Raw genomic sequence first — 56,743 nt, 5'->3', positions numbered from 1 at the left:
GCTTCCATTACGGCTACCGCGTCGCGTACACCTCCGGCGGACTCTCGCCCGTCCTGCTCGACCCCTACGCCACGGAGTTGACCGGTGCGGGGGAGTGGGGCCAACGCCCCCGCTACCGGTCCGCCGTCGCCCCGACCGACTTCGACTGGGGCGACGACCGCCCGCCGCGCATTCCGCACGGCGACCTGATCATCTACGAGACACACGTGCGGGGGTACACCCGGCACGCCTCCGCCGCGGTGACCTCCCCGGGTACGTACGCCGGCCTGCGCGAAAAGATCCCGTACCTGAGGGAACTCGGCGTCAACTGCGTCGAGTTGCTGCCCGTCTTCGAGTTCGACGAGACGGACAACACGTTCGTGTCGCCGGCTACCGGCAAGCCACTGCGCAACTTCTGGGGCTACAACAGCGTCGGCTTCTTCGCGCCAAAAGCGGGCTACGCGTCGCGAACCGGCCAGGGAGACGCCTCCCGCGAGCTGAAGTCGCTGGTCAAAGCGATGCACGCGGCAGGCATCGCGGTCATTCTCGACGTCGTGTACAACCACACGGCCGAGGGCGACCACCGCGGCCCCACCCTGTCCCTGCGCGGCCTGGACGAGTCCGCCTACTACCTGCTGGACGACGCGGGCCGCCCCCTCAACCTCACCGCCACCGGCAACACCGTCAACTGCAACCACCCGGTGACCCGCACCCTCATCCTGGACAGCCTGCGCCACTGGGCCACCGAGTACCGCGTCGACGGCTTCCGGTTCGACATGGCGGCCATCCTCACCCGGGGGACCGACGGCCGGCCGCTGTCCGACCCACCGCTCGTCGAGGCCATCGCTCGCGACCCGGCCCTGGCTCACTGCGTGCTCATCGCCGAGGCAACGGACGCCGCCGGCGTCCACCAAATCGGCTCCTTCCCCGCCTACGGGCGGTGGAGCGAATGGAACATGCGCTACCGCGACGCCATCCGGCGCTTCCTCCTGGGCCGGCCCGGCTCGGCGGGAGAGTTCGCCACCCGGCTGGTCGGCTCACCCGACCTCTATCGGGAACGCGGCGCCACCGCCTCGGTCAACTACATCACCTGCCACGACGGGCTGACCCTGGCCGACTGGACCTCCTACGACCACCGCCACAACGAGCCCAACGGCGAGGACGGAAAGGACGGCATCCCGGACGAGGAGAGCTGGAACTGCGGACACGAAGGCCCCACCGACGACCCCGCCGTCCTGCGGCTGCGCGCCCAGCAGGCCCGCAACGCTCTCCTGTTGCTCCTGGCGAGTCACGGCGTGCCCATGATCCTGGCCGGCGACGAATTCGGACGCACCCAGCACGGCAACAACAACACCTACGGCCAGGACGGCCCGCTCGGCTGGGTCGACTGGAACCACCGCGTCGCGCATGCCGGGCTCCTCGGCTTCACCCGGCGCGCCATAGCGCTGCGCCACGCGCACCCGGTGCTCCGCCGCACCGTACATCCGGACAGCCGGGTCGCGCCCGGCGCGCCCTGCCCCCCGGTCAGCTGGCACGGGGAGGAGCCGTGGGAACCGGACTGGTCGGAGGGCTCGACGCTGCTCGCTGCGATGCTCCACGAGGACCGTGACGACGCTCCCGCGGACTGTGTCTACCTGGCGGTCAACGCGGGTGGCTCCGAACGGACCGTACGACTTCCCGAGCCGCCGCCCGGTCTGCGATGGCATGTCTTCGCCGACACCGGCTCCCCGGCCCACCAGGACGGACACGAGGTGGGTGAGGAACCCCTCTGCGGCGACACACACTGGACGCTGGGCGCCCACGCGAGCCTGCTGCTCGTCGCCGGGGGAGTGTGAGTCCGCGAGGGGGCCGGCGGCTTCCCGCGCCGCGTGTGCGGGAGCGGGAAGCCGCCGACGGTGCGGTGGGCACCAAGGTCACGCGGTGGCGAGCGCGTTCGGCTCGCGGTGGACGATGGTCATCGAACGGTCGAGGCCGGCCAGCCGTAGCTGGGACATGAGCGCCGGTGAGGCTCCCTCGACCACCACTTCGGCCGACTGCGGCACCTGCTGGCCGGCCACAGCCAGGCACCTCACCGCGCCGCTCGGCAGGAGATCCGAGTCGTGCACATCGATCACCAGGCGTCGGGTGACCTGCCGGACGGCCCGGTCCAGGACCGAGCGCACCGTCTCGACATCGTGATCCTCGCCCGCCATACGTACGACGGTGCTGCTGCCCGCGGTCCCGAGACTCAGCTCAAAGCTCATGACTACTCCCTATCTCTACCGGCCACGGAAAGTCTTGTTCCCGGGCACCAATAATGTCTCTGCAAAAAGGATCGCGGAAGTGCCCAAGTCCTGTCCAATAACTTTCATGATGACGTGAACGCATGGATATCGATACGAGACTTCTACGTCACTTCGAGGAGCTGGCGCGGGAGGGAAACCTGACCCGCACCGCGAAACTGCTTTTCATCACGCAACCTTCGTTGACGAAACAAATAAGAAAACTTGAAACTCTCATGGGTGTGCGGCTGTTCAGCCGGAGCCGTCACGGAATGGAGTTGACTCCCGCCGGCGCGGAGCTCGCCACGCGGCTGCCGGAGCTCCTCGCGGACTGGGACGACCTGGTGCATCGCACACGTGGGGCGGCTCGTGACACCGTACGCGTCCTGCGGGTCGGCTTCGTGGCCAGCGCCGCCAACGAGGACACGCAGTCGATCCTCGCCGAGTTCGCCGGGCGACGACCGCGATGGCGGGTCGAGATGCGGCAGACGCAGTGGAGCGACCCCACCGCCGGTCTCGCCACGGGGGACGTCGACGTCGCGCTGCTGCGGCTGCCCTTCCCGGGGCAGGAGCGCTTCCGGCACGAAGTACTGATCACCGAGCCCCGCTGGATCGCCCTGCCGGTCGGTCATCGTCTCGCCCATCAGCGTGAAGTCGCCTTCGACGACGTACTCGACGAGCCCTTCGTCGCCGTCCCGGAGGAGTCCGGTTGGTGGCGCGACTACTGGCTCGCGACGGAGGAGCGCCGGGGCCGGCCTGTACGTATCGGCACGGTGGCGCGCAGTCCGGACGAATGGCTGCACGCGGTCGCCGGCGGCTACGGCATCAGCCTCACCCCCATGGCCACCGCCTCCTTCTACCAGCGGCCCGACGTCATCTACCGCCCGCTGACCGGGGTCGCGCCCAGCGACGTGGGGGTGGTCTGGCCGCTGAACGACCAACCCCCGTCCGCCGTCCATGATTTCGTTGAAAGCTGTATTGCAGTCCGGGCCGTACGCGCGCCGGTCTTACCGGCCGGAAACAAAGGCGTGGATCTTCCAAAGTCGCATCGGAATTGATTGGCCTGGCGCCGAGTTGGCGACACGGTAAGCCTGAGTGATCTTGTGACTTTGTACAGTTGCCGTTGCGAGAGGCTTCTGAGGCTCCCGATACTTGCAGCGCCCAGCTCGCGCGGCCCGAGCCCGACCGTTTAGGCGGAATCACGAATTCGGCGGGCGAGAGGTCAACGACTGCATGATTGGAGCGCAATATGCCGGACCATCAGAACAATTCGACGTTGCCCAGCAGTACGGACGTGCTGATTGTCGGCGCGGGGCCGACCGGCCTGGCCCTGGCCTGCGCGCTGCACAGCCAGGGCGTGGATTACGTTCTGGTGGATCGGGCGGCAAGCAACGCCGTCCACTCGCGTGCGGCGGCCGTCCACGCCCGCACCCTTGAATCGCTCGCCACCATCGGAGCCGCCGACGCACTGATCGAGAGGGGGAGGCCGGGACGTTCCTTCACCGCACGGGACGGAGAGCGCAGTGTGATCCACACTCCCTTCGACGAACTGGACACGCCTTATCCCTTCGTCCTCGCGGTCCCGCAGCAGACCACCGAGGAGGTTCTCGAGGAACGGCTCGTCCAACTCGGCGGCAGGGTGCATCGGCGCACCACCGTGTTTGCCCTGAACGAACTGTTCCCCGGGATGAACGCACTGGTCAGCAGTGAAGAGACCGGCGAGGTACGAGCCCTGCGGGCGCGCTGGGTAGTGGGGTGCGACGGAGTGCACAGCACCGTCCGTGAGCAGTCCGGTATCCCGTTCACCGGCCACGAGAAGCCCCACAACTTCGCCCTCATCGAGTTCACCATGGACTGGTCCGGCCCTGAGGGGGAGATCACCTTCTTCTTCTCGCCGTCCGGTCTGCTTGCCGTCTCCCGACTGGAGGGAGATACCTACCGTGCCGTCGCACTCGTCGACGACGACACACCGGCGCCCGACGAGCGTGCGGTACAGGCCCTCCTGGAGTCCCGCGGCCCCAGCGCGGCGGGCGCCAAGGTCAGGGAGTTGCGGATGTCGTCCACGTGGCGGGTGCGCCATCGTCTCGCCGATACCTTCGGAGAGGGTCCTGTCTTCCTGGTCGGAGACGCCGCCCACGTGCACAGTCCGGTCGGCGCCCAAGGCATGAACACAGGACTTCAGGACGCTTTCAACCTGGCCTGGAAGCTCGCGGCCGTGGCCAGGGGAGAGGCCTCACCGACGCTCCTGCGCACGTACAACGCCGAACGGCGGCCCATGGCACAGGGGCTGCTCGCCTTCGCCGCCCAGCTCCACGACATCTCCACCATGAGCGACCCCGACAAGATCCGGATGCGCAACGACGTCCTCGGTGCCGCAGGACAACTGCCGGAGGTCCGCGCCTGGCTGGCGAGCCGCCTGGCCCAGCTCTCCGTCACCTACGGCGGCGGAGAAGGCCCGAGCCCGGCGGTGGGCGACCGCATGCCTCCCCGCCCCGGCATGGCTCCGGGGCTGGGCTGGTCCCTCCTTGTGCCGTCGGGCGCCGGCCTTGCCGCTGCCGAGGCCACGGCGAGAGAGATACCCGTCCCGGTCGCCGTGGCCGAGGCGGCCGGCCTTCCGCACGCCGTGCTCGTGCGCCCGGACGGTCATGTCGCACTGACTGCCCCCGTGGCCCTGCTGGCGGAGCTGCCAGGACGCCTGCGGGAGTGGCTCCACCGCGACCGGCCCACCGGCGTCTGATCCCCGTCCCCCGGCAAGAGCCCCACCCCACCCCTCGAACATTTGTAAAGGAGAGCGCATGGCACCGCAGGACACCCCGTCGCGTCCCGTCGCCCCGACACTGATGCACGTCGCCCTCGTGTGCGCCGACATCGACGAGTCGCTGCGCTTCTACCGGGACGGCCTCGGCTACACGCGTATCTACGAGTGGAGCAGGTCCTCCGAGCAGGACCCGCCCTGCCGGCACATCTACGAGGGCCGGGCCCTCTACATCGAACTCGGCGGTGGCACCTATCTGGAACTGTTCCCCGGCGGCCGCGACGACGTGGATTCCCTGCCCGGTCCCCTCCAGCACATCGCCCTGATCGTGCCCAGCGTCGACGAGGCGTACGCCAACTGCCTCGCGGCGGGAGGGCGGCCCTTCCCCTTCGACGAATGGCCCGGCCGGCCGACCAGCATCGTGCTCAACGGCGAGCCCGAGACGAAGGCCCGGGTCGCCTTCGTCAAGGGCCCCAGCGGAGAACTCGTAGAACTGTTCGAGCTGCACACCCCCGTAGTCGCCCGCTAGCTGCCGAGCCGCGCTGATCCCGGCGCGGCGAAGGAGGATATATGCGTTACACCCTGCTGGGTAAGACAGGACTGCGGATCTCCGAACTCGCCCTGGGGACCGTCACATTCGGCGAGGACTGGGGATGGGGTGCGTCACTGCCGACAAGCCGGGCCATCCTCGACCGCTACGCCGAGGCCGGCGGGAATTTCATCGACACGGCGGACCACTACACCGGCGGCACCTCCGAGCGCTACCTGGGTGACATTCTGAAGGGCCGCCGGGACCGGTTCGTCGTGTCCACCAAGTACACCCTGCAGACCGACCCCGACGACATCAACTCGGCGGGCAACCACCGCAAGAACCTCACCGCCTCCCTGGAGGCCAGCCTGCGGCGACTGGGGACGGACTACATCGATCTGCTGTGGGTCCATGCCCATGACACCCTGACGCCGGTGCCCGAGATCATGCGCACCCTCGACGACCAGGTGCGGGCCGGCAAGGTCCACTACGTAGGCATCGCCAACTGGCCGGCCTGGGAGGTCGCCCAGGCGAACACCCTTGCCGAACTGCGCGGTTGGTCTCCGTTCGTCGGCCTGCAGATCCGCTACAACCTGCTGGAGCGGGCACCTGAGCGCGAACTGCTGCCGATGGCGCGGCAGTTCGACATCCCGGTACTGGCCTGGGGAGCCTTGTCGGAGGGTCTTCTCACCGGCAAATATCTCACCGGCGGGACGGGCCGGCTCACCGTCGAACCGCGCGAACACAACAGCCGTCCGGGCACCGAGGCCGTCGTCCGCGAGGTCGTGACAATCGCCGAGGAAGGCGGCTGGTCGCCTGCGCAGGTCGCACTCGCCTGGCTGTTGCACCGGCCGCAGACCGTCATTCCGATTCTGGGGGCCACCAAGGAGAAGCAGATCGAGGACTCCCTCGGGTGCGTCGACGTCGTACTCTCCGCCGACCAGCTGGGCCGTCTCGACGAGCGCAGCCGGATCGAACTCGGTTACCCCCACGACCTGATGGGCGATCCCGTCACCCTGAAGGACATGTACGGCCGCGACTGGAGCAACATCGTCGACCGACGCACCACGGTGCGTCGCGGCGTCAACGACGACGCCCACTTCGGTGCCGCACGCTCCAGCTGACCGTCCGGGCGCCGGAGTCACCGGACTCCGGCGCCCTGATTCCCAGCCGACCACGCGCGATAGAGAGCAGCCTTCTTACCTAGTTCCCATCACCTACAGCCGGGGGAAAAGCATGTCCACCAGTACGGCGGCGACGACCACCAGGGACGCCCTCTCCGACTTCGCAGGCGACGTCTTCCGCTCCATGTCCCGAGTGGACCAACGACGTTGGGCCGAGGTCTATCTGCGGGGCCTGCTTGTGGTCGAGGGCAAGAAATCAGTGCGCAGGATCTCCGAGGACGTCCTGTCCGTCCCTGCCCACCAGTCCCTCCAGCAGTTCATCAACCAGAGCCCGTGGGAGTGGGAGCCGGTTCGGGCCCACATCGCGCGCTACGTGAGCCAAGGGGAGCCCGCCAAGGCCTGGGTGCTGTCCCGGGTGGCCATACCCAAGCGCGGCGACCGTTCGGTCGGCGTGGAGCGGCGCTTCCTTCCCGAAGCCGGCCGCACGGTGAACTGCCAGATCGGCCTGTCGGTCGCCCTGGCCGTCCCGTCCGGGAACATTCCGGTCAACTGGCGACTGCTGATGCCGTCGAAGTGGCTCGCCGACAGCGCGTTGCGGGAGTCCGCGTACATACCGGACGACGTGCGGGCCAACGTCGAATGGATCGATTTCGTCGCCATGCTGGACGAACTGGAGTCTCAATGGGAGGTGGGCCGGGTCCCGGTGGTCGCGGATCTGACCCACCTCGCCGAGGTGCCCGAGTTCGTCACGGAACTCACCGCCAGGGGAATCGACTTCAGCTTCGAGGTCGACGGCTCGCTCGAAGTGCTCGACTCGGCAGGGCAGCGACGCCCGGCCCGTACCGTCCACGCTGCCCGCAGCGCCTTCAAGCGGGCCGGATCCGCCCTGGCCCTGGGCCGCTGGTGCGGTCAGGCGAGCGCACCCTGCGGCCACCGTGACACGATGAAGGTCGTCTCCAGCCTCGTGACGCTCCCCGGCCCGACAGGTTCCCGCGGCGGGCAGGGGCCTCAAGTCCGCCTGCTGACCGAGGTGTCGCCCTCCGGCACGGCGAAGCACGCGTGGATCACCAACCTCAGCGGACACCGTGTCGACGACATCATTGCCCTCAGCAGGCTCACGCAGCGGTCCAAGGAAAACACCCGGACCATGGAACACAGCTTCGGGCTGCGCGACTTCGAAGGCCGGTCCTACCGCGGCTGGCACCATCACATGACCATGGTCTCGGCGGCCTACGCCTTTCACCGGCTCGCCGACCGGCGGCCGTCCGCCCGGCCCAGGTAGCGAGGCGACGGCACACACGTCCGCCCGTACGACGTCGGAGATGACTCGTGGAGCGCGCAATCCCAAGGAGTCGCAAGCCATGCCACAGGAAGCCACCGGGCAGCCGGCCCCCTACGGTCACCCTCTCGCCGTCTTCTCCGACGACCTGTTCGGATATCTGTCCCGGGCGGACCAGCGTCGGTGGGCCGAGACTTACCTGAGGGGCCTGCTCGTCACCCGCGGCAAAAAGTCGCTGCGCAGAATGGCGGAGACCGTCTCCCCCCTGCCGACCGCGGCCCACTCGCTGCGCCAGTTCCTCAATGCCAGCCCTTGGGACTGGGCCCCGGCCCGGCGTGAGATCACGCGCCGGGTCGGCGGGGCGCTCCCGGTCAGAGCCTGGTCCATGGAGTCGGTGTTCCTGCCCAAACGGGGCAGTCACTCGGTCGGCGTGCATCGCAGCTTCGTCCCCGCGTCCGGCCGCACCGTCAACGGTCAGCAAGGGGTGGGGATATTCCTCGCCACGGACACGGGAGCTTTCGCAGCCGACTGGCGCCTCGTGCTCCCACCCGACTGGACGGACGACCCCGCACAGCGTCAGCGGGCCCGGATCCCGGACGCCGTACGCGCACAGTCCGTGCACGACTGCGTTCTGGACCTCGTACGGGCCCTGGACGCAGAGGTCCAGCACGCCAAGGTCCCGGTCATCGCGGACCTGGCGGGCCCCGCGAACCCGCTTCCCGTCCTGCGCGGTTTGAGCACACGGGATCAGGAGTTCATCATCGCGGTCCCGGCCGGCCTCCGGGTGGTGCCCGAGCGCAGCAGCCGGACCCCGGTCCCCGTCGGCGAATTACTGCGGCGAAGCGGACACCGCAAACTGCACGCGGCCTTCGAACGCAGGGACGGCCTCCCCATGCGCAGGGTGCGGGTCGCCTCGTCGACGGCCTGGCTCACCGGATCAGAACCCCATGCTTCGGACAGCGGGCACACGGTACTGCGCTTCTTCGCCACGCATCTGCCGACCGGACAGGGACGGATCTGGGTCACCAACGCCCTGCACCGTCGTATCGACGACCTGCTCGACCTCGTCCGCCTGCACCCGGGCGCCGCCGACGCCATCCGGACGATGAGCGACGAGCACGGGCTGCTCGACTTCGAAGGCCGCTCCTTCCCCGGCTGGCACCACCATATGACGCTGGTCTCCGCGGCTCATGCCTACCGGCGACTGGGCCAGGCGCTGGGCGATCCGCAGATCCGTCACCCGCGGCCCAGACCGGCCGCCTGACCCGAAATCAGTCAGACCCCTTGACCGCCCACCTCGCCACCGCTGTTCCCGGCATCGAGCCGGCCGGCTCCGCAGGGTCAGCTGCGGGCTGTGGCCAGCAGGGTGAAGGCGGCGATGATGACGGCGACACGGACGTAGTGGAAGCGGAGCCAGCGGTTCAGCTGCTCCTTCCAGTCGTCGGGCCGGTTCTCCGGGGTCCATGTCTTGCCCTGGTTGTTGATCGGGACGAGCAGCAGGATCGACATGATCACGCTGAGTATCAGCAGCGCGCCGGCGGTGACGACGAGGCCGGCGCCGTGGTGGTGCCATCCGGTGACGGCCCAGGCCGCGACGAGGACGACCGAGCCGATGTACCAGACCGGCATCACGGCGCCGAGCATCCGGCCCCCGTGGGCGTGGGCGAGTTGGCCGCTGTCCTCGGGGAGTGCGTTGAAGATCGGGTTCATGACGAAGGCGACGGCGAACTCCACCCCCACCATCACGCCGACGACCACGATGGTGACGACCTCAAGTGCGTTGAACATGACGACCCTCTCGAAATCTAGTGGTGCTAGCTGTTGAGGCAACGCTAGTACTGTTGTCGCTTGATTGTCTAGCGGTGCTAGGATCGGATCATGTCGGTACAGGAACGCAAGGAGCGCGAACGGGCGGCCCGCGAGCGTCTGATCGTGGCGACAGCCCGCGAACTCGCCGAGAAGCAGGGCTGGGACGCGGTCACCACCCGCCGGCTCGCCGAGCGCATCGAGTACAGCCAGCCCGTCCTCTACAGCCACTTCCGCGGCAAACGGGAGATCATCGGCGCCGTCGCCCTGGAGGGCGCCGCCGAGATGGCCGCGGCTGTACGTGCCGCCACCGCCGCCGCGGACAGCCCGCGCGAGCGGGTGTACTCCCTCGCCCGCGCCTACCTCGACTTCGCCAAGCGCAACCCCGCGGTCTACGACGCCATGTTCCAGCTCGACGGCGGTCTCCCGTACGCACAGGAGGACACCCCGGAACCTCTCAAGGACGCCTTCGCCGCACTCCTGGAATGCCTCGCCGAGGTCGCAGGGGACGGCGTGGACCCGGGGCTGTTCACCGAGGTGTTCTGGGCGTCCCTGCACGGGGTGGCGACCCTGACCCGGTCGGGGCGGCTACCGCCGGCGGAAACCGAGCGGAGGGTGGAGCTGCTGGTGGGCCGGCTGGCCATGGTCTGACCCATTGCCCGGCGGGCACACGGCCAAGGTCTCGGACCATGGGCTGCTGGCCTTGCTCGACGGCCGCGTATCCGGGGCGGTGCCGCAGTCGGTTCGGGATCGCCGGAGACGCGGTCTCGATCGTGCGGCGCTTGACGAGCAACACGACGATCAGGACGACTTGGAGGAGGGCGACGAGGACCATGCCCAAGGACGCCTGAGGTTCGTCTCCCACGAGGTTGGAGATCAGGCTGGTGTCCCAGAGCCCGTGGACGAGTATCGGCAGCAGGATGACACCGCCGACGCGCAGGCGCGGGTAGAAGAAGTAGCCCGAGGTGGACATGACGAGAGCCTGCACGAGGGCCTGCGCGCCCTGGCCGAAGGCGTCGCTGACGTGCACGAGTCCGAAGACGAGCGAGGAATACAGGGCGACCTTGCTCTCGGTGAGTCCGGCCCGCTGGAATGCATGGACGCCGATGCCCCGGAACATGAGTTCTTCGCCGACGCCGACGAACACCCCGAGCAGCAGCAGGCACGCCATAAGCGAAGCGCTCTGGTCGGCGAGGTGCCCGTAGTTGAGGCCGACCAGGGCGACGGCGATCATCGAGATCGGTACCCGGCGCGTCCAGCGCCGCACGGGCGCACGGTAGTGCAGGACCTCGCTCCACCAGCCGAACAGACATCCCGGGCAGCCGCTTACCCGGCAGAACCGGCGCACGCTCGACCCCAATAGAGTGGTGGCTCCAGAATTTGGTAAATTGGTGGTATGGAGAGCCGTACCGCCACGCAGCGCCTGACCCCCAAGGGGCGGGCGACCCGGGACCGTATCGTGGCCGCCGCGGCCCAGCTAATGTTCGAGCGGGGTGTGGCGGGGACCAGTACCGAAGACGTGCAGAAGGCGGCCGGTGTCACCAGCCCGTCGCAGATCTACCACTACTTCGGCGACAAGAAGACGCTGGTCCAGGCCGTCATCACGTACCAGACCGAGTACGTGCTCGCCTTCCAGCGGCCGCTGCTCAGCCGGCTGGACAGCTTCGAGGCGCTGGAGGCGTGGCGGGACGCCATCATCCAGGCGCAGCAGGCGAACGGCTGCGAGGGCGGCTGCCCGATCGGGTCGCTGTCCGTGGAGCTCTCCGACCGTGATCCGCAGGCCCGCGCCCAGCTCGCCGCGGGCTACGCCGAGTGGCAGGACGCGATCCAGGCGGGGCTCCAGGAGATGCAGAACCGGGGCGAGTTGGGCCCCGAAGCCGACCCGGAGCAGCTGGCGCTGGCCACGCTCACCGCGTTGCAGGGCGGTCTGCTGATGACCCAGGCCCGCCGCGACACGATCGCGCTGGACGCCGTCCTGACCGCGATGATCGAGCGGATCCGCTACCACGCCGTGAGCTGAGCTGAGCTGAGCCGTTCGCCGGTGAAGCGGGCCGGTTGAGCCGCGGCGCGCGCCGAAGTGACCCCCTGAACGTTTGACACCGTCTCCGCGGCGACTAAAAATAGAGGGAGCACTCTAAAAACTCGGAAGAAGGCAGCACGATGGAACTCAACGATCAGGTCGCACTCATCACCGGCGGCACCGCCGGCATCGGCCTCGAAGCCGCCCGCCTCCTCGTCAGGGCAGGCGCGACCGTCGTCATCTCCGGCCGTGACGCCGAGCGCGGCGCCAAGGCCGTCGCCGACATCGCACAGGGTCCCGGAACGGTCCGTTTCGTGGCCGCGGACCTCGCCGACCTGGAGTCGGTCGGGGCACTCGCCGAAGCGGCAGGACCGGTCGACATCCTGGTCAACAACGCCTCAGCCTTCCCGGTCGCGCCGACCGTCGAGCAGGACATCGCCGGCTTCCAGCGGATGTTCGACACGAACGTGCGGGGCACGTACTTCCTGACCGCGGCGCTCGTGCCCGCCATGCTGGCCAAGGGCAGCGGAAGCATCGTCAACGTCACCACCATGGCCGCCTCGATGGGCGTCCCCGGCGCCTCCGGCTACAGCGCCACGAAGGCCGCCCTCGCGTCCTTCACCCGCACCTGGGCCGCGGAGTTCGGCCCGCAGGGCGTACGGGTCAACAGCGTCGCCCCCGGCCCGACCATCACCGCAGGCGTCCTCGCCGAGTGGGGCGACGGTGTCGCCGAGCTCGGCAAGGGCCTCCCACTGCGCCGTACCGCCAACCCCCTTGAGATCGCCGAGGCCATCTACTTCCTCGCCTCACCCCGCTCCAGCTACGTCACGGGCTCCACCCTCGCCGCCGACGGTGGCGGCACCGCCGTTTGAGGGACGCGCGCGGACACTCATGGGAACGGAGAGCCGCAGCGGGCGGTGAGGATCCACACTGCTGTCAGCACCCTGGCGCAGGGCACGTCACGGCGGTACCAGCGCCTGCTGCGGGTGCTCCGTCAACCGACGACTTTCGACAACTCTCAAGGTGGACACCATGACCGTCACGGTCGGACTTCTCGTACAGCTGGAAGCAAAGCCCGGCAAGGAAGACGAACTCGCCTCGTTCCTCGAAGCGGGTCGCGCGCTCGCGATGCAGGAGTCAGGGACGGTGACCTGGTACGCGTTCCGTACGGGCCTGAGCGGGTTCGGCATCTTCGACACGTTCGAGACCGAGGACGGCAGACAGGCACACCTCGCCGGTGAAATCGCCAAGGCGCTGGGCGAAGCAGCTCCCGATCTGCTCGCTCGGAATCCTGAGATCACGTCCGTCGACGTGCTCGCCGCGAAGTAGCCGAGCCGATACCGGGCCCGGCTCAGGTCAGGTCAGGTCAGGTCTTACGAAACGCGAACGTGGGGGCGGCGCGGCCGTTTCGGCGGTAGGAGCCGCGTCGCGGTGGCTGCTAAGTGGTCGTTCTCTTCGACCACCGCACACCAGCCCGGCCCATTCCCACGCCCAGCGCGCCCTTCTCACACCGTTCTCACACCCTTCTGCGGCACGGTCGGACTCTCGGGATTCATTCGGTCACGCTGCCCAGGAGGAGAACCGTTGACCATCGCAGGTGTGCGCAGGAAAGCTCCGCTGTGGCTGGCCACGGCGGCCCTCGCGGCCGGCCTGGCCGGATGCAGCGGGGACAGCGGCGGCGGCGCGCCGGACACGGGCAGGGAGAGTCCGAGCGCCAGCGCGCAGCGTACGGATTCGGCCCAGTCAACGAACATCGTGTGGGTGCTGACCGACGACCTGTCGTCGGATCTGGTGAACTACATGCCTCACGTGAAGGCCATGCAGAAGAGCGGCATGTCCTTCACGAACTACACGGTGACGGACTCGCTGTGCTGCCCGTCGCGTTCCTCGATCTTCACCGGTAAATTCCCCCACAACACAGGGGTTTTCACCAACATGCCCCCGGACGGTGGCTTCGAGACCTTCCACGAGAAGGGGAACGAGGACAAGACCTTCGCCACCGCCCTCCAACAGCAGGGCTACCGCACCGCGATGATGGGCAAATACCTCAACGGCTATCAGCCGGACATGACCGTGAACGGCAAGAAGAACTACGTGCCCCCGGGCTGGAACGAGTGGGACGTGGCCGGAAACGGCTACAAGGAATACGACTACACACTCAACCAGAACGGCAAGACGGTCGACTACGGGCACGACCCGGCCGACTACCTGACCGATGTCGTCAGCGCAAAGGGCCAGGAGTTCATCGAGAACTCGGCGAAGGCGAAGAAGCCCTTCATGCTCGACATCTCGACGTTCGCGCCGCACGGCCCGGCCACGCCGGCCCCCGAGGACCGGGACGCGTTCCAGGATCTGCCGCTCCCGAAGCCACCGGCCTTCGACAAGACCCCGACCGACGCCCCGCAGTGGCTCAAGGACAAGAAGGCCTTCACTCCTCAGCAGATCACGAAAATCACCAAGACGTATCGCAAGCGCGTACGCGCCGTGCAGGCGGTCGACCGCATGATCGGTGACCTCCAGGAGAAACTGAAGAAGTCGGGCGTCTACGACAACACCGTCTTCGCCTTCGCCTCCGACAACGGCTTCCACATGGGCCAGTACCGCTTGATGCCGGGCAAACAGACGGCGTTCGACACCGATGTGAACGTGCCCCTGGTCGTCACCGGACCGGGTGTCGAACAGGGGGCCACGACCAAGGCGGTCGCCTCCAACATCGACATCTGCCCGACCTTCACCGAACTGGGCGGCGGAAAGCCCGACCCGGCGACCGACGGCCGCAGTCTGGTGCCCCTGCTGCACGGGGAGACTCCGGAAGACTGGCCGCAGACGGCGCTCGTGGAGCACCACGGGCCCAACACCTCTCCCCAGGACCCCGACAAGCCCGGTAAGGGCAGCGGCAATCCGCCGAGCTACGAGGCGCTGCGCACCGACCGGTACACGTACGTCGAGTACAAGAACGGCTCTCACGAGTACTACGACCGCGGCAAGGACCCGGACATGCTGCACAACGTCTACGCCCAACTGCCCTCGGACACCAAGAAGAACCTCGCCTCCGCGCTGCTGAAGCTCCAGGGCTGCAAGGGCTCGGAGGAGTGCACCGCAGCGGCCCGAACCGACTGACCGGGGTTCCGGACGTGCCGTGCTGCCACGACCACCGATTCCCACGGTTCTCACACCCGGCGCAGACGTGTGTGGAACCCCGCGCCCGCAAACTCCCCCCATGGGAAGGACACTTGAGAGCCGGGCACACGTAACACGTCTGCTGCAACGCACGGGGTTCGACGCCGCTCCGGACGCCGTGGACGCCGCGCAGAAGGCCGGGTTCGAGGCCACGCTCGAACGCGTGCTGACCCCGACAGGAGCCGACCGCGGGGCCGGTGCGACGCCTGCCCCCGACCTCGGCTCGCTGCCGGCGCGTAACTCCGAGGCCCAACAGAAGGGTGCTCGGAAGACAGAGGACGGTACGGAGCCGAAGAAACCCGGGGACGACCCCGTCCCCAAGCACTACCGCGAAGTGCTGCGGCAGCAGCGCGAAGAACTCATCCAGTGGTGGCTGGAGCGCATGGTGGCCGCCGAGCATCCGTGGGCGGAGAAGCGGACGCTGCTGTGGCACAACCACTGGGCCACGTCCATCCAGAAGGTCAGGTCCGCTGCGGCGATGCTGCAACAGAACGAAACGCTGCGGCGGCTGGGCGGAGGCGATTTCCGCGAGCTGGCCCGGGCCATGGTGGTCGACCCGGCGCTTATGGTGTGGCTGGACGCCGAAGGCAGTGTGGCCGAGGCCCCGAACGAGAACCTCGGCCGGGAGCTGATGGAGCTCTTCGTGCTCGGGGTCGGCCACTACACCGAGTCCGACGTGCGCCAGGCTGCCGCCGCCCTCACCGGGTGGACCGTGGACCGGCGGGGCCATCCGTGGAAGGCCCAGTTCAAGCCGGGCAGGCACGACCAGGGGCAGCAGACCGTGGTGGGTGAGACGGCCGATTTCTCCGCGCGAACGCTCATCGACCACCTGGTGAGCCTGCCGGACTCGCACGCCCACGTGGCCATCCGCATGTGGGGCGCGCTGGTGAGTAACGAGAATAAACCGTCGCAGACCGCGCTGGCACGCGTCACGGCGGCCTACGGGCAACAGCGCGACACGAAGGCCATGTTCCGGGCCGTGTTCGCCGACGAGGCGTTCGCCGATGCCGACAACGTACTGGTCAAACAGCCGGTCGAATACGTGGTGGGCAGTCTGCGGGCGCTGGGCGTACGGCCTTCCGCCCTGCCGCAGAAGGCTCGGAGGCAGTTGCTGACCCGCACCCTGACGGGTCTCGGCCAGACGCCGTTCGCACCGGACAGCGTGGGCGGTTGGCCGGCCGGCGCGGCCTGGCTCACCACTGCCGCCGCCCAGGTGCGGATCACCTTCGCGCAGCAACTCGTACGCCACGCCGACCTCGACGACGTGGACGCGGCCGCCACGGCCGAGCGCCCGGATCTGCTGGCTCGCAAGCTCGGCGTCGGCGCCTGGAGCGCGGCCACGAGCGAGGTGCTGCGAGCCGCCGCGCGCGATTCCCGCAAGGTGACGGCCGTCGCGCTGACCGCACCCGAACACCTTGTCCTGAGCTGAAGGAGAGAGCCCCATGGACACCTGGACCCGACGAAAGTTCCTCATCACGAGTGGTGTTGCCGGGGGAGTCGCGCTGGCCGCCGGAGCTACCGCCTGGGGCGTGGACGAATTGCTCGCCACCGGCTCAGGTGCCGCCGAAAGTGACGCGGCGACCCTGGTGCTGGTCACCCTGTACGGAGGCAACGACGGCCTCAACACCCTGGTGCCCGCCGCCGATTCGCACTACCAGAGCCTGCGCGGGGATCTCGCGTACGACGAGGACGAGGTCCTTCCGCTGGGTGACGGACTCGGCCTCAACCCGGGGATGAAGCGAATGAAGGAGTTGTGGGACGACAAACAACTCGCCGTCGTACGGGGCGTGTCCTACCCCAAGCCGGATCACAGCCACTTCCGCTCGATGGCGATCTGGCAGACCGCGTCCCCGTCCGGTCCGGTCCCGTCGGGCTGGCTGGGCCGCTGGCTGGACCACGACGGCGGCGCGAATCCGCTCATGGGCGTCTCCGTAGGCGCCACCCTGCCGCCGTTGATGGCCGGCGAGCGGACAGCGGGCGCGGCTGTCCGGCTGGGCGGCGCGAAACTGCCGGACGCCTGGCAGCGCACCTGCACCGAGCTGGCGCACATCGACGACGACGCTCACCCGCTGCTGAAGCGGGCGGGTGCCTCGCTGGCCGACCTGACGAAGGTCACCTCGGCTTTCGGCGGTGCTCCGGACGCGGACGAGGACGGCGCCGGGGGGCCGAGCGACGACGACGCGACGAACGACGCGAGTTCCGCGGGCGGCCAGAGCGGGCTCGGCATGCAACTGGACGTGGTGGCCAGGGCGATCACGTCAGGCGTGCCCACTCGCGCGTACAGCGTGAGCCTCGGCGGCTTCGACACGCACGCCGCCGAGAAGACCACCCAGTCCCGCCTGCTCGGCCAACTCGACCACGAGCTGGGCGCGTTCCTCGACCGCGTCAGAAAGACGAAGGCAGGGCAGAAGGTCGTCGTCGCCGTCTACTCGGAGTTCGGCCGCCGCCCCAAGGCCAATGCCAACCAGGGCACCGACCACGGCACCGCCGGTCCGGTGTTCGTGCTCGGCGCACCGGTCAAGGGCGGCTTCTACGGTGACCAGCCGAGCCTCACCGACCTCACGGACGACGATCTGCGAGCGACGACCGACTTCCGCGACGTGTACGCCACCCTGCTGCGCGACGTCCTCGACACCGACCCGGCGAAGATCCTCGACGGACATGACACGACGCTCGCCTTCCTGTGAAGCCGGCCCGGCTCCCGTGGGTCAGGGTGCCCGCCGCGTCAGGGGGCCATGGGGAGCCGGACGGTCACACAGGTTCCTTCCCCGGGGGCGCTGGAGACCTCCACGCTCCCACCGTGCGCCTGGGCCACAGCCGCGACGATGGCCAGTCCCAGGCCGCTGCCGTCGCCGCTGTGCGCCGGGTCGGCGCGGTAGAAGCGGTCGAAGAGGCGCGGCAGTGCCTCGGCGGGTATCCCCGGCCCCCCGTCGGCTACGGCGAGGATCACGTCCGGCCTGCCGTTGCCCGGCGCGGACGGACCGTCGGCGCGTACCGTCACCTGTGCCGCTGTCCCGGACGGCGTGTGGTTGCGTACGTTCGCCAGCAGGTTGTCGACCACACGCCGCAGGTGCTCGCCGTCGCCGTGCACCCGCACACTGCCGTCGGCCCGCACCGTCACGAGGCTGCGCGGTGCCACGGCGCGCGCGGCGGACACGGCCTCGCCCACGATTCCGACCAGGTCCACGGGGTGGCGGCCGCGGACAGGGACGCTGTCGAGCCGGGCGAGCAACAGCAGGTCGTCGACGAGTCGTTGCATGCGAAGGGCCTCCGTGGTGATGCCGTTCATCACCCGCTCCCGCTGCTCGGGGCGGGCGAGCGCACCCTGGTGGTGCAGATCGGCGTAGCCGAGCACGGCGGTGACGGGCGTGCGCAGTTCGTGCGAGGCGTCCGCGACGAACCGCCGCAGCCGATCCTGGGTGTTCCGCTCGGCGGCCAGCATCGTGTTCAGGGCGAGGCCGAGCCGCCCGACCTCCGTGTCGTCATCGGCGGGTGCGACACGGTCGGCACGGTCACCGGACGCGATGCCGTCCGCGTCCCTGGCCATCGACTCCAGCGGCCGCAGACCGCGACGCAGGACCCACAGCCCCGCACCAGCGAGGAGCGCCAGCACACTGCCGGTCGCCACCGCCTCGACGATCAGCACCTGCCGCAGCGTCCCCTGGACCTGGTCCAGGGGTGCGGCCGCGATCAGCGTGCCACGCCCTGGAACCCGCTGCACCAGCAGCCGGTAATCGGGGCCGTCCGGCGACACCGGCCCCACCGTGACCGGATCGGTGCCACGGGCAGCGGACAGCGGATCCGGCAGACGCGGCGCGGCATCGTCCGGGTCCCGCAACTGCGGTACGAGATCGCGCACGCTCCCGTCGGGCCTGCGCAGCTGGAGGTAGAACTCCGAGGCACCGAGCAGCCGTACGTCGCTGCCGAGTGTTCCTCCGGGGCCGGTCTGTGCGAGTTGCTGTGCCACCCGCTGGCGCACCGCGCGCAGGGTGACGTCGGTGCGGTGCGTCATGTCGTTCCTCAGCGCGCCGAACACCACGGCGTCCAGGGCGAGCAGGGCCGCCGCCGCGAGGGTGAGCAGCGCCAGCAGAAGCCGGCCTCGCAGTGAACGGGGCCGTAGCGAACGGGGTCGCAGGGAGCGGCGTTCGGATGCCGTCCGGCTCACGGGGTCGCCTGCTCGCGGAGTATGTAGCCGACGCCCCGCCGGGTCTCGATCATCCCCGGGCCCAGCGCGTCGAGTTTGCGGCGCAGATAGGAGATGTAGGTCTTCAGCACCCCGTGATCGCCCTCGCCGAAGTCCCACACGTGCTCAAGAAGTTGATCGTGCGTCAGGACGCGGTTCCGGTTCAGCAGCAGATGGTGGAGCAACCGGTATTCGGTGGGCGAGAGCTCCACCCGCACACCGGCCCTGCGTACTTCGTAGGTCTCGGTGTCCATCTCCAGATCCCCGCAGACGAGGAGTTGGGTCGGGGCGCTGCTCTCGCCGCGCCGCAGCACGGCACGCACCCGCGCGGCGACCTCGGCGAGCCGGAACGGCTTCGTGATGTAGTCGTCGGCACCCAGATCGAGTCCGCCCACGATGTCCTGGCCGCTCTCGCGTGCGGTCAGGAAGATCACCGGCGTTGCCGAGCCGGCCGCCCGCACCCGGCGCACCACCTCGAAACCGTCGATGTCGGGAAGCATCACGTCGAGCAGCACGAGATGGGGGGCGTGCTCCCGGATCGCCGTCAGGGCCGCCCTGCCGGTCGCCGCCTGCGATACCTCGTACCCGAGGAACTGCAGCGACGTGGCCAGGACGTCCAGGATGGCCGGTTCGTCCTCGACGACGAGCAACCGCGTACCGGGCGGGACGTCTGATGCGTTCATGCCCGCATCCTGGCATCGTCCCCCTCCCGCAGGCACCGTGGCCCCGGGACGGGACCGTCCCTCTCGTCCGGCACGGGGTGGCTTCAGGCGGTCTTGTTACGAGAGGCAGGGGACATGTGCATGCCGTAGCGGGCCCACAGGGTGCGTTGTACGAGGAGGGTGAGGGTGCCGGCGATGAGCATCCCCGCCAGGTTGATCCCGAGTTGTTCGAACGACGCGCCGACCTCGTGCCAGTGCGCCAGTGCGACGGCCACGGCGATGTTGCCCGCCGCGGGAACGGTTGTGACGGAGATGAAGACGCCGATCAATGCGGACGATTTCCCGGCCGTCAGGGAGAGGATCCCCGCTACCCCCGCGAGTACGGCGACGATGAACGACCACTTGTCCGGGTGGATGATGAAGTCGGTCAGCGGACGGTCGTCCAGCATGCCTGGCGTGATCCAGCCCAGCAGCCGGCTGACGGACGCACACGCCAGCGTGATCGCGATGGCGACGGTGAAGCCGATCACGAGTGCCCGTACGGCCGCGCCGATCAGCCGCCGGTCGCCTCGCAGCAGTCCGAAGCAGATGGCCGCCACGGGGCCGAACTCCGGGCCGAGGACCATCGCCCCGACGATGAGGATGGGCTGGTCCAGCAGGGCGCCGATGGCCGCGATCTGTGTCGCCAGGGCGAGGAAGGCCAGGAAGCCCCAGGTGACGCGGGTATCGGTGGCGGTACGGGCGGCCAGTTCTTTCCAGACGACCGCGTCGTCCGGGTCTCCGGGGGCTACTTCCTCGGCCACCTCGGACGCCGTGGAGATGGACAGGTCCAGTTGTTCGACGGTGATGGCGCCGGTGTCCTTGAGGCCGAGGGCACTCAGCTGGTCGAGTACCCCGTTGGCGGCCTCCCGGGCGACGTCGAACTCCACGAAGTCGCCCTTGGGCGCGTGGGCGGCACCAAGCATCTTGATCACGTTGACGATCGCCGGATGGTCGTCGGCGATCCGCAGCACCTCGTCGGTACTGACGGCAGGACTGATCACACGTACATGCAGCACGCGGGCCATTGTGCCGTCACCGGTGCCCGTGCCGGACGCCGGTACGGCCGAACGCCGGCAGCGGATCGGCAGCGGATCGTACGGGGCAAGCGGGTCAGGCGCGGTCGGGCGGGGTCTGGTAGACGTCGGGGATGCCGTCGTGGTCGGCGTCGACGGTCTCGGCCTCGCACAGCCGGCGATACACGCCGTTGCGCCAGCGCAGTACGACGGCGGCCAGGACGGCCGCGGTCAACGAGCCGAGCAGGATGGCGGTCTTGATGTGGTTCTGGCGGTCGGTACCGGGCTCGAAGGCGAGTTCGCCGATCAGGAGCGAGACGGTGAAGCCGACCCCGGCGAGCAGCGAGACGCCCAGGACGTCCCACCAGGACAGTTCGCTGTCCAAGGAGGCATGGGTGAAGCGCGCCAGCAGATAGGTCGAGGCGAACACCCCGACGAGTTTGCCGATGACCAGCCCCAGGCCGACGCCGAGACCCGCAGGGTCGGCGAAGGTCGCTCCCAGGCCGCCGGAGAGTGAGACTCCTGCCGAGACCAGGGCGAACAGCGGAACCGCGACCCCGGCCGACACCGGGCGCCAGTGGTGCTCGAACCGCTCGGAGAGACTGACCTGTTCACCGGAGCCGGCCAGCGCGGGAACGGCGAAGCCGAGCAGGACCCCGGCGATCGTCGCGTGCACCCCGGAGGCGTGCATCAGGGCCCAGGCCACGATCCCCAGCGGTCCCAGCAGCCACCAGTGAGTGATGCGGCGGCGGGCCAGGAGGCCGAAGACCGCGATCACCGCGAACGAGCCGAGCAGCGGCCACAGGCTGATGTGGTCGCTGAACGCCACGGCGATCACCACCACGGCGAGAAGGTCGTCCACGACCGCCAGCGTCAGCAGGAACGAGCGCAGCCCTGCGGGCAGATGGGTGCTGATGATGGCCAGGACCGCAACGGCGAACGCGATGTCGGTCGCCATCGGCACGGCCCAGCCCTCCAGTGTCCCGCCGCCCATCACCGTGTTGACGATGACGTAGACGACGACGGGACCGATCATTCCGCCGACCGCGGCGATGATCGGAAGGGCCGCCCGGCTGGGGGAGCGCAGGTCCCCGGCGACGAACTCCCGTTTGAGCTCAAGACCCACGACGAAGAAGAACACCGCCAGCAGGCCGTCCGACGCCCACTGGGCCACGCTCAGACGCAGGTGCAGCCCGTCCGGCCCGAACGTCGCGTCGGTGAAGGAGGCGTAACCGGCCTTCCACGACGAGTTCGCCCACAGCAACGCGACGACGGCACCGGCCAGCAGCAGCAGACCGCCGACGGTCTCACTGCGCAGCGCGGACGCCGTGGCCTGCGCACTACGCCAGCTACTGGGACGGGCGAACAGCCGTGTCACGGACCGACGCGGGGGGAGCGGGCTGGCGGGCATCGATGACTCCCGAGGGGAAGAGGGCAGGCAGAAGGACTCGCCGACCAGACTTCCCGGCACACCACGATCAACCTAACGCATCCTCGGCACTTCACCCTTGTCGAACGCCGCACGGGCCTGACCTTCGACCGGACGGCGTTCGGAACGAGGGGATCCGGGGATCCGACCGTGACTCGGCAGGCTTCATGACCGAGATGGGTGCGCGTCCGCCACGCGGGCACGCCGCGCGCTGTCCGGCGGCAACGGCGGTATCCATGACCCGCCGTACGAGACGTCGCGCTACCGCTGGTTCAACGGCGCCGTGGAGTCCTGAACGGCGCCCTCCTGGGCGGGATCCTTGGACGCCGGGTGATCCGGACCGCCGGCCGGGGCAGCGGCGCGCAGCGCGGCTTCGACCCGGCGGTTGCTGGTCATGGACGCGGTGACTGCCGTCATCGTCAGGAGGAGGCCGGCCGCGGCGTAGAGCGGGGTGCGGATGTCGTACGTGGCGGCCAGCCAGCCGCCGAGGAACGCCCCGACGGGGGCGGCGCACATGGCCAGCATGCGGGAGGTGGAGGCGACCCGGCCCATCAGACGGGCGGGGACGATCGCCTGCCGGAGGGAGGGCCCGAGCACCATGGTGGCGCCCATGCCGGCCCCGCAGACGGCGAGCGCCAGCCCGGCCACGTACGGGTTCGGGGCAGCGGCCAGGCCCAGGATGGCAAGCCCTTCGACGGCGGCCGTGCAGGTCAGCGCGGTGCCGGTGCCGAGTCGGCGGCCGAGGTACGAGGCGATGCCCGCACCGAGCAGACCGCCGGTGGCCTCCGCCGTGAGGAGCAGGCCGAAGCCGTAGGTGTCGATGCCGAGGCGGTCGTGCGCGAAGAGGGCGAGGACGGTCTCCACAGCGAGGAAGGCGATGTTCCCGACCGCCGGGCGGAGCGCGAGCCCGAGCAGCACCCGGTCCCGGAAGACGTACGAGGCCCCGGCCCGCGCCTGCCGAAGCAGCGACTCGTGGACCTCCGGCACGGGGCGGGGCATGGCGGGCAGCGACCGTACGAGCAGGGCGGAGAGCGCGAACGACACGGCGTCGGCCAGCAGCGGAACCGCCCGCCCGAGCGCGAGCAGCGCACTGCCCGCAGGCGGCCCCGCGAAACCGGACGCGGCGGTCTGGGCGCCGCGCAGACGGGAGTTGGCGCGCTCCAGGAGCGCGGGGTCGCGGTGGAGCAGATCCGGCAGGAAGGCCGTGGCGGCCGTGTCGAAGAAGAGTCCGCCGAGGCCGAGCAGAAAGGCGACGCCAGCGAGCAGCGGAATGCTCAGCGCGTCGAGCGCTGCCGCTGCCGCCGGTATCGCGAGCAGCACCGCACGCGCCGCGTCCGCGACCCACATCGTGCGCCGACGGTCCCAGCGGTCCACCAGCGCACCGCCGAGCACCCCGAAGAGCAGCCACGGCAGCGTCCCCGCTGCCGTGACGACGGCGAGCGCCATCGGATCGCGCGTCAGCGTCAACGCGATCAGCGGCAGCGCGGCCTGGGTGACCCCGTCGCCGAGCGATGACACGGTCTGCGCAGTCCACAGCCGTCCGAATCCGGTCGGCAACTTCTCGACGGACGAGATCACTTGGCGCCCCCCTCGGGCTGCTCCGGCTGTGCGGGGTGGAACAGTGCGAAGACGAGTGACGCGTCCGGCAGCGACGGATCGGACAACTCGCGGTATTCGTCCGCCAACGCCTCCAGCCGCGCTCCCAGCTGTGCGAACTGCTCCGCGGTGAGCCGGAGATGCGCCATCCGCACATGCCGCTCGCCGTCCGCCGGCGCCGCCTCCAGATCCGCCACCGCGTGCCGCATCAGCACATCCGGCCCTCCCTCGCCCGGGTCCGGCAGCTCGATCGACCGGGCGGCCATGGCGTAGTACCGCTCGGTGACGCCCCGGACCTTCCGCGTCCGCACCACCTTGACCAGGCCGGCCCGCTCCAGCAGCCGCACGTGATAGCTGGAACTCCCTTTCGCGAGGCCGACCCGCGCGGCGATCTGCGTGATCGTCGCCGGCTCGAAGCGGAGCACGGCCATGATCCGGTGGCGGGTGAGATTGGAGACGGCGCGCAGCTGCTCGTCCGTCGTGACGTGAAACGTCTCGGGAGGCTCGTCGGTAGGCATGCGAGTAATGGTCAACGAGTCTTGACCATTGCGCAAGGGGTTTGTTCGGCCAAACGCCGACGCCGGGTCCCGCGCCCGTCGTGATCACCTGCAACGAGCTGCCGGAACAGGGGTCTTCCTGATGCGGCGGCGTTGAGTCCGCGCGAACCGTAGGGCCGGGGTCGGACCTCCACACCGCGCCCCGGCCCTACGGCGTCACACCACTGTGGCGTCGATGGCAACCGCGATGTTGCCGCGCGTCGCGTTGGAGTACGGGCACATCGCGTGTGCCGCCTCGATCAGCTGGTCCGCCACCGCTTGTTCCACGCCGGACAGTTCGACGTGCAGCGCGGCGTTCAGGCCGAATCCGCCCTCCGGTGTGGGGTGCACTCCCACCTCCACAATGACCGCGGAGTCGGCGATCTGAGTCTTCTGCTGCGCGGCCACGGCCTTGAGCGCCGAGTGGAAGCACGCAGCCCAGCCGGCCGCGAACAGTTGCTCGGGATTGGTCGCCCCGCCGGGGCCGCCCATCTCCTTCGGGATCGCCAGCGTCATGTCGAGCAGCCCGTCGTTGGTCCGGACATGACCTCCAGCCCTGCCGTCGCCGGTAGAGGTGGCAATGCCCGTGTAGATCTCTTTGGTCATCTTCATCCTTTCCGCGCCATCTGAAGATCGTCCGAAACGAGAGAGAACGATCTATCTGCTTGTAGTTTCACCCTCTGTTCGGTCGCTGTCAAGGTAGAACGTTCTCTCTTGACAAGCGGCTCCACCCCTTGCCAAGCTGATGCGACAGAACGGTCGTTCTTGCAGACCGTCAGCCAATCGAAGGGACCATCGTGAGCACCATCACCGTTCCGGCCGGCGTCGCCGGCACCGCCCCCGCTCTGCGGCGGCTGTACTTCGTCCGGTTCGCGTTCGCCATCATCTGGGCGCTGATCATGGTGCCGACTGCTTCGAAGCTGAGCCCGGTCGTGGTCGCGCTGCTCGTGCTGTATCCGCTGTTCGATGTGGGTGCGGCCGTGTACGACGCGAAGGTTTCTCGCGGCACGGGGTCGACGAAGCTGCTGTACGTGAACGTCGCGGTCAGCCTCGTCACGGCTGTCGGCCTGGGCATCGCCTGTGCGTCCGGTATCCCGGCGGTGCTGCGCGTGTGGGGGGCCTGGGCGATCGTGGCCGGGCTGGTCCAGCTCATCGTGGCCGTACCGCGCCGCAAAATGGGTGGCCAGTGGCCGATGATCCTCAGCGGCGGCATCTCCGTCCTGGCCGGTGGGTCGTTCGTCGCGTCGGCAGGGGCGGACAAGCCGAGCCTGACCGGCGCCGTCGGCTACGCCATTCCGGGCGCCATCTTCTTCCTCATCTCGGCCCTGCGCCTGGGCCGCGCCTCCAAGGGGAACTGACGTGGACGCCAACACGTACGACGTCATCGTGATCGGTGCTGGGCCGGTCGGGGAGAACGTCGCCGACCGGGTGGTGCAGGGCGGGCTGAGCGCCGCGATAGTCGAGCGGGAACTGGTCGGCGGCGAGTGCTCCTACTGGGCCTGTATGCCGACCAAGGCGCTGCTGCGGAGCACGGCCGCGCTTCGGGGCGCCCGTCAGGTACCGGGGGCGCGTGAGGCGATGACCGGTGACCTGGACGTCGCGGCCTTGCTGCGCCGCCGTGACTCCTTCGCCTCGCACTGGAAGGACGACGGGCAGGCGTCGTGGCTCGACTCGGCCGGGATCCCGCTGCACCGGGGCCACGGGCGGATCAGCTCCGAGCGGGTCGTCGAGGTGACGGGCGAGGACGGTGTCGTGACGTCGCTGACCGCGCGGCATGCGGTCGTCGTCGCGACGGGCAGCGCCGCGCTCCTGCCGGACATCCCCGGCCTCAGCGAGGTGGCACCGTGGAGCAGCCGGGAGGCGGCCGCCGCGAGGGCGGTCCCCGGACGGCTCGCCGTGATGGGTGGCGGCGTGGTGGCCTCGGAGATGGCGACGGCATTCGCCGCGCTGGGGTCGTCGGTGACGATGCTGGCCCGTGACGGTGTCCTGCCGCTCGCGGAGCCGTTCGCCGGCGAACGCGTCACCGCATCGCTGAGAGAGGTCGGCGTCTCGGTACTCCTCGGCGCGGAAGCCGCAGCCGTGAAGCGCGACGGTGACGGTACGGTGCACATCACGCTCACCACCGGCGAGCGCGTCGAGGCCGACGAACTTCTCGTCGCGATCGGCCGTACACCGAACACCCAGGACATCGGCCTCGGCGCCGTCGGTCTGACGCCGGGCACCTGGCTCACGGTGGACGACACACTGCGGGTGGTCGGGGACGACGGGGCGCCGACGTCCGAGGGGTGGTTGTACGCCGCCGGTGACGTCAACCGCCGTGTGCTGCTGACCCATCAGGGCAAATACCAGGCGCGTGCGGTGGGCGATGTCATCGTCGCGCGGGCGAAGGGTGAAGCGGTCGAGGACCGCCCGTGGGGCCGGCACGTGGCCACGGCCGACGACCGCGCGGTGCCGCAGGTGGTCTTCACCGAGCCCGAGATCGCGTCGGTGGGACTGACCGCGGCCGCCGCCGAGGCCGCCGGGCTCCGGATCCGCGTCGTCGACCACGACCTGGCCGCCGTCGCGGGATCGGCCCTCCACGCCGACGGATACCAAGGCCACGCCCGCATGGTCGTCGACGAGGACCGGAAGGTGATCGTCGGCTTCACGCTCGTCGGCCCCGATGTCGCCGAGCTCCTGCACGCCGCGACGATCGCGATCGTCGGAGAGGTTCCGCTGGACCGGCTGTGGCACGCGGTTCCGGCGTTCCCCACGATCAGCGAAGTGTGGCTGCGGCTGCTGGAAGCGTACGGCCGCTGACGGTCCGACCACGATGCCTCGTCCCGTCGGGCCGGACGGAGGCGGGGCGGTCTCCCGAACACCGTGCTGACAAGGGGCGTTGAAGGCTCGTCGTGACGCCAACAGGAGAAGCCATGAAACAAGAACCACGAGCGGATGCGAGCAAGGTGTCCCGACAGCGTCCTGACGCGAGTGGTGACGCGTGAACGCGGATGCCGGCACCGCTGACCAGGCGGTGGAGCAGTTACGTCTGCACGACGGCCGTGTTCTCGAGTTCGCCGCGCGAGGGCCGCAGGACGGGCCTGTTGTGTTCCTCCAGCACGGCATGCCTGGCTCGGCGGTTCCCATGGACACCGTGTGGGGCTCGGCCGTGGAGCGTGGGTACCGCGTCATCACGTACTCACGCGCGGGTTACGGCGCGTCGACTCCGGTGCCGGGGCGGCCAGTTGCCGGCGCTGTGGAGGACGGTCGCGTACTGCTGGACCATCTGGGCGTCCGCCGCTGTCTGGTGGCGGGATGGTCTGCCGGTGGGCCGTACGCATTGGCCACCGGGGCGGCGGATCCGCAGCGCGTGTCGGGCGTGCTGTTGATCGCCTCGTTCGCTCCCTACGACGCCAAGGGGCTGGAGTTCGTCGCGGGCATGGGCGTACAGAACGCCGTGCTGTTCGGTGCCGCGGTTCAGGGTGAACAGGCCTTGCGTACCGCCGTGTTGCGGATGGGCGGAGCCCTCAGGGGCAGCGGCCCGGCGGACCTTGCCGCCGCGATGGCCAGTCTGCTGCCGGCGGTGGACAGCAACGAACTCACGTCGGCGTACGGCGCGGACAACGCCGCGAACGTCAACCACGGCCTCGCGAGGGGGGACGCAGGATGGCTCGGCGACCTCCACGCGCTGACGTCGCCGTGGGGATTCGACCCCGGCAGCGTCGTCGTTCCCGTCGACCTGTGGCACGGCTCCCTCGATCGGATGGTGCCGGTCGCGCACGCGAGGTGGCTGGCCGAACATCTGCCGACCGCGCGTCCCCACCTGCGGAACCACCATGGACACCTGTCGATCGGCGTCGGAAGCCTGGGGGACAAGCTCGACCGGCTCATCACGAGGACGTCCCTGACGAGGCCGGTCTGAGGAGCCGCGACGAGCGCCGTCGTAGCGGGCGCAACCCCAGGAAACGATCGCTCACCAGCTTCATGTACGACACCGGGTGCACCCGAGGCTGATCGACACCCAACGCTACGACCGGACAACGGTGTTCATGGAGCCCAAGGCCATGGACACCTGGTCAGGCGGTGCTTGTCTGCAGGATTCCCTCGACGCCGTTGATGAAGGTCTCGGAGATCAGTTCCGGGTCGAAGAGGCAGCCGGCTGCCATGGCGCCGTCCCGGAGCATGACGAGGTGCCGGCCCGCGGGCCCGGCGGTTGTGGGGTGTGTCTGTGCCAGCAGCTCCGTGACGGTCTCCAGGAACCACTGCCGGTGGGCCAGGACCGCTTGGTGGATCGGGTGACTGATGTCGGGGTACTCGGCTGCCGCGTTGAGGAAGGCGCAGCCGCGGAATCCGCCGGACCGGATGCCCTCGGCGATGGATGCCGCGACGGCCCGTACCTGGTCGGGCGCCGACTCGCTGCTGGTCCGCGCGGTGGCGACCTGGCCGCGAATGCCCTGGTCGGCCAGATCGAGGTAGGCGAGGACGAGTTCTTCCTTGCCGGCGAAATGCCGGTACAGCGTGGCTCGGGTCACCTGTGCTTCCGCGACGATCCGGTCGATGCCGACGGAGTGGATCCCCTCCGCGTAGAAGATCTGGGTTGCCGTGTTGAGCAGCCGTGCCCGTGCCTCCGAGGTGCTGCCGCCCGCTGTACTCCGACTCATGGCGCCCGAGCTTACCAAACGGTAGAACGTTCGGTCTTGGCAGCAGGGCGAACACCTCGAAGAGAACGTAGCGGCTGGCCGGCTGTGTCTCGGCGGAGAGCGGATGGCGAGGCTCAGGAGCGGTCGTGCCGGGACGCGGGCGGAATCAACACAGCGGTGATAAAAATCGACACCGTGTAGACTTTCTTGCGAGGGGGTCGATCCCGACCCTCGTGCGACCTCCCTGGAGGACCAATGGAGAAGCAGAACTGGCTCATCACCGGTGTCAGCTCGGGTCTGGGACGTGCCTTCGCCCAGGCCGCGCTGGCCGCCGGGCACGCCGTCGTGGGCACCGTCCGATCGGAGGAGGACCTGCGCGCCTTCGAAGGGCTCAACCCCGGGCACGCCCATGGCCGGATCCTGGACGTGACGGACGACGACGCCGTACGGAGCGTGGTCGCGGAGGTCGAGCGGACCGTCGGTCCGCTGGACGTCGTCATCGCCAACGTCGGCTACGGCCTGGAAGGCACCTTCGAGGAGACTCCGCAGGCCGAGGTGCGGCGGCAGTTCGAGGTCAACGTGTTCGGAGCGGTCGCCACACTGCGGGCCGCGCTGCCCGCCATGCGCCGGCGTCGCCGTGGGCATCTGATGGCCGTCACCTCGATGGGCGGACTCATGGCCGTGCCCGGCATGTCCGCCTACTGCGGCAGCAAGTTCGCCCTGGAAGGCATCCTGGAGGCGCTGGGCAAGGAGGTCGCCCAGTTCGGGATCCATGTGACGGCGATCGAGCCCGGCTCCTTCCGCACCGACTGGGCCGGACGGTCCATGACACGCGCCGAGCAGTCCATCGACGACTACGACGAGCTGTTCACCCCCATCCGGGAAGCGCGGCAGAAGGCCAGCGGTAACCAGCTCGGCAATCCGGCCAAGGCCGGGGAAGCCGTCGTGCACATCGCGTCGGTCGAGCAGCCGCCGGCCCACCTCGTCCTCGGCTCGGACGCCCTGCGCCTGGTCACCGCCGCGCGCACGGCCGTGGACGAGGACATCCGCGCGTGGGAGACGCTCTCCCGTACGACCGACTTCGCCGAGGGTGCTCAGCTCTGATGTCCGACAACCACCCCGCGCGAAGCCGCCGCACCGCGGAACGCAAGGGCGATGTCCGGGAGCGGGCCATCCTCGACACGTGCGAGGCGCTGTTGGCTCGTAAGGGCTACGACGCCATGACCGTCGGCGACATCGCCCAGGGCGCCGGCATCACACGCGGCGCCCTGTACTTCTACTTCGGCTCGAAGCAGGAAGTGCTCACGGCACTCGTGGCCCGGACCGTCGAGCACCTGTGGGAGCGGTCCCGGGTCACCGCGCAGACCGAGGAGCCACGCCGGGCCGTCACGGCGGCGATGCGGCGCACGGTAGAGCTGTGGAACGAGCACGGCCTGGTCATGCGCACGGCCATCGACTTGACGTTGACGGTGCCGGAGATCGGCCACCTGTGGAACCGCACAGCCGACTTGTTCATCGCTGCCATCACCGCCGTCCTGGAGCGGGCCGGCGTCGAACCGGGCACCGAACCACAACAGGCCTCGGCGATGGCGCGCGCCCTGTGCTGGATGATCGAGCGAACCTTCTACCACGCTTCGCAGGAGTCCCGCGAGAAGCTGCAAGAGGCCTCCGCGACCTGTGAACACATCTGGCTGACCAGCGCCGGGCTGACCGGCTGAGGGCCGCCCGTGTGGGCTCGTGGTCGGAGCGGTCAACATGATCGGCCGGACAAGTCCGTGTCCCGTGAGCTTCGTTCAGCTGTCGAGGTCGGACATGTCCAGGACGAACCGGTAGCGGACGTCGCCGGCAGCGAGGCGGTCCAAGGCGATGTCGACCTCGCTCGAAGGAAGCGTCTCTATGTCGGCGGTGATGCCGTGCTCGGCGCAGAAGTCGAGCATCTCGGCGGTCTGTCGCAGCCCTCCGGTACCGGACGAGGTGAGCTTCTTGCGGCCGGCTCCGAGCTCCAGGAGCCGTGGTCCGGCCAGCAGTGGGTTCCCGAGAACGCACAGCGTCCCGTCCAGGCCCAGCATGCCGATCAGCGGTGTCAGCTCGTGATCGGCCGGGATGGTGTCGAGGACCAGGTCGAAGCGGCCCCTTGCGGCGGCGACTTGGGCATCGTCAGTGGTTACGAGGAGTTCGGAGGCCCCGAGGTTCAGGGCATCCGCCTCCTTGGCCGCGTCGCGGCTGAGGGCGGTGACGTCGGCTCCCAGTGCGGCGGCGAGCTTCACCGCGATGTGGCCGAGCCCTCCGAGACCGGCGACGGCGACGTTGCTGCCCGGGCCGATGCCGGCCGCCCGCAAGGGCTCCCAGACGCTGACGCCGGCGCACATGAGCGGGGCGGCGGCGGCCGGGTCGAGCCCGTCGGGCAGGTGGAACGCGAACTTCTCCCGCAGGACGTACTCGCGGCTGTAGGCGCCTTGTGTCGGAGTGCCGTCGATTCGGTCGGTGCCGCCGTAGGTGGTGGTCACCCGCTCATAGCAGAAGTTCTCCTGCCCGACCTGGCACATGGCGCACGCGCCGCACGAGTCGACGATCGTGCCGATCGCGACCCGCTCGCCGACAGCGAAGCGGTCGACCGCCTGGCCGACGGCGGCGACGACGCCGGTCGCTTCGTGTCCGGGGACGAGGTCCTTCTCGCCGAGCATCCCGTGAATGCGGTGCAGGTCGCTGTGGCACACGCCGCAGTAGTCGATCCGCACGGCGATGTCGTCCGGGCGCAGGTCACGCCGGTCGATGGTGACGCGGGTCAGTGTGTTGCTGGTCGGGTCAAGGCTCTGCCAGCCGGTCGTGGTCCTCATGAGCACCCCTCCAAAGCGGAATCTGCATTCAGGTTAGCACTAAGATGAATGCGGATTCCGCTTTGGGTACACTGGCGGCGATGACCCTAAGACCGAACGCCTCGAACACGTCCCGCGCACCGCGCCGGGACGCCCTGCGCAACGACGCGATCGTCATCAACGCGGCCCGTGTGGTCTTCGCCGAGCAGGGTCCGCAGGCCAGCATGGAGTCCATCGCGTCCCGGGCCGGCCTGGGCGTCGGCACGATCTACCGCCGGTTCGCGGGCAAGGACGCCCTCCTCGACGCCATCGCGCGGCTTTTCACCGAGGAGATCGACCAGGCCGCCGCATCCGCGCTCGCCGACCCGGACCCCGGCGCCGGGCTGGAACGGTTTCTCGATTTCGTCGGAGCCTTCAACGCGGAGAAGCGCCGATACGCGGCCGAGTTGGCCGACCGGGTCTCCGGCGACGAGGTGAGCGCGACGGAGGACCGGGTCCGGCACCTCACACGCAACGCGGTCGCCAGCGGCTACCTCGCGCCGGACGTGACCGGCGAGGACATCAAGGCGCTCATCGTCGCGATCCGAGGAGTCGTCGCAGCCTCGCCGGACGGGGACGACGCCCCATGGCGTCGCTTCGTCCGCGTTCATCTCGCCGGGCTTCGCGCCGATCGATGACATGGCCGGGCCGGATCTCCGACGGCTCCACCTTGGCTCCTTGGGGTATCAGAGGTGGAGGAACTCGCGAATCTCCTCGCCGGTGTCGATGTCGTGGTGTGACGGGCCGACGAAGCGGGGGCTCGGGGAAGTCTTGAGGTTGGGAATGACGTGGCCTGCGCCGATCTGGCTGATGAGGCGGACCCCGTCCCAGTCGCGGCGCTCGACGTCCCCGGACCGGACCACGGCCGGCTCGCCGGCGGGGGCGTAACTCAGGGCCGTGTCCAGGGCGGACCGCACCGTGCCACGGGTGCGGCCCAGCAGCTTCGTCACACCTCCCTCGTAGGGGACGACCGGATCGCCGGTGCCGTGGAACAGCAGCATCGGGATCCGGGCCGGGGCCACTCCTGCCAGTGTGAAGTCCTCATCGACAGGAAGGCCCGCGGCGATCACGACGGCGCCGACGAAGGTCTCCGGGACTTCGCGCAGCAGCCGGTGAACGAGCTGGCCGCCGTTGGAGTAGCCGACGACGACGGCGGGCTTCGCGAAGCGCTCGACCACGTCCCTGACGAACCGCACGTCGTCCATGTCGCGCTTCTGGGCCGCGGACGTCTTGATGCGACGCGGGTCGTTCCAGGCGCGCCTGTAGCCGTTCAAGTAGACGAGGTCGGCGCCGATCTTCTCGGCGAGGTCGTCGATCGTGCCGCCGCTGAACTTTCTCATCGCCTTGGCGTTCTGCGTGGTGCCGTGCAGCGCGACGATCAATGGCGCGGTCGGTGCGGTGCGGTGCGGGGCGATGTGCAGGTAGGTCCGGCGTCGGCCGTCGACCTCGATGGTTTCGCGTGACATGGCAACACCCTACCGCCCGAACGGATGAACTATCCACATCGATACTTCATCGACTTCGATGGGGGATCCGGTAGGCTGCGGCCATGCCAGCGATCGAACCGTCCGCAGCATCGGTGTCCGGGCTCCGCCGGGATGTGGCCAGGAACCGCCGCCTCATCCTCGAAGCGGCACGGGAGATCCACCAGGCGGGCGAGCCGCTGCAGCTGAACGCGGTCGCGCGCAGGGCCGAGGTCGGAGTCGGCACGGTGTACCGGCACTTCGCCACACCCGAGGCCCTGCGCGAAGGGCTCGTCGAGCACCACTTCGTCGAACTGATCGAGCTGGCGCGCGACGCGACAGGGGCCGCCGACCCCGTGGCCGCGCTTCGCCTGTTCCTGTCGCACGCGTTCCGCCTGTACGCGGACGATCCGGCATTCGCCGAGGTGTCGACCAGCACACGACTGGAGCGCTCCGAGACCGAGGAGCTGCGCACGGAGCTCGTGGGCGAATTCAGCGGGATCGTGCAGCGAGCGGCGAAGGAGTTGCGACCCGGCCTCGACGGCACCGACCTGCTCCTGCTGGTGTGCGGAATCGGTTACGCGGCTCGCCGCCGCCCGGAGAAGGCATCCGAGTACCTGAGCGCGCTTCTCGCGGGCCTGCTGGACGACAACCAGGCCTGACGGAGTCGAGCCCCACCTCGTACGGCTTACCTGACGTTTCCTCAGGTCCATTCATGCGGCGAGGAGAAGGCAGCGCTGTGCCTTTGCCACCTCGGAGCCAGGTCCAGGCCACGTCGGACCGCCCTCGGACCATCAAGGTGCTGCCGTCCAAGCATGGCAACAATTGACGACGAGCACCACCGGCGCGCGGTCTCTGCGGACGGGCTCCCGCCCGCAGAGACCGGTGTCGACGCGGGCGACGCGTACGTCGTCCGGACGAGCCGAGACTCCTTGACACCTCCACGGTCGCGATGCAAGGTAAGACCTATTGGTTCGGTCCGTTTCCGCGCAGATCCAGAGTGCCTCTCCTGCGGCGACCACGGTCAGCACTGCGGCGGATGCGCATCGCTCTTAGTCCCACTGATCCGACCGAACGACACAGGAGGTACCGATGACGGTTGAGAGCGAGAACGCGTCCGAGAGGCTCAGCGCGATCCTTGAGAGGATCCGCGCGCTTGGACCGACTTTGCGGGAGCGCGCGATCGCGGCCGAGCGCGCGGGCCGTCTCTCCGACGAGACGATCGCCGATCTGGATGCCACCGGTGCTTTCAATATCGGCAGTCCTGCTGAGTTCGACGGCTATGAGCTTTCCGTTCGGCAACAGTTGGACGTTGTCTCCGAAGTCGCCAAATGGGACGGCTCGTGCGGCTGGTGCGTGTGGGTGGGAGCCTCGACGAACTGGATTCCTGCCGGTTCGGGCGCGCGCGTCGTCGAAGAGGTGTACGGACCGAATTGGGTGGGGCCGCGCGTTGCCGGTTCGAGTCACTTCCCGGCCTCGCGGGGGCGTGCGAAGCGGGTCGAGGGCGGTTGGATAATTTCCGGCGGCCCCTGGACGTTCGGCAGCGACTCGCTCTGGGCGCCTTTCACGAACCTGGGCTGCATCGCGGACGACGGCGAGGGGCCGAACCTGGTGGGTGCTCAGGTGCCGCTGGACGAATTGCGGTTCCTCGACGACTGGCAAGTGGCGGGCATGCGCGCCACGGGCAGTGTCTCCTGCACGCTCGCCAGTGACGAGCTCTTCGTCCCGGATTACCGCTGCGTCGACTTCCGCGACATCGTCGGCGGAACTCTCGACAACGGCCTCAAGGGATCAATCTGGAAGGCGCCCTCGCTCGGCTGGGCGTTCAGCCTCATGGCCGGGATGTCGATCGGCATCGCCCAGGGCGCCCTCGATCGCTTCATCGAGCGTTCCGCCGGCCGGTCGATTCGCGGCACGACGTACAAGAACCAGTTGGAAGCCCCCCTCACCCATTTGATGCTGTCCGAGGTCCACTCCAAGATTCGGTCCGCGACGTTGATGGCTCGTGCCAACGCCGATGAGACCGATCGACTCGGTGCGCTCGCGGCAGCGGGAACACCGGCGGATCCGGAATACATGCAGAAATTCAGCGCACGGGTCCTCGTGGAGACGGCCTACTCGGCAAAATGGTGCGCGGAGGCGATCGAGCTGTTGCAGCGAAATTCCGGATCAACCGCGATCATGGATTTCGAGCCGATCCAGCGAGCGTGGCGTGACGCGCGGGTGATCACGTTGCACGGTGCGCTGAACCTTGAGGCTCTTTCTGAGAATTACGGGCGGCTGATGGCAGAAATGCAGCCGCATCAGTTCGCGGGAATCACCACGCTGGATCGGTTTGCGCCGGCCCCGGTGAAGACTTCCTGACCGGCGGTGCGAACAGCGTGGGACGCCCCGTAGCCGCGGGGCGTCCCACGCGTCTCCGTCGGACGCGTCTCTGTCGGACTCCCATCGCTCGGAGGCGCCCGCAGGACCGACGCGGCCGCCCAGGAACGTCAGGTGACCCGTGAGGCACGCTCATCGCGACCTTGCGGGTGCACCGGTCCTGGACGGCCGGCCAGTCTTCACGCCCGAGTACCCGACGAGTTCACCTCGCCGGCACGATCGGCAACTGCACATAGCTCGGATGGGCCGGTCCGGTGCGGACCGTGTTCGTCGCGCCTACGTGATAGCTCTCGTCGTAGGCGCGGGACGGCAAGCCGGCGGGTGAACAGGGCTGAACGTCAATCCGCAGCCTGCACCCCGCTCGGATCAACGCACTGCTGGGACAGAGCCCCAGCTCGATCTCGACGACTTCGCCGGCTTCGAGCGGGCGGTGATCCGCCTCGGTGTGCGTGTGGACCGGCCAGTAGTCCGTCGACCTCGTGTCATCGATCGCGCGGTGCGACACCTTGAGCAATCCATGACCAACGGGATGAATGTGCGTCGGGTCGATGGGAGGGACCAACGACTCGTAGCGGATTTCACGGTCATGCTCGTCGATCACGCGCAGGGACACGAAGACATCCATGTCGCTGCTCGTCGACGACACCCACAATCCGGCCTTCATGTACCCGGCCAGCACGACGTCCTCGGTCAGCGGATCGCTGACGAAGGAGACGCCTGTCGACCAGCGCGGAGTGCCGCCGGCGAACCCGGTGGGCGCCAATATCGGCTGCCCGCGGTCGAGATGGGCGTCGTAGCTCGCCGACCCTTCGGCGGCGGGGATCGTCTCGCCGATGCGCAGGAAGTCGGTCCGACGCCCGTCTCCCGTCCAGTCCGACGGTTCGGCATTCAGGTACCAACGACGGTACGTGGTACGCGCGATGGGCCACGCCGCCTCCTCCGAGACGTAGTGCCCGCCGTTGCCCGTCCTGACCTGGACCCGAACCGGTGCACCGGTCGTCGCGCCGTTGTCCAGCCCCTTGAGCCAGTGGTCGAAGAAGTCCATGTGTTCGGCGATCGTCGAGTCCGCGTAGCAGTGCGGGAACCACGCGTCGACGAAGTCGAACTTCTTCGCCTGGGTGCCGGTCGAGTGGATGAAGGTTTCACTGCTGCCCAGTTGGTGGATGACGACGCCGGTCTGAGGACCGACGATCCACACCGGCACGGTCGCCTTCTCGATCTCGGGACGCATGAAGATCGACCCCTGAGTACCGTACGCGGCGGGGTCGTTGAACGGGGTGGCCAGCAGGCGTTCCCGCCAGTCCGTTTCCCGCCGCTCGCCGCAGTGGTTGTGACCGGCCATCGCCACTCCCCACCAGTTCCAGAAGCCTTCCCCGAACAGACCGCCGCCGTAAAGGGCCTCGTTGTACAGATCGGCGTCGGTACCCAAGGCGATCATGGCCTTGAGGTGGGGTGGTTGCAGGCTCGCGACGGTGTGCTGGGTGATCGCGAGGTAGGACATTCCCCAGAGCCCGACATTGCCGTTGGACCAGGGCTGTGTCCCCGCCCACTCGATCGCGTCGTAGTAGTCCTCTGCCTGTTGCACGCTGAAGGGCGCCTGTAGTCCGGGGCTGTTGCCCACGCCACGGGCGTCGACCCGAATGCACACGTAGCCGTTCGGCACCCAGACGGACGAGTCCACACTCTCGTGGTTCTCGTACTGAAGACCGTCCGGGTTCCCCGTGAAGTAGCGGTCCTCCAGCTCCTCCTTTCGCGCCGCGTCCTCTTCGCCACAGATGCAGCCGTGATCGAAGCTCTTCCCGTAGAACCCCTTGTTCATGACCACGGGATGCCGGCCGTCGTCGGCCGGGCGGAAGACGTCCGCACAGACGAAAGACCCGTCGCGCAGCGGGATCTTGACGTCTGTCATCTTGACGATGCCGCGAATGTTGCGCCGAAGCTCGTTGCGTGCGGCAGCGGCGTCGCGGAGCCTTCTGGGGTGGTTCGCCGTGAAGACGCCGGGCGTCGCGTTGAGTTTCTCCAACAGCCCGGTCACCACGGGGTCGTCGGCGAAGACGGCCGTGCGGTCGCCGGCGAAGGAGACCATGCGGTCGGGTGACGGGTCGTTGGATGCGGCTGCTGCGTCAGCCGCCCTGGCCGCGTCGGTGTCCGCCTGGTTGAGGTTGATGACGGTCGGTCCGACGAGTTCGTGCACGATCGGGGCGATCGTGACACCGTTCTCGACGTCGCCATCCTGATCCAGTGTCTGGACCAGCCGCGCGAGGTTGGTCACGATCGGGTCGTGGAGTCTGTCGATCTTTCCGTCGGCGCGGTTGACGAGTTGGGCCAGGTTCAGTCTCGGCGCACCCTTGGCCGATCCCAGGACGAGCCCACCGACCAGGAAGACGACCGTCTCGCCTTCCCTGTACTGGAATTCACCGCGTTCGTCGGTGACACCCGTTGTCGTGGGTGTCTGATACCTGAGGCCGGCAACCGGGCCGGCGAAGACACCGGTGGCGAAGTCCGTCGCGTGCCGGGGCGCAGTGGTGTCGGTCATTTCGCCTGGATCGCCTTCAGGAACGCGATCTTTCCTTCGGCGGCGTGGGTGCTCAGAACGTTCAGGTTCATGTCCGGGTCGTGGTCCCCGTGCGGCTCGGGGACGAGCGGGTTGCCGCTCCAGGACTGCAGTCGGCACACGCGGTGTCGGATCCGCCAGCCCTGATCGGTCCGGACGAGCTCGTCGTCGTACCAGCCCGTCCCGAGCCAGGTGGGGCCGCCCTCGGCCGCGTTCCGTACGAGGAGCCAGTTGCCGTAGCTGAAGGCGTAGGCCTTGTCCCCGTCGATGTGCACCAACTGGCCCATCATGGTGTGCTGGTGACTGTCCAACAGGTCGTGGAACTCGGCGAAGGAGCGCTTGAACACGGCCAGGCCCTCCCAGGCGGCCCCGGCCGGGCCGAACTCCGCGACCACGTCGTCCGAGAAGACTCGGTCGAACAGGTCCCACTGCCGGGCGTCAAGCGCGAGGCCGTAGAGATTCAGGATCTCGATGACGGCTGCCTTGTCCTCGTACTCAGTCATGCTGCTGCTCTCTCTTCTCACTAGCTGTTCTGGACGGTGTTGCTGTTGGCGCGCCGGTCACCCGCGGGCACCGGTCATGGCCGCTCCCACCGAGCCCGCGACCTGTTTGAGCCTGTGGACCCAGGACTCGATCTCTTCCACCGACGCGGAGTCGCGCATACCGGTCATCCGGATCGCCATCGGGGGCAGGCCGGCGTCAGCGGGGACGGGTGCGACGATCGAGGCGAGGTCGTACAGTTCGCCCGGCTGGAGGTCGGGGCAGAAGACTTCGGCCAGTTCGGAGGTCGCCTGCCGCACCGCGCGCTCGTGTCGTGGCAGGCGGTCGGACTGCTCGAACGCGGACAGCGCCGCTTGCTGACGCTGGAGCAGCCGCGGCTCGGCGGCGAGGAGGGAGTAACCGCACTCTCGTACTTTGTCGAGCCGGGAACGGTAGACATCGCGGTGGTCGCGACTGTCGTCCGGGGCACGCCGCAGCCATTCCTCGACCTCCGCCGTCGTCGAATTGACCAGGAAGACCGCTCCCAGCGGCGGAATGATCGGTTGCCGGTGGCCGAGGGGAAACGGGTCGGGGACGGACCCGCGGTTCGCGGCGAGCACCTGTACCGCGTCGCTGCGGATCTTGACCAGGACGCCGCAGTTGACGGCGAATTCGGCGCTGAGGTCCTCGACCTCGGATCGGACCGTTTCGGCCAGCTGCGCTGCCTGGATCAGGTCGGGATCCGGAGTGGCGACGAAGGAGCCGGGGGAGAAGCGCCCGTAGCCGCCCTGGAAGAACAGCAACGGGAGCGTCGATCGCTCGACAGCCAGGTCGTGGACGAGCCCGAGGACGACGAGGTGGTCGCCCGCTTCCCGGATGTCCTGGAACGTGCACTCGATCCAGGACACGGCGTCCTCGAGGATGGGCGAACCGAGTGGCCCGGGCCGCCAGCGCACACCGTCGAACTTGTCCGTCCCGCCGGTCGCGAAGCGACGGCACAGCGGCTCCTGATCAGCTGCCAGGACATTGACGCAGAACGCTCGCGCGGTCCGGAGCTGCGACCAGCTCCGGGAGTTGGCCGCCGGGAAGAACGCGACCATCGGCGGGTCCAAGGAGACGGAGGAGAACGTCCCGACAACCATGCCGGCGGGGTGGCCGTCCTCGGCCACAGCGGTGACCACGGCTACCCCGGTCGGATAGTGGCCCAGCGTCTCGCGGAACAGTACGGAGTCGGTGGCCTTGAACATGAAGCCTCCTTCGGTCAGTTGCTCGTGCGGTCGAGGACTCGCCGGAAACGACCCGGTCCGGTCCCGCGGGTGGTGGGCGCCCTGCGCCAGGCGGCGAGGCCGACGGCGGCGAGGAGGGCGGTGCCGTTGAAGAGGTCGGGGATCCAGATGGGGAGGCCGGCGAGTTGGAGGCCTTTGACTCCGACGGCGAGGGTGTAGGCGGCGAGGACGGTTCCCCAGATGTTGAATCGGCCGCCGCGGAATTGGGTTGAGCCGAGGAAGACGGCGGCGATGACGGGGAGCAGGTAGCCGGGTCCGACGGTGGGGTCGCCGGTGGACAGCTGGGACGTCAGCAGCAGCCCGGCGAGTCCGGCGATCGCACCGGAGGTCACCAGCGCGAACAAGATGATCCGCGAAGGGCGCACACCGACGAGAGCAGCGGCTTGAGGGTTGCCGCCGGTGGCGTAGACGCGGCGGCCGGCGGGGGTGCGTTCCAGTACGTACCAGAGGAGTCCGGCGACGGCGACCATGATGTAGACGGGGTAGGTGATGCCGAGGAGTTGACCGGTGCCGAGCTTGCCGAAGCCTGGCGGGAGGTTGACGATCTGCTGGCTGCTGGAGATCCAGGCGGTCGCCGCGGCCAGGAGGGAACTGACGGCCAGCGTGGCGATGAAGGACGGGATACGCGCCCGCGTGATCATCAGCCAGGAGAAGACCCCGACTGCCGCGCCCGCCAGGAGTGACAGCACGATCGCGGCTGGGGTGGGCACATGGCCGACCAGGAGCCGGGCGACGAGGATGGCGCCGAGGCCGACTTCGGCGCCGATGGCCAGGTCGATCACACCGGCCGCGGTCGGAATCACCAGCCCGACCGCCACCAGGCAGGTGACGGCCTGGTCGGAGAGCAGCGACCGCCATGTGCCGGCCGTCAGAAATGTGTCCGGTACCCACAGCGCGAACACCGCGACCATCAAGGCGAGCAGATACAACGCGGAGACGTTGCGGAACGCCGCCGCCCGCCGCAGTCGACCCGGCCAGGGCCTCTCCTGCGCCATGCCGGGCGACGTGCCGTCAGCCGCGTCCTCGGACGCCGCATCGACGTTCGCGGCGGTCGCCCGGGCGAGCAGTTCGTTCCGGCGGCTGCGTCTGACGGCCCATGCGGTGGTGGTGTTGCTCCTGATCAGCCGGAGGATGGCCTCCCGGCGATTCACCGTCGGTTTCCGCCAGGCGGCGAGGCCGACGGCGGCGAGGAGGGCGGTGCCGTTGAAGAGGTCGGGGATCCAGATGGGGAGGCCGGCGAGTTGGAGGCCTTTGACTCCGACGGCGAGGGTGTAGGCGGCGAGGACGGTTCCCCAGATGTTGAATCGGCCGCCGCGGAACTGGGTTGAGCCGAGGAAGACGGCGGCGATGACGGGGAGCAGGTAGCCGGGTCCGACGGTGGGGTCGCCGGTGGACAGCTGGGACGTCAGCAGCAGCCCGGCCAGTGCGGCCACCATGCCGGAAGTCATCAGCGCGAACAGGACGATGCGGGAGACCCGGATCCCGGCCAGCGCGGCGGCCTCGCTGCTGCCGCCCATGGCATCGACGTTGCCGCCGGTGGCGTAGACGCGGCGGCCGGCGGGGGTGCGTTCCAGTACGTACCAGAGGAGTCCGGCGACGGCGACCATGATGTAGACGGGGTAGGTGATGCCGAGGAGTTGGCCGGTGCCGAGTTTGCCGAACCCTGCCGGGAGGTTGACGATCTGCTGGCTGCTGGAGATCCAGGCGGTCGTCGCGGCCAGGAGGGAACTGACGGCCAGCGTGGCGATGAATGACGGGATACGCGCCCGCGTGATCATCAGCCACGAGAAGACCCCGACTGCCGCGCCCGCCAGGAGTGACAGCACGATCGCGGCTGGGGTGGGCACATGGCCGACCAGGAGCCGGGCGACGAGGATGGCGCCGAGGCCGACTTCGGCGCCGATGGCCAGGTCGATCACACCGGCCGCGGTCGGAATCACCAGCCCGACCGCCACCAGGCAGGTGACGGCCTGGTCGGACAGCAGCGACCGCCATGTCCCCGCCGTCAAGAACGTGTCCGGCACCCACAGCGCGAACACCGCGACCATCAAGGCGAGCAGATACAACGCGGAGACGTTGCGGAACGCCGCTGCCCGCCGCAGTCGACCCGGCCAGCGCACCTCATGCACCACACCCGGCGACGCCTCACCGGTCACCTGCTCGGGGCTCGCGGCGACTTCGGTCGTCTGCATCTCGCTCACTCCAGTCTGCCCGTGCCGCTGGGACTTCCGGCCGTCTGAAGTCCCAACTCGTCACGGACCAGCCGTTCTTCGCTCAGGGACTCTCGCGGAACCTCGCTGACCACCCGTCCCTCCTTGAGTACCAGGACGCGGTCGCACAACGACACGAGTTCCTTCGTGTCCGAGGAGCACAGCAGGATGGCGGTTCCGTTCCGCCGGGCGGCCAGGACCAACTCGTAGATCGCGGCTTTGGCGCCCACGTCGACGCCCTGGGTGGGCTCGTCGAGCAGGAGCACACGGGGACGGACGCGCAGCCACTTGGCGAGTACGACCTTCTGCTGGTTGCCACCGCTGAACAGTTTCAGCGGCTGCTCGGGATGGGCCGGGCGCAGCCCGACGGTGTGCATCCACGCGTGGGTCTGTGCCCGCTCGGTCCGCCTGTCCAGACGTCCGAAGGAGCGTCGCAGCGGTCGCATCAGCGGCAGTGTCAGGTTCTCCCGGACGTTCATTTCCATCACCACGCCGTGACGGCGGCGGTCGGCCGGTACGTACGCCATTCCGCTCTCGATCGCCGCCTGGGTGTCGTCGGGGATCAGCTCCCGCCCGCCGATCTCCACCTGGCCGCCGGATCGGTGCTGAGCTCCGAACAACATGGGTGCCAACTGCTCGCGTCCCGAACCCAGGATGCCGCCGACTCCGACGATCTCACCCGCCCGCAGGTTCAGGGAGAAGTCCGCGATCTCCGCGCCGCTGATGCCGGTCACGCTCAACACCGGCTCACCGGGCACGTCCCGGCGCGTCACAGCCGTCTCGGCGATCTCGCGGCCGGCGATGAGCGTGACGATCTTGTCGTGATCAAGTTCGCTGGTGGCCTGCTCGGCGACCACCCGTCCGTCGCGCAACACTACGACGCGGTCAGCCAGTTCGAGCACCTCGTCGAGGCGGTGGGAGATGAAGACGACCCCGGCCCCGGACGAGGCGACCCGCCGGATCGCCTCGAACAGCACCCGCACCTCATCGCCGTGCAACGCCGTCGTGGGCTCGTCGAGCAGCAGCACATTGTCCGGACGGGTCCAGCCGTCGAGTGCCCGGGCGATCGCGACGATCGCCCGCTGCGCCGGCGACAACCTGCCCACCGGGACCGTCACATCCAAGGCGGCGCCGAACCGGGCGATGAGCTGCTGGGCGCGACGTCGCTCGGCGATGCCACGGATGGGGGCGAAGGCCCGTCCGCGCGCGGACTTGCCAAGACCGAGGTTCTCCACCGTCGTCAGGATGTCGGCCAGTCCGAGGTCTTGGTGGATGAAGTGCAGACCCTCGCGGGCCGCAGGTCCCGCCACCGGTTCGCCGTCGGCGCCACGGACCTCGACGACCGTCCCGGGATCGGCCTGATGCACACCGGCCAGAATCTTGACCAGGGTCGACTTGCCCGAACCGTTGTGCCCCAGCACCGCGACGACTTCGCCAGAACGGACTTCCAGCGACACGTCGTCCAGGGCCTTCAGACCCGGGAACGTCTTCGACATGTGCTCGATCCGCAGCAGCGGCGTCGTGGTGTCGGTCATCAGGAGACCTGCCACAGCTTGGCGAACCGCTGGGCGTAGTCGGGGAACGCCGACCAGCCACGCGTCGGATCGAAGGTGATGTCCTTCCGCTCCAGGAACTGTTCGGGCACCTCACCGGCCTGCTCGCCCGCCGTCGGCCGAGCACCCTGGAGCAGACGTGCCGCCGCGTCGACAGCCGTCCACGTCGACACCGGGAAGTCGATGTTCAGCGCGGCCGTCAGCCCACCGTCCTTGATGTCCTGCAGGTTGCCGGCCGTGGGCCCGAAGCCCACGGTCGAGACCGAGAGACCGCCGGCCTTCATCGCCGCCGGCAGGCCTGCGGCTGCCGAGAGACTGACGAACACCGCTGTTTTCGTGTCCTGGTGGGCCTGCAGATCGGTCACGACGGTACGTGGTGCTGTGGTCCCGATGGTGGCCACGTCGATGGGGACGACGCGCACCGTGCACGACGGGCAGTTCTTCTTCATCTCGTCCTGGAACGCCTTCTGCATCGGGGCTGAGATGTCGAGGGCGGGCTCGCTGTAGAACACCGCTTCGGCCCCCGCGCCCTTCTTGGCGATCACCCAGTCGGCCAGCAGTTTTCCGTTGCGCCGGCTCAGCTCCTCGCCCAGGTAGTTGAAGGTGATGCCGTACGGCTCCACGTTCTTGGCGATCTGAAGGGAGACCAGCTTGACGCCGGCACCGGCGAGCTTCTTCAGGCCCCCGCCGAACAGAGCCGGGTCGATCGCGCCGAGGAGCACGGCGTCCGGCTTCAGCGCGTCGGCGCTCGACGCGGCGGCCTGTGCCGTCTGCGCCGTGGCACCTGCGTTCACCACGGTCAGCGTCCCGCCCAGGGCAGTGACCGCCTCCTTGATGAACGTGCCCACCGCGGCGCAGATGGGCGTCGAGCACTGCAGGTAGACGAACTTCTTGCCGGCCGGAAGCCGCTGCTTCAGCGCGTCGGCCACCGGGAAGCCGGTCGGTGGAACCGTGTAGTCCGCGAGCGCTGCTTTCGCCGCCGCGACGTTGGCCGGCTGCCCCGACTCCGGACCGGCCGAGCCTGACGAGGAACCGCAGGCCGCGACCGACAGAACGGCGAGCGCCGAGACGCAGGCGGCAGGTATCCGCCAGACGTCACGGCGGTTCGAGCGCCTCTTGCGGGCGGCGCTGCCGCGTCTCGGGTCACTGAACTTTGCGAGCATCTTTCACACTCCGGTTGGTCTGCGAAGGAAGGACGTGATGCTGCGAACGGGCTCGCTCCCGGACTGCCTCCGCCGCAATCTCCGCGACATGTTCCCGAGGTAAATGAGCCGAACCAATAGGCCGTACCCTGCATCGCGTCGAGGAGCGTGTCAAGGGTTTTGCGGCGGGGTGGCGCCCATGTTTCGGTGTGAGGTATCAGAGGTAATGGTTAGGTCTGATGACGAGATGCCGGTCGGCGTGGCGGCGTCGAAGGACGGCTCGGTGTCGCAGGGCAGGACGGCAGCCGTCGCCCGGGCGGGGCGGCGAAGTGCCTGCCTGACGGGCCCGGTGTGGCTGCCGAGCTCAGTTCGAGTGGCGGTGCGCTTCCGCGGCGTGTCGCGCGGCTTCGACGTCGCCGGCGACGATGGCGGTGACCAGGTCGGTGTGGACCTGCAGTCGCCGCACCATGTAGTCGTTGTCGCGGGGCTGGGGGTTCACCAGTGAGACCTGGTTGACGAACTCGTAGAGGCCGACGTAGGTGCCTCGCAGTACGGCGTTCGGGGAGATCGCCGCGATGCGGACATGCAGGTCCCAGTTGATCGAGACGAACTGGGACACGTCGTCGAGGTTCTTCTTCATCGCCGTGATCAGCGACTTGAGCTCGCGTCCGTCTTTGGCCGAGCGGTGTTGTGCCGCGTGTGCGGCGACAAGCGGTTCGAGCTGCTCGCGGACCTCGATGGCCCCGGCGACCGCCAGTGGCTCGCCGTGGACGGTGAGGAGCGTGCGGCCGAGCCGGACCACGGGATCGGTCGCCGCGACGAACAGCCCCCCGCCCGGACCGGGCCGAAGCGCGATCCGTCGCCGTTCCTGCAGCAGCCGGATCGCCTCGTTGATGGTGGCCCTCGCGACGCCGGTCTGCTCGCGCAGGTCGGCCCGGGTGCCGATGTGGTCGCCGGGACGCAGTCCACGTTTCTCGATCGAATCCTCGACGTAGAGGACGACGTCCTCGGCGCGGGTTCGGTGAGCAGGCAAGACCATGAATGAAGCCTAACGGATACTGCCGATGCCCGACCTGGGTTCGGGCCGATCCGCGGGGGCCCGGCTGTGACTCGGACCGTCGGACGCCTTGACGGAAGCGGCTGCGGATCTCATGATGGCCGGACCTAATGGTTAGGTCCATTTAACCCAGGGGCCGCTCGTCACCCGGAGTCCTGCCTGCTCCAGCGCGGTTGGAGACCCGGTTGGGCCGACTGCCGGCCGACGTTGACGAGAGCACGGCGAAGCTGGAAAGGCATGGCGATGAAACTTGTTGGGTACCGCACGGCGACGGGCGGCGCGATCGGCCGCCTGGACGGCGAGTCGAAGCTGGTGCCGCTCGGCGGCACGGAGCAGTTCTGGGCCGAGCCCGCGCAAGCCGTTCTGCGGTCACCGGGGAACGTGCTCGACCTCGACGGTCTGGCTCTGGTGCCACCGGTGCCGCCCGGCGCGCGCGTCCTGTGCGTCGGTCTGAACTACCCCGCCCACGTGGCCGAAGGAACGTTCAAGCGGCCGTCCCACCCCTCCGTCTTCGGCCGCTGGACGCGCTCGCTCACGGTCTCGGGCACGCCCGCGCCGGTCCCGCCCGGTGAGCAGGGCCTGGACTGGGAGGGGGAACTCGTGGCGGTCATCGGCCGGGAGTCGAAGAACGTATCGGCCGGCGACGCGCTGCAAGCCGTCTTCGGCTACGCCGTGTTCAACGACCTCACCGCCCGCGACGCCCAGCACCGTACGACTCAGTGGACCGTCGGCAAGAACGCCGACCGGAGCGGTCCGATGAGCGAGATCGTCACGGCGGACGAAGTGGGTGACCCCGCGGCCGGGCTGCGCATCGTCACCCGCGTCAACGGCGAGGTCGTGCAGGACGGCAACACCGCGGACATGATCTTCAGCGTCGGCGAGATCGTGGCCTACCTCAGCAGATCGATGACGCTGTACCCGGGTGACCTCGTCGTCACCGGCACTCCGAACGGCGTCGGATACGCCCGGCGACCACCCCGCTTCCTCCACCCCGGAGACGACGTGACGGTCGAGATCGAACGCGTCGGACACATTCGCACACCGATCATCGCGACACCGGAGGTAACGGCATGACCGCGCGGCTGCACCGCATCGAAGACGCCTCGGCGTTCCGTCCGGAGGGACACAGCGGTGTGTCCCCCCTCCGACTGATGGGAACCGCTGAGGACGAGTCCATCAGTGTGGTGCTGTCCACCTACGAACCTGGTGCCCAGGCCGAACGGTCACCGGTCCCCGTCGACACCGTCTACCTCGTCCTCACCGGGCAGTTGACGATCAGCCTCGACGACGAGCAGATCGAACTCACCCATCTCGACTCGCTGTTCCTCCCGGCCGGCTGCGTCCGTGCCGTCGACAACGGCACGGACGAACCGGCAAGCATGTTCGTGATTCGGCCCCACCGATGACCGCCCCGTTCGCACCGCTCGCCGGAATCCGGGTCATCGACCTGAGCCGGGCCCTCGCCGGACCCCATGCGGCCATGCTGCTCGGCGACCTCGGCGCCCACGTCATCAAGGTCGAGGCGCCGGACACCGGCGACGACACACGCGGGTGGGGACCCCCCTTCATGCAGCCCGACGCCGGCGACCGCGAGTCGACCTACTTCCTGAGCTGCAACCGCAACAAGGACTCCATCAGCCTCGACCTGAAATCCGAGCCGGACGCGGCCACCCTCGCCGAGCTCGTCCGCCGGGCCGACGTCCTGATCGAGAACTTCCGGCCGGGCGTCCTCGACCGGCTCGGCTTCACCGCCGACCGCCTCGCCGAACTCAATCCCCGGCTCGTGACCCTGTCCATCAGCGGCTTCGGCCACGACGGCCCCGAAGCCGGACGGGCCGGCTACGACCAGATCGCCCAGGGCGAGGCCGGACTGATGTCGCTCACCGGGCCCGACCCCGACCACCCGCAGCGGGTAGGCGTCCCGGTCGGCGATCTGACCGCCGGAATCTACGGCGCCTACGGCGTGCTGGCCGCACTTCGCGAACGGGACCGCACCGGCCGAGGACAGCTCGTACGCACCTCACTGCTCGCGGCGCTCGTCGGCATCCATGCCTTTCAGGGCACCGCCTGGACGGTCGCCGGTGAAGTGGGCCGGGCCCAGGGCAACCGGCACCCGTCCATCGCCCCTTACGGAGCGTTCCGCTGTGCCGACGGGCTGGTTCAGATCGCCTGTGGAAACGAGACGATGTGGCGACGGCTGTGCGCCCGATTCGGCCTCGACCCCGACGACCCCGACTACGCCACCAACACCAGCCGACTCCAGAACATCGACGCGCTCACCGAACACATCGAGCGTCGCTTCGCGGACCTCGACCGCGACACCGTGCTCGCCCAACTCACCGAGGCCGGCATCCCCGCCGGGCGCATCCGCACCATCGACGAGGTGTATCAGTGGGAGCAGACCCGCTCACAGCGACTCACCGTGGACGTCAAGCACGAGACGCTCGGCACCCTCACGCTCCCCGGTATGGCCCTGCGCACGTTCGACATGTCACCCGACGGTGAGCTGAGCGAGAGCACCCGACTCGAACACGAAGCGCCACCCCTGCTCGACGCCGACGGACCCGCGATTCGTGGCTGGCTGCGATGAACGACACACCGGCGAACCGCGTCCCGGCGGCGATCCTCGACGCCCCCGGCGCCGAACCTCGGCTGGGCTCGGTCGTGCTGCCGCGACGGACACCCCACAGCACCCTGGTGTCGGTGGTCGCTGCACCGCTGAACCCGCTGGACCTGGCCATCGCATCCGGGACGTTCCACTCGGCCCGGCACGCCGCGCCCTACGTCCCGGGCAGCGAGTGCGTAGGCGTCGTACTCGACTCCGACCGCCACCCGCCCGGCTCCCTGGTCTATGCCGAATGCCATGCCTCACCGGCCACGCCGGGCGCCTTCGCCGCGCAGGTGCTCGTCGCCGACGACGAACTGCTGCCGCTGCCCCACGGCCTCGACCCGGTGTCGGCTGCGGCCGTCGGCAACTCCGGCACAGCGGCGTTCATGCCACTGGTCGAGGACGCCGGCCTGCGCCCGGGGGAGACGGTGCTGGTACTGGGGGCCACCGGCGCCGTCGGGCAGCTCGCGGTCCAGGTGGCACACAGGAGCGGTGCGGGCCGGGTGATCGGCCTCGCCCGCGACCAGGTGGCGCTGGACCGCCTGCTCGCCCTCGGCGCCGACGCCGTCGTCGCACTACGCGCCGGCGAGGGACCCGATGAGCTGGGAGACCGGTTGCTGGCCGCGGCCGGCCCGGTGGACGTCGTCCTCGACGGCCTTTACGGAGTGCCGCTGGAGGCGGCGTTGCGGGTGTGCGCGCCACGGGCCCGGGTGGTGAACATCGGGAACCTGGCAGGGGCGACGGCGCGGGTGCCGGCCGGGCTGTTGCGCGGCAAGCAGCTCACGCTGTCCGGCTTCGCCGGCCTGCACACCCCGCTGCGCGACAAGGAGGCAGCGCTGACCTGGCTGTGGACCGCCCTCGGCGGCGGTGGGCTCCAGGTCGAGGTCCGCACCTTCCCCCTGGCGGAACTCCCGGCCGCGTGGCGCGCGCAGACGACCTCCCCGCACGTCAAATATGTAATGTTCACCGAAGACGGCCACCGTCCACACCCCACCCCGACACAGCCGGAGCACGCGACCGTGACCCGTACTCCCGCACCACCGGGCCCCGCGCGGGACGCCGACCGGCCGGCGGGAGCGAGCGCATGACGACCTTTCCGGAGCAGGACCCCGCCGGGGATGTTCGGACGGTGGTCGACTGTCTGGTGGTGGGGGGCGGGCCCGTCGGGCTGCTGACCGCTGTCTTCCTCGGTCAGGCCGGTCTGCGGGTGGCTGTGGTGGAGCGGTGGCCGCGGCGTTATCCGTCCCCGCGGGCGTGCACCATCGACCATGAGGCGCTCCGCATTCTCCAGTCCGCAGGGCTCATGGCCGAACACACCGACCTGTTCGAACCGTCCCAGGGCGAACGGGGCGGGTACGAGTTCCGCAACGGCGAGGGCGAACTCCTGCAGGCCATCGACTGGAACAGGCCCGCCGAATCGGGGTGGGCGAACACCAACGGCTTCTACCAGCCCGACCTTGAGGCGGCGCTCGAGGAACTGGCGGAGGCGACGCCCGGCGTGCGGATCCACCGTGGCTGGACCTTCCAGGCCCTGACCCAGGGCGACGGGGGAATGACCGCGCGACTCGCCCCCACCCAGCAGCCGACCGAGGCTCTGAGGGTGCGGTCGCGATGGCTCGTCGGCGCCGACGGGGCCAACAGCGCCGTCCGCTCCCAGCTTGGCATCGACGTCGGGGATTCGGGGTTCCAGGCCGACTGGCTGGTCGTTGACTACCAGCCGCTGGTCGAGGAGAAGTGGAGCGCCTTCGTCACCCAGTACTGCGACCCGGCGCAGCCGGCCACCGCGGTCAACAGCGGCCCGGGCCGCCGCCGCTTCGAGTTCATGCGCGGCGCGGACATGACCGTGGAGGAACTGGGTCAGGACAGCACAGCCTGGCGGCTCATGGCGCCCTGGGGCGTGACACCGGGGACCGCCCGGCTGGAACGGCACGCCGTCTACACCTTCCGGGGGCGGTGGGCGCACACCTGGCGCGAGGGGAACGCGTTCCTCGCGGGCGACTCGGCCCACCTGATGCCCCCCTTCCTCGGGCAGGGGCTCTGCTCGGGCCTGCGGGACGCCCGGGCGCTGACCTGGCGGCTGGGCATGGTGCACCGCGGGCTGGCGGCGCCCACGGTGCTCGACACGTACGGACCCGAACGTACCGGGCACGTCCGGGAGATCATCGACGAGGCGGTGGCCGCGGGCCGTGTGATCTGCGAACTCGACGTCGGCCGGGCGGCGGCCAGGGACGCTGAGATGAAGAAGCGATCGGGTGATCCGGAGGCCGCCACGCGAGAGCCCCCGCATCCGCGTCTGGGCGAGCCGTCGCTGACGCTCGCGAGTGGCGGGGGAGTGGAGGGGCGCCTGGCGCCGCAGGGCCAGGTCCGGGTCGCCGGCCGGACGGGCCTGTTCGACGACGTCGTCGGCGGTGGCTGGCAGCTGATCAGCCGCGTCGGCGATCCCACCGAGGTGCTGAGCGCCGAGGACGCGGCCTGGTTCCAGCGGATCGGTGGCGTCATCGCCGACGTGTCGGGCGCGGGCCCCGTCCAGGATCTCGACGGGGTTTACGAGCGCTGGTTCACGGAGCACGGCTGCGAGGCGGTTCTCGCCCGGCCGGACTTCTACGTGTTCGCGGCCGGCAGGCACAGCGACATCCCGCGCTTCGTCCCGCGCCTGCGTGGGGCACTCCAACCGGCTCCGGTGGAAGGAACACCATGACGTCAACACCGCACGTCCCCCCGGACGGTGGACTCCCGGAGGCGCACCGGCCGCGGCCGGGCGGCTCGTTCGACGCGACCGCGGTCACGTTCGCGGCGATGGGGCTCTACGACGGCCTGAGTGCCGATCAGCGGACCCGGGTACTGCTGCCTCACGACGACCCGGGCCGGACACACTGGAACTTCCTGCCCGAGTCAGGCCGGCACGGCCTCCCGCTCGGAGAGCTCGACCGCCACCAGGAAGCGCTGGCGCACCGGCTGATCGCCGAGTCCATGTCGATCCCCGCCTACGCACGGGTGATCCAGGTGATGACCAACGAGCACGTACTCCGTGAGCTCAACCTGCCCGTGTTCGGTCACATCGCGGCCACCTTCCGCGACGCGCGCGGCTACTACCTCACGTTCTTCGGCCAGCCGCAGCCGGACACCACCTGGGGCTGGCGGCTGGTCGGGCACCACCTGTCGGTCAACATCACCGTCGTCGACGGCGACCTCGTCAGCGCCACCCCGTTCCTGCTCGGTGCCGAACCCGCTCGCTTCGGTCCCTTCCGCATCCTCGGCGAGGAGGAGGACACGGCCTTCGCCCTGCTGGACAGCCTCACCGGCCCCCAGCAGAAGCAGACGGTCATCCACTCCAAGCCGCCGGCGGACTTCGTCACCCGCACCGTCGCGACCATCGGCGAGGTCGAGTACCCCGCCCACCATGGTGTCGGGCGGCGCGACGCGATGATCACCGACGACGACCGCAAGGCCCTCGCCTACTTCCGCGCCCATCCTCGCGGCATCCGCGCCGGCGACCTCTCCGCCGCCCAGCGCGCCCACTTCGACGCTCTGTTGGCCCACTTCGTCCAGCGTGCCCGCCCGGGACTGATCGGGTACGAGATGGACCGCATCGGTGCCGCCGGCGGCACCGACGAACTGCACTTCGCCTGGGCCGGCGGCACGGCCATCGACCAACCCCACTACTTCCGCGTCCAGGGCCCGGTGACCCTCGTCGAGTTCGACAACGCCGAGGACAACGCCAACCACGTCCACAGCGTCTGGCGCGACCCCTCCAACGACTTCGGCACCGACCTCCTGATCAAGCACCACCTTGAACACGACCACAGCGGCCCAGGAGTCGAACATTGATACTGGTGACTGCGGCAAACGGCAATCAGGGAAAGCTGCTGATCCCGCGACTCCTGGCGGCCGAAGTTGATTTCCGGGCCTGTGTCCGCTCCGAGGAATCGGCGCGAACCCTCCGCGCGACGGGAGTCACCGACATCGTCGTCGGAGACATGGCCCAACCGGACGTCCTGGCCCAGGCCATGCAAGGCGTTGAGAAGGTCTACTACGTAGGACCGGCCCTCCATCCCCGGGAACGGGACATGGGCTTCGCCTTCATCGACGCCGCCCGGGCGGCGGGCGTACGGCATTTCGTCCTCAGTTCGGCGCTGCACGCGATCATCACCGATCTCGTTCAACACGAGATCAAGCGCGAACTGGAGGAATGCCTCATCTCGTCGGGGATGGAGTTCACCATCCTCCAGCCTGCCAACTACATGCTGCGCCACCGGCTTACGCCTGCCTTCGAGAAAGGCGTCTTCGCACTCTCCTGGGCGCTCGACCGCTACCAGTCGATGGTGGACCTGGGCGACGTGGCAGAAGTGGCAGGCGACGTCCTCGTCGAAAGCGACCGGCATGCCGGCGCCACGTACGAACTGGTCGCGCCGGGGCGGTATACGGCCCACGATCTGGCGAGGGTGATCGCGGAGGTGACCGGTCGTGACATCGCGGCCGAGCGGATCGACTCCGAGACATTCCTCAAGGCGACCCTCGGAGCCGACAGCGCGACCCAGTTTCCTTATCAGGCGCGGCTGTTGAGAGCGATCAGTGAGCGCTACAGCAGCCATGACTTCATCGGTAACCCCAACGTACTGAGCTGGCTGCTCGGCCGACGCCCGACGACATTCGAGCAGTTCACCCAGAGGGAATTCGCCGCCTTCACCGCTTCCGCGCCCACGGGACCTCAAGGCGGCTGAGTCACTCGCACCTACCGCTGACCCCGGACCAGGTGGTGCCCCGGCCGCTGCGAAGCGGCCGGGGCACCACCCGTACACGGGCGAGGCCGTCCAGCACCCGGGGTGAGGGGCGTCGCTCAGGTCAGGGCGTCTTGACCGGAAGCTGGAGATACGACGCCTGATCGCCTCCGGTGTGGATGATGTGCTGTCCGCTGTTGGCAGGGGCGTACTCGCGGATTCCGGGCATCATCGTGCCGAGGAGCGAGCGGCCGCTGATGACGAGGCGAAGCTGCTCGCCCGGGTGGAAGGTGAGCCCGACCGGGAGCAGGTCGATCTCTACGTCGACGACCTCGCCGGGTGCCAGCTTCTCGATCCGGTCGAAGCTGTGGGCGGGGACGTCCTCGGTGGACAACGTTTTGTCCAGGTGGCGCATCGACACGCGCAGACGTCCGTCGGAACCCTTGTACCGCAGGATCGATGCGCCCCGCTCGGTGACGTCCTGGATCCGTGCCCCCTGGTTGAGCACGGTGAACTGCTGGAGCGGTGTGCCGTACGCGTCGAGTTTCTGGACGAGGAGGAACAGGTCCATGTCGTCGGAACCCTTCGCCTCGACCCACAGATGCGCCTTCGGGTAGCCGACCAGCACCGTCTCCTGGTCGAAGCGCGTCACGAACGAGACCGTGTCCGGGTTGAACCCGACGACATAGGCCGCTGCCGCGTCGGCGGTGGGCGCTGTCGTGCTCAAGGTCCGTGAGTGGCCGTCGAGGTAGTACTTCGCCGACGTGACGTCCGCCGGCGGGAACTGGTCTGCCGGGTTGTCCACCCGGTCGCCGCCCTGGAGGTCGAGGAGCGAGTAGCGCACGCGCGGCGTCTGCTCCCAGCCGTTGTCCTCACCCTTGAGGTAGCGGTCGAAGAACCGTTGCAGGTCCGCCCGGTTCGCCTCGTCGTAATAGTCGGGCCATTCCTGGCTGTTGTGGATGCGCAGCCACTTGTCCTCGGACGCGATCCGGCGCCAGGCGCGGAAGGTTCCCGCCGTGTGCAGGGTGTTGGAGTAGCTGGCGACGACGTACGCGGGCACGGTGACCTTCTCGAACTGCGGGATCTTGTTCTCCCACAGGCCGTTGATCAGCGGGTGGCGCTCGGCCTCCGCGAGGATGTCCTCCTTCCGGCCGTTGCCGAAGAAGCTGTTGTCCTGGAGCTGCCCGGCGAACCCGGTGTCGGGCATGCCGCCACGCGTCACCAGGTCGCGGTAGACGTCGCTGACGCCTTCCCACGGGTTGATCGCCGCGAGGTGCGGCGGCTGTTCGGCGGCGGTGAACCACTGGGAGACCGCGAGATAGGACGTTCCGCTCATCCCCACCTTGCCGGTGCACCAGTGCTGGACGCCCAGCCACTCGACGAGGTCGTAGCAGTCGCGCCCTTCCTGGCGGTCCCACAGGACGCTGTCACCCTCGGAGTTGCCCACGCCACGGATGTCCGGGTTGCAGATCGCGTAGCCCTGCGCGCACCAGTAGGCCGGGTCGGGGCCCTCGAACTTCTCCAGTCCGGAGACGGTGCCGTTGTCGAGCCCGACCATGCCGAAGATGCCGAGGACGCTGGCGGATGTTCCCTGGCCCTTTCCGTACGGGCTCCAGGCCACAATGACCGGCACCTTTTCCGTCCCCGTGGGGCGGAAGACGTCGACAAGGATCGTGACGCCGTCGCGCAGGGTGACCGGCACGTCCTTCTCGAAGACGATGTCGACCGGCAGGGGCCGGAACGGTGGCGCGATCCTGAATCCCGCCTCCAATGTCCTTGTCCCGGGCTCGAATCCGCTCAAGATCCCGTACCGGTCACCCGGCTCCAGCGGCTGAGACGGTGTGAACACCTTCTGGTCGTCGCTCATGGTGAGCTCCTCGCATCTCTGCGCCCGCGGTCGGCCGCCGGCAACGTGGCGAGCGTACGTCCGCGAATCCAAGAACTCAACAGCCGTTGATATTTTTACGGGGAGGTAGTTTTGGGGCATGACCGCGCCTACGAGTCCCGCCAACACCGCGCCCCGCGGCCGCCGGCCGGGGGAGAACACGACCCGGCAGGCGATCCTCGCCGCAGCCCGCGCCCGCTTCGCGGCTGACGGCTTCACCGCGACCACGATCCGGCGGGTCGCAGCCGACGCCGGGGTGGACGCGTCGCTGGTGATGCAGTTCTTCCGGTCGAAGAACGAGCTGTTCGCCGCCGTCATGTCGGTTCCGGCGGATGCGTTGACGCGCTTCAGCGCCGCGTTCGAGGGGGCGGACGACGGTCTCGGTGAACGCGTCGTCCGAGCGTTCCTCGACGTGTGGGAGGAGGACGCGCGGAGCTCGGAGCCGCTCATGGCGATGCTCCGCGGTGCCATCGTCAACGATCAGGCGAACGAGCAGTTGCGCGCGTTCCTCCAGGAGCGGCTGCTGGTCGGCGCTCTGGCGGCGCGTGCTGTCGACGACGACGCGATGCTCCGGGTGGGCGTCGTGTCGTCGATGCTCGTCGGGCTCGTGGTGGGGCGGGGCATCGTCGGTGTCCCCACGCTCACCGGAGTGGAGCGCGAGAGGCTGATCGCGCTCGTCGGGCCCGCCCTCCAGAGCGTGCTGGTCCCCACGCCGAAGGCCGACGACGGCACGTAGGAGCGCGGCAGTGTGGGCTGTTCAGCTCTGCGTGGTACCACGGCGGTCGGGAGTGCGGAGGTAGGCGATCGCCATGTCGCTGAGTTCGTCCGCGTACTGACGTTGGGCTGCTTCGCCGGTGGCGGGGTCGGGGCGTACGGAGTTGTGGAAGCAGGCGCCGAGGATGGCGCGGGCTACGGTGTCCAGCGCTGTCTGCGGGGTGGAGCGCCGGATCTGGCCGGTGTAGGGGGCCGCCGCTTCGAGCAGCAGGCGGTGGATTTCGGTGATGGTGTGCGCCCCGCGGTCGAGGGCGCCGGTCACCCGCGCGCGCAGCAGTTCGGGGAAGAGGTTGCTGCTGTCGGCGAAGGACTGCAGCAGGGCATGCGCGTAGGCGTCCATGACGCCGGAGAGTGAGGGCTCGGCCGCGCGCAGCTGCTCGGCCATGTACTGCTCGCGTTGTTCCAGCATCCGCTCCGTCAGGGCGGTGATCAGCTGCTCTTTCCCCTCGAAGCGGCGGTAGATCGTGCCGACCGAGACGCCGGCGCGCTCGGCGACACCGGTGATCGTCATCTCCTCCAGACCGGACGAGGAGGCGATGTCCTCGGCCGCGCGCAGAACGCGAGCCAGCGTCGCCGCGCTGCGCGCCTGCCGGGGCTCCCGGTAGCGCGCCGGCTGGTCCGGCTCCTTTGACAACGGGTGCCTTCCTCTGGGTACTCTCAGAACATGAATGCGAATTCGCATTCACATATTACTCCGGAGGTTCGACCATGCCCGACAGCCAGACCCCGTCGTCCGTGTCCGTGACTCTCACCTCAGGACCCG

General features: G+C 69.0%; 52 protein-coding genes and 1 pseudogene (2 of these 53 cut by a window edge). 31 read left to right on the top strand and 22 right to left on the bottom strand.

Features of this window, described 5'->3' with window-relative positions:
- Positions 1-1,814: the 3' portion of a glycogen debranching protein gene (locus tag OHS57_RS01780; RefSeq protein ID WP_328580708.1), read on the top strand. The gene continues 247 nt to the left of window position 1, outside the view; only the last 1,814 of its 2,061 coding nucleotides appear in the window; its start codon lies beyond the left edge, outside the window; it ends in the stop codon at positions 1,812-1,814.
- A gap of 78 nt (positions 1,815-1,892) precedes the next feature.
- On the opposite strand, the gene OHS57_RS01775 is transcribed toward OHS57_RS01780, so the two are convergent.
- Positions 1,893-2,222, bottom strand: coding sequence for an STAS domain-containing protein (locus tag OHS57_RS01775; protein WP_041999537.1), 330 nt, complete (start codon positions 2,220-2,222; stop codon positions 1,893-1,895).
- 122 nt (positions 2,223-2,344) lie between these two features.
- On the opposite strand from OHS57_RS01775, the gene OHS57_RS01770 reads away from it, so the two are divergent.
- The 6 genes from OHS57_RS01770 (at position 2,345) to OHS57_RS01745 (ending at position 9,191) form a co-directional block, all read left to right on the top strand.
- Positions 2,345-3,298 carry a LysR family transcriptional regulator gene (locus OHS57_RS01770; protein WP_328580707.1) on the top strand — a complete coding sequence of 318 codons (954 nt, stop codon included), beginning with the start codon at positions 2,345-2,347 and terminating at the stop codon, positions 3,296-3,298.
- A 218-nt stretch (positions 3,299-3,516) separates the two neighbouring features.
- A complete protein-coding gene (locus OHS57_RS01765) occupies positions 3,517-4,977 on the top strand; it encodes an FAD-dependent monooxygenase (protein ID WP_157874486.1) in 1,461 nt (486 codons plus the stop codon).
- A 58-nt stretch (positions 4,978-5,035) separates the two neighbouring features.
- Positions 5,036-5,524 (top strand): VOC family protein, encoded by a 489-nt coding sequence (locus OHS57_RS01760; RefSeq protein ID WP_041999540.1) that lies wholly within the window; start codon positions 5,036-5,038, stop codon positions 5,522-5,524.
- 41 nt (positions 5,525-5,565) lie between these two features.
- Positions 5,566-6,648, top strand: a complete 1,083-nt coding sequence (locus tag OHS57_RS01755; protein WP_328580706.1) for an aldo/keto reductase — start codon at positions 5,566-5,568, stop codon at positions 6,646-6,648.
- A 112-nt stretch (positions 6,649-6,760) separates the two neighbouring features.
- Positions 6,761-7,930: an IS701 family transposase gene (locus tag OHS57_RS01750; protein WP_328580705.1), complete on the top strand. Its 1,170-nt coding sequence runs from the start codon at positions 6,761-6,763 to the stop codon at positions 7,928-7,930.
- 79 nt (positions 7,931-8,009) lie between these two features.
- Positions 8,010-9,191 (top strand): IS701 family transposase, encoded by a 1,182-nt coding sequence (locus OHS57_RS01745; protein ID WP_328580704.1) that lies wholly within the window; start codon positions 8,010-8,012, stop codon positions 9,189-9,191.
- 77 nt (positions 9,192-9,268) lie between these two features.
- On the opposite strand, the gene OHS57_RS01740 is transcribed toward OHS57_RS01745, so the two are convergent.
- Complete coding sequence (locus tag OHS57_RS01740; RefSeq protein ID WP_328580703.1) at positions 9,269-9,715, bottom strand: DUF1772 domain-containing protein; 447 nt, start codon at positions 9,713-9,715, stop codon at positions 9,269-9,271.
- Between the two features lie 90 nt (positions 9,716-9,805).
- Here OHS57_RS01740 and OHS57_RS01735 point away from each other — a divergent pair, with 90 nt between their 5' ends.
- Positions 9,806-10,384 (top strand): TetR/AcrR family transcriptional regulator, encoded by a 579-nt coding sequence (locus tag OHS57_RS01735; protein ID WP_328580702.1) that lies wholly within the window; start codon positions 9,806-9,808, stop codon positions 10,382-10,384.
- A 292-nt stretch (positions 10,385-10,676) separates the two neighbouring features.
- Here OHS57_RS01735 and OHS57_RS01730 read toward each other — a convergent pair.
- Positions 10,677-10,853, bottom strand: a pseudogene (locus OHS57_RS01730) (CPBP family intramembrane glutamate endopeptidase); the annotation flags it as partial.
- Between the two features lie 276 nt (positions 10,854-11,129).
- On the opposite strand from OHS57_RS01730, the gene OHS57_RS01725 reads away from it, so the two are divergent.
- From OHS57_RS01725 to OHS57_RS01700, 6 genes are all read left to right on the top strand, one after another.
- A complete protein-coding gene (locus OHS57_RS01725; protein ID WP_328580701.1) occupies positions 11,130-11,753 on the top strand; it encodes a TetR/AcrR family transcriptional regulator in 624 nt (207 codons plus the stop codon).
- 140 nt (positions 11,754-11,893) lie between these two features.
- Complete coding sequence (locus OHS57_RS01720) at positions 11,894-12,625, top strand: SDR family NAD(P)-dependent oxidoreductase (RefSeq protein WP_328580700.1); 732 nt, start codon at positions 11,894-11,896, stop codon at positions 12,623-12,625.
- Between the two features lie 160 nt (positions 12,626-12,785).
- Positions 12,786-13,082: a putative quinol monooxygenase gene (locus OHS57_RS01715; protein WP_328580699.1), complete on the top strand. Its 297-nt coding sequence runs from the start codon at positions 12,786-12,788 to the stop codon at positions 13,080-13,082.
- Positions 13,083-13,337: 255 nt separating this feature from the next.
- Positions 13,338-14,873 carry a sulfatase-like hydrolase/transferase gene (locus OHS57_RS01710; protein WP_328580698.1) on the top strand — a complete coding sequence of 512 codons (1,536 nt, stop codon included), beginning with the start codon at positions 13,338-13,340 and terminating at the stop codon, positions 14,871-14,873.
- 100 nt (positions 14,874-14,973) lie between these two features.
- The gene (locus tag OHS57_RS01705; RefSeq protein WP_328580697.1) at positions 14,974-16,362 is read left to right on the top strand and encodes a DUF1800 domain-containing protein; all 1,389 of its coding nucleotides are present in this window, start codon (positions 14,974-14,976) and stop codon (positions 16,360-16,362) included.
- Positions 16,363-16,375: 13 nt separating this feature from the next.
- Complete coding sequence (locus OHS57_RS01700; RefSeq protein WP_328580696.1) at positions 16,376-17,620, top strand: DUF1501 domain-containing protein; 1,245 nt, start codon at positions 16,376-16,378, stop codon at positions 17,618-17,620.
- A gap of 38 nt (positions 17,621-17,658) precedes the next feature.
- Here the strand turns inward: OHS57_RS01700 and OHS57_RS01695 are convergent, their stop codons facing one another.
- The 7 genes from OHS57_RS01695 to OHS57_RS01665 all read right to left on the bottom strand — a co-directional run bounded on the left by OHS57_RS01695 (position 17,659) and on the right by OHS57_RS01665 (position 25,000).
- Positions 17,659-19,098, bottom strand: coding sequence for a sensor histidine kinase (locus OHS57_RS01695; protein ID WP_328580695.1), 1,440 nt, complete (start codon positions 19,096-19,098; stop codon positions 17,659-17,661).
- A complete protein-coding gene (locus tag OHS57_RS01690; RefSeq protein WP_328580694.1) occupies positions 19,095-19,799 on the bottom strand; it encodes a response regulator transcription factor in 705 nt (234 codons plus the stop codon). The genes OHS57_RS01695 and OHS57_RS01690 overlap by 4 nt, the downstream gene beginning before the upstream one ends.
- Positions 19,800-19,882: 83 nt before the next feature.
- Positions 19,883-20,836 carry a DUF389 domain-containing protein gene (locus OHS57_RS01685; RefSeq protein ID WP_328580693.1) on the bottom strand — a complete coding sequence of 318 codons (954 nt, stop codon included), beginning with the start codon at positions 20,834-20,836 and terminating at the stop codon, positions 19,883-19,885.
- 94 nt (positions 20,837-20,930) lie between these two features.
- Complete coding sequence (gene nhaA, locus OHS57_RS01680) at positions 20,931-22,211, bottom strand: Na+/H+ antiporter NhaA (RefSeq protein ID WP_328580692.1); 1,281 nt, start codon at positions 22,209-22,211, stop codon at positions 20,931-20,933.
- 312 nt (positions 22,212-22,523) lie between these two features.
- A complete protein-coding gene (locus OHS57_RS01675; protein WP_328580691.1) occupies positions 22,524-23,840 on the bottom strand; it encodes an MFS transporter in 1,317 nt (438 codons plus the stop codon).
- Positions 23,837-24,376: an ArsR/SmtB family transcription factor gene (locus OHS57_RS01670; protein ID WP_041999587.1), complete on the bottom strand. Its 540-nt coding sequence runs from the start codon at positions 24,374-24,376 to the stop codon at positions 23,837-23,839. The genes OHS57_RS01675 and OHS57_RS01670 overlap by 4 nt, the downstream gene beginning before the upstream one ends.
- Before the next feature lie 195 nt (positions 24,377-24,571).
- Positions 24,572-25,000, bottom strand: a complete 429-nt coding sequence (locus tag OHS57_RS01665; RefSeq protein WP_328580690.1) for an organic hydroperoxide resistance protein — start codon at positions 24,998-25,000, stop codon at positions 24,572-24,574.
- A 191-nt stretch (positions 25,001-25,191) separates the two neighbouring features.
- On the opposite strand from OHS57_RS01665, the gene OHS57_RS01660 reads away from it, so the two are divergent.
- The 3 genes from OHS57_RS01660 (at position 25,192) to OHS57_RS01650 (ending at position 28,295) form a co-directional block, all read left to right on the top strand.
- On the top strand, positions 25,192-25,752 hold the full coding sequence (locus tag OHS57_RS01660; protein WP_328580689.1) for a hypothetical protein: 561 nt from the start codon (positions 25,192-25,194) through the stop codon (positions 25,750-25,752).
- A gap of 1 nt (position 25,753) precedes the next feature.
- Positions 25,754-27,193: a dihydrolipoyl dehydrogenase family protein gene (locus OHS57_RS01655; RefSeq protein WP_328580688.1), complete on the top strand. Its 1,440-nt coding sequence runs from the start codon at positions 25,754-25,756 to the stop codon at positions 27,191-27,193.
- 181 nt (positions 27,194-27,374) lie between these two features.
- Positions 27,375-28,295 carry an alpha/beta fold hydrolase gene (locus tag OHS57_RS01650; protein ID WP_328580687.1) on the top strand — a complete coding sequence of 307 codons (921 nt, stop codon included), beginning with the start codon at positions 27,375-27,377 and terminating at the stop codon, positions 28,293-28,295.
- Between the two features lie 154 nt (positions 28,296-28,449).
- On the opposite strand, the gene OHS57_RS01645 is transcribed toward OHS57_RS01650, so the two are convergent.
- Positions 28,450-29,034 (bottom strand): TetR/AcrR family transcriptional regulator, encoded by a 585-nt coding sequence (locus OHS57_RS01645; protein WP_328580686.1) that lies wholly within the window; start codon positions 29,032-29,034, stop codon positions 28,450-28,452.
- 234 nt (positions 29,035-29,268) lie between these two features.
- Between OHS57_RS01645 and OHS57_RS01640 the strand changes: the two genes are divergently transcribed.
- On the top strand, positions 29,269-30,117 hold the full coding sequence (locus OHS57_RS01640; RefSeq protein WP_328580685.1) for an oxidoreductase: 849 nt from the start codon (positions 29,269-29,271) through the stop codon (positions 30,115-30,117).
- Positions 30,117-30,731, top strand: coding sequence for a TetR/AcrR family transcriptional regulator (locus OHS57_RS01635; RefSeq protein WP_041999601.1), 615 nt, complete (start codon positions 30,117-30,119; stop codon positions 30,729-30,731). Before OHS57_RS01640 ends, OHS57_RS01635 begins: the two co-directional genes overlap by 1 nt.
- A gap of 75 nt (positions 30,732-30,806) precedes the next feature.
- Here OHS57_RS01635 and OHS57_RS01630 read toward each other — a convergent pair whose 3' ends face one another.
- Positions 30,807-31,850, bottom strand: a complete 1,044-nt coding sequence (locus OHS57_RS01630; protein WP_041999604.1) for an NAD(P)-dependent alcohol dehydrogenase — start codon at positions 31,848-31,850, stop codon at positions 30,807-30,809.
- Positions 31,851-31,930: 80 nt separating this feature from the next.
- Between OHS57_RS01630 and OHS57_RS01625 the strand changes: the two genes are divergently transcribed.
- A complete protein-coding gene (locus OHS57_RS01625; RefSeq protein WP_041999607.1) occupies positions 31,931-32,506 on the top strand; it encodes a TetR/AcrR family transcriptional regulator in 576 nt (191 codons plus the stop codon).
- Between the two features lie 48 nt (positions 32,507-32,554).
- On the opposite strand, the gene OHS57_RS01620 is transcribed toward OHS57_RS01625, so the two are convergent.
- The gene (locus tag OHS57_RS01620; protein ID WP_328580684.1) at positions 32,555-33,334 is read right to left on the bottom strand and encodes an alpha/beta hydrolase family esterase; all 780 of its coding nucleotides are present in this window, start codon (positions 33,332-33,334) and stop codon (positions 32,555-32,557) included.
- An 83-nt stretch (positions 33,335-33,417) separates the two neighbouring features.
- Here OHS57_RS01620 and OHS57_RS01615 point away from each other — a divergent pair, with 83 nt between their 5' ends.
- A complete protein-coding gene (locus tag OHS57_RS01615; RefSeq protein ID WP_041999610.1) occupies positions 33,418-33,993 on the top strand; it encodes a TetR/AcrR family transcriptional regulator in 576 nt (191 codons plus the stop codon).
- A 430-nt stretch (positions 33,994-34,423) separates the two neighbouring features.
- Positions 34,424-35,695: an acyl-CoA dehydrogenase family protein gene (locus OHS57_RS01610; RefSeq protein ID WP_041999613.1), complete on the top strand. Its 1,272-nt coding sequence runs from the start codon at positions 34,424-34,426 to the stop codon at positions 35,693-35,695.
- 220 nt (positions 35,696-35,915) lie between these two features.
- Here OHS57_RS01610 and OHS57_RS01605 read toward each other — a convergent pair whose 3' ends face one another.
- From OHS57_RS01605 to OHS57_RS01575, 7 genes are all read right to left on the bottom strand, one after another.
- Positions 35,916-37,622, bottom strand: a complete 1,707-nt coding sequence (locus OHS57_RS01605; RefSeq protein WP_328584987.1) for a CocE/NonD family hydrolase — start codon at positions 37,620-37,622, stop codon at positions 35,916-35,918.
- 623 nt (positions 37,623-38,245) lie between these two features.
- Positions 38,246-38,770, bottom strand: a complete 525-nt coding sequence (locus OHS57_RS01600) for a nuclear transport factor 2 family protein (protein WP_041999618.1) — start codon at positions 38,768-38,770, stop codon at positions 38,246-38,248.
- A gap of 57 nt (positions 38,771-38,827) precedes the next feature.
- On the bottom strand, positions 38,828-39,994 hold the full coding sequence (locus tag OHS57_RS01595; protein ID WP_328580683.1) for a flavin reductase family protein: 1,167 nt from the start codon (positions 39,992-39,994) through the stop codon (positions 38,828-38,830).
- Positions 39,995-40,008: 14 nt separating this feature from the next.
- Positions 40,009-42,225 carry an ABC transporter permease gene (locus OHS57_RS01590; protein ID WP_328580682.1) on the bottom strand — a complete coding sequence of 739 codons (2,217 nt, stop codon included), beginning with the start codon at positions 42,223-42,225 and terminating at the stop codon, positions 40,009-40,011.
- A gap of 5 nt (positions 42,226-42,230) precedes the next feature.
- Complete coding sequence (locus tag OHS57_RS01585; RefSeq protein WP_328580681.1) at positions 42,231-43,778, bottom strand: sugar ABC transporter ATP-binding protein; 1,548 nt, start codon at positions 43,776-43,778, stop codon at positions 42,231-42,233.
- The gene (locus tag OHS57_RS01580) at positions 43,778-44,959 is read right to left on the bottom strand and encodes a sugar ABC transporter substrate-binding protein (RefSeq protein WP_328580680.1); all 1,182 of its coding nucleotides are present in this window, start codon (positions 44,957-44,959) and stop codon (positions 43,778-43,780) included. The genes OHS57_RS01585 and OHS57_RS01580 overlap by 1 nt, the downstream gene beginning before the upstream one ends.
- Before the next feature lie 343 nt (positions 44,960-45,302).
- Positions 45,303-45,977: a FadR/GntR family transcriptional regulator gene (locus tag OHS57_RS01575; RefSeq protein ID WP_328580679.1), complete on the bottom strand. Its 675-nt coding sequence runs from the start codon at positions 45,975-45,977 to the stop codon at positions 45,303-45,305.
- A 261-nt stretch (positions 45,978-46,238) separates the two neighbouring features.
- On the opposite strand from OHS57_RS01575, the gene OHS57_RS01570 reads away from it, so the two are divergent.
- The 7 genes from OHS57_RS01570 to OHS57_RS01540 all read left to right on the top strand — a co-directional run bounded on the left by OHS57_RS01570 (position 46,239) and on the right by OHS57_RS01540 (position 53,324).
- Entirely contained in the window at positions 46,239-47,069 is an 831-nt protein-coding gene (locus OHS57_RS01570; protein ID WP_041999631.1) for a fumarylacetoacetate hydrolase family protein, read from the top strand.
- 77 nt (positions 47,070-47,146) lie between these two features.
- Complete coding sequence (locus tag OHS57_RS01565) at positions 47,147-47,401, top strand: cupin domain-containing protein (protein ID WP_157874487.1); 255 nt, start codon at positions 47,147-47,149, stop codon at positions 47,399-47,401.
- Complete coding sequence (locus tag OHS57_RS01560) at positions 47,398-48,585, top strand: CaiB/BaiF CoA transferase family protein (RefSeq protein ID WP_328580678.1); 1,188 nt, start codon at positions 47,398-47,400, stop codon at positions 48,583-48,585. The genes OHS57_RS01565 and OHS57_RS01560 overlap by 4 nt, the downstream gene beginning before the upstream one ends.
- Positions 48,582-49,691: a quinone oxidoreductase family protein gene (locus tag OHS57_RS01555; protein ID WP_328580677.1), complete on the top strand. Its 1,110-nt coding sequence runs from the start codon at positions 48,582-48,584 to the stop codon at positions 49,689-49,691. The genes OHS57_RS01560 and OHS57_RS01555 overlap by 4 nt, the downstream gene beginning before the upstream one ends.
- On the top strand, positions 49,688-51,301 hold the full coding sequence (gene mhpA / locus OHS57_RS01550) for a bifunctional 3-(3-hydroxy-phenyl)propionate/3-hydroxycinnamic acid hydroxylase MhpA (RefSeq protein WP_328580676.1): 1,614 nt from the start codon (positions 49,688-49,690) through the stop codon (positions 51,299-51,301). The genes OHS57_RS01555 and mhpA overlap by 4 nt, the downstream gene beginning before the upstream one ends.
- A complete protein-coding gene (locus tag OHS57_RS01545) occupies positions 51,298-52,431 on the top strand; it encodes a DUF3500 domain-containing protein (RefSeq protein ID WP_328580675.1) in 1,134 nt (377 codons plus the stop codon). The genes mhpA and OHS57_RS01545 overlap by 4 nt, the downstream gene beginning before the upstream one ends.
- Positions 52,432-52,436: 5 nt before the next feature.
- The gene (locus OHS57_RS01540; protein ID WP_328580674.1) at positions 52,437-53,324 is read left to right on the top strand and encodes an SDR family oxidoreductase; all 888 of its coding nucleotides are present in this window, start codon (positions 52,437-52,439) and stop codon (positions 53,322-53,324) included.
- 121 nt (positions 53,325-53,445) lie between these two features.
- Here OHS57_RS01540 and OHS57_RS01535 read toward each other — a convergent pair whose 3' ends face one another.
- Complete coding sequence (locus tag OHS57_RS01535; RefSeq protein WP_328580673.1) at positions 53,446-55,188, bottom strand: CocE/NonD family hydrolase; 1,743 nt, start codon at positions 55,186-55,188, stop codon at positions 53,446-53,448.
- 118 nt (positions 55,189-55,306) lie between these two features.
- Here OHS57_RS01535 and OHS57_RS01530 point away from each other — a divergent pair, with 118 nt between their 5' ends.
- On the top strand, positions 55,307-55,942 hold the full coding sequence (locus tag OHS57_RS01530; protein ID WP_041999645.1) for a TetR/AcrR family transcriptional regulator: 636 nt from the start codon (positions 55,307-55,309) through the stop codon (positions 55,940-55,942).
- Between the two features lie 21 nt (positions 55,943-55,963).
- On the opposite strand, the gene OHS57_RS01525 is transcribed toward OHS57_RS01530, so the two are convergent.
- Positions 55,964-56,614 carry a TetR/AcrR family transcriptional regulator gene (locus tag OHS57_RS01525; protein ID WP_328580672.1) on the bottom strand — a complete coding sequence of 217 codons (651 nt, stop codon included), beginning with the start codon at positions 56,612-56,614 and terminating at the stop codon, positions 55,964-55,966.
- A gap of 74 nt (positions 56,615-56,688) precedes the next feature.
- Here OHS57_RS01525 and OHS57_RS01520 point away from each other — a divergent pair, with 74 nt between their 5' ends.
- On the top strand, positions 56,689-56,743 hold the 5' portion of the coding sequence (locus OHS57_RS01520; RefSeq protein WP_041999652.1) for a hypothetical protein. 641 nt of this gene lie beyond the right edge of the window; the window shows 55 of its 696 coding nt (coding positions 1-55); it begins with the start codon at positions 56,689-56,691; the stop codon falls past the right edge of the window.

It is taken from the genome of Streptomyces sp. NBC_00370 (assembly GCF_036084755.1).
GTDB lineage: Bacteria > Actinomycetota > Actinomycetes > Streptomycetales > Streptomycetaceae > Streptomyces.
Note: the sequence above shows the minus strand (reverse complement) of the source record. Positions and strands in the feature narration are given on the sequence as shown.

Coding starts and splice junctions, on each gene's coding strand:
- OHS57_RS01605 (WP_328584987.1), bottom strand. CDS start 37,622: ATGACAGACGTCAAGATCCCGCTGCGCGACGGGTCTTTCGTCTGTGCG.
- OHS57_RS01705 (WP_328580697.1), top strand. CDS start 14,974: ATGGGAAGGACACTTGAGAGCCGGGCACACGTAACACGTCTGCTGCAA.
- OHS57_RS01670 (WP_041999587.1), bottom strand. CDS start 24,376: ATGCCTACCGACGAGCCTCCCGAGACGTTTCACGTCACGACGGACGAG.
- OHS57_RS01555 (WP_328580677.1), top strand. CDS start 48,582: ATGAACGACACACCGGCGAACCGCGTCCCGGCGGCGATCCTCGACGCC.
- OHS57_RS01530 (WP_041999645.1), top strand. CDS start 55,307: ATGACCGCGCCTACGAGTCCCGCCAACACCGCGCCCCGCGGCCGCCGG.
- OHS57_RS01755 (WP_328580706.1), top strand. CDS start 5,566: ATGCGTTACACCCTGCTGGGTAAGACAGGACTGCGGATCTCCGAACTC.
- OHS57_RS01700 (WP_328580696.1), top strand. CDS start 16,376: ATGGACACCTGGACCCGACGAAAGTTCCTCATCACGAGTGGTGTTGCC.
- OHS57_RS01690 (WP_328580694.1), bottom strand. CDS start 19,799: ATGAACGCATCAGACGTCCCGCCCGGTACGCGGTTGCTCGTCGTCGAG.
- OHS57_RS01635 (WP_041999601.1), top strand. CDS start 30,117: ATGTCCGACAACCACCCCGCGCGAAGCCGCCGCACCGCGGAACGCAAG.
- OHS57_RS01570 (WP_041999631.1), top strand. CDS start 46,239: ATGAAACTTGTTGGGTACCGCACGGCGACGGGCGGCGCGATCGGCCGC.
- OHS57_RS01645 (WP_328580686.1), bottom strand. CDS start 29,034: ATGAGTCGGAGTACAGCGGGCGGCAGCACCTCGGAGGCACGGGCACGG.
- OHS57_RS01620 (WP_328580684.1), bottom strand. CDS start 33,334: ATGTCACGCGAAACCATCGAGGTCGACGGCCGACGCCGGACCTACCTG.
- OHS57_RS01600 (WP_041999618.1), bottom strand. CDS start 38,770: ATGACTGAGTACGAGGACAAGGCAGCCGTCATCGAGATCCTGAATCTC.
- OHS57_RS01585 (WP_328580681.1), bottom strand. CDS start 43,778: ATGACCGACACCACGACGCCGCTGCTGCGGATCGAGCACATGTCGAAG.
- OHS57_RS01665 (WP_328580690.1), bottom strand. CDS start 25,000: ATGACCAAAGAGATCTACACGGGCATTGCCACCTCTACCGGCGACGGC.
- OHS57_RS01740 (WP_328580703.1), bottom strand. CDS start 9,715: ATGTTCAACGCACTTGAGGTCGTCACCATCGTGGTCGTCGGCGTGATG.
- OHS57_RS01565 (WP_157874487.1), top strand. CDS start 47,147: ATGGGAACCGCTGAGGACGAGTCCATCAGTGTGGTGCTGTCCACCTAC.
- OHS57_RS01745 (WP_328580704.1), top strand. CDS start 8,010: ATGCCACAGGAAGCCACCGGGCAGCCGGCCCCCTACGGTCACCCTCTC.
- OHS57_RS01560 (WP_328580678.1), top strand. CDS start 47,398: ATGACCGCCCCGTTCGCACCGCTCGCCGGAATCCGGGTCATCGACCTG.
- OHS57_RS01735 (WP_328580702.1), top strand. CDS start 9,806: ATGTCGGTACAGGAACGCAAGGAGCGCGAACGGGCGGCCCGCGAGCGT.
- OHS57_RS01760 (WP_041999540.1), top strand. CDS start 5,036: ATGGCACCGCAGGACACCCCGTCGCGTCCCGTCGCCCCGACACTGATG.
- OHS57_RS01535 (WP_328580673.1), bottom strand. CDS start 55,188: ATGAGCGACGACCAGAAGGTGTTCACACCGTCTCAGCCGCTGGAGCCG.
- OHS57_RS01775 (WP_041999537.1), bottom strand. CDS start 2,222: ATGAGCTTTGAGCTGAGTCTCGGGACCGCGGGCAGCAGCACCGTCGTA.
- OHS57_RS01720 (WP_328580700.1), top strand. CDS start 11,894: ATGGAACTCAACGATCAGGTCGCACTCATCACCGGCGGCACCGCCGGC.
- OHS57_RS01750 (WP_328580705.1), top strand. CDS start 6,761: ATGTCCACCAGTACGGCGGCGACGACCACCAGGGACGCCCTCTCCGAC.
- mhpA (WP_328580676.1), top strand. CDS start 49,688: ATGACGACCTTTCCGGAGCAGGACCCCGCCGGGGATGTTCGGACGGTG.
- OHS57_RS01595 (WP_328580683.1), bottom strand. CDS start 39,994: ATGTTCAAGGCCACCGACTCCGTACTGTTCCGCGAGACGCTGGGCCAC.
- OHS57_RS01615 (WP_041999610.1), top strand. CDS start 33,418: ATGCCAGCGATCGAACCGTCCGCAGCATCGGTGTCCGGGCTCCGCCGG.
- OHS57_RS01770 (WP_328580707.1), top strand. CDS start 2,345: ATGGATATCGATACGAGACTTCTACGTCACTTCGAGGAGCTGGCGCGG.
- OHS57_RS01715 (WP_328580699.1), top strand. CDS start 12,786: ATGACCGTCACGGTCGGACTTCTCGTACAGCTGGAAGCAAAGCCCGGC.
- OHS57_RS01590 (WP_328580682.1), bottom strand. CDS start 42,225: ATGCAGACGACCGAAGTCGCCGCGAGCCCCGAGCAGGTGACCGGTGAG.
- OHS57_RS01610 (WP_041999613.1), top strand. CDS start 34,424: ATGACGGTTGAGAGCGAGAACGCGTCCGAGAGGCTCAGCGCGATCCTT.
- OHS57_RS01725 (WP_328580701.1), top strand. CDS start 11,130: ATGGAGAGCCGTACCGCCACGCAGCGCCTGACCCCCAAGGGGCGGGCG.
- OHS57_RS01545 (WP_328580675.1), top strand. CDS start 51,298: ATGACGTCAACACCGCACGTCCCCCCGGACGGTGGACTCCCGGAGGCG.
- OHS57_RS01640 (WP_328580685.1), top strand. CDS start 29,269: ATGGAGAAGCAGAACTGGCTCATCACCGGTGTCAGCTCGGGTCTGGGA.
- OHS57_RS01625 (WP_041999607.1), top strand. CDS start 31,931: ATGACCCTAAGACCGAACGCCTCGAACACGTCCCGCGCACCGCGCCGG.
- OHS57_RS01575 (WP_328580679.1), bottom strand. CDS start 45,977: ATGGTCTTGCCTGCTCACCGAACCCGCGCCGAGGACGTCGTCCTCTAC.
- OHS57_RS01580 (WP_328580680.1), bottom strand. CDS start 44,959: ATGCTCGCAAAGTTCAGTGACCCGAGACGCGGCAGCGCCGCCCGCAAG.
- OHS57_RS01630 (WP_041999604.1), bottom strand. CDS start 31,850: ATGAGGACCACGACCGGCTGGCAGAGCCTTGACCCGACCAGCAACACA.